The organism is Paenibacillus albicereus (assembly GCF_012676905.1).
Classification (GTDB): Bacteria; Bacillota; Bacilli; order Paenibacillales; family Paenibacillaceae; genus Paenibacillus_O; species Paenibacillus_O albicereus.
In genome coordinates, this window is the sequence record NZ_CP051428.1 from 2,869,188 (window position 1) to 2,926,858 (window position 57,671).

General features: G+C 64.7%; 50 protein-coding genes (1 of these 50 only partly in view). 7 read left to right on the forward strand and 43 right to left on the reverse strand.

All coding sequences use genetic code 11. The annotated features are described in order from the left end of the window. The 5 genes from HGI30_RS12750 to HGI30_RS12770 form a co-directional block, all read right to left on the reverse strand. A protein-coding gene (locus HGI30_RS12750; RefSeq protein ID WP_235680121.1) for a C39 family peptidase crosses the window boundary here: on the reverse strand, positions 1-100 show its 5' portion. The gene continues 815 nt to the left of window position 1, outside the view; the window shows 100 of its 915 coding nt (coding positions 1-100); the start codon lies at positions 98-100; the stop codon falls past the left edge of the window. 74 nt (positions 101-174) lie between these two features. Continuing rightward, positions 175-2,028 (reverse strand): asparagine synthase (glutamine-hydrolyzing), encoded by a 1,854-nt coding sequence (asnB, locus tag HGI30_RS12755; protein ID WP_168907905.1) that lies wholly within the window; start codon positions 2,026-2,028, stop codon positions 175-177. A 104-nt stretch (positions 2,029-2,132) separates the two neighbouring features. Beyond that, on the reverse strand, positions 2,133-3,314 hold the full coding sequence (locus tag HGI30_RS12760) for an SH3 domain-containing protein (protein WP_168907906.1): 1,182 nt from the start codon (positions 3,312-3,314) through the stop codon (positions 2,133-2,135). A 15-nt stretch (positions 3,315-3,329) separates the two neighbouring features. Then, entirely contained in the window at positions 3,330-4,085 is a 756-nt protein-coding gene (locus HGI30_RS12765; RefSeq protein ID WP_235680122.1) for a TraX family protein, read from the reverse strand. 147 nt (positions 4,086-4,232) lie between these two features. Further along, on the reverse strand, positions 4,233-4,565 hold the full coding sequence (locus tag HGI30_RS12770; protein ID WP_235680123.1) for a metal-sensing transcriptional repressor: 333 nt from the start codon (positions 4,563-4,565) through the stop codon (positions 4,233-4,235). Positions 4,566-4,801: 236 nt separating this feature from the next. Here HGI30_RS12770 and HGI30_RS12775 point away from each other — a divergent pair, with 236 nt between their 5' ends. Beyond that, positions 4,802-6,139, forward strand: a complete 1,338-nt coding sequence (locus HGI30_RS12775; protein WP_168907907.1) for an MATE family efflux transporter — start codon at positions 4,802-4,804, stop codon at positions 6,137-6,139. A 28-nt stretch (positions 6,140-6,167) separates the two neighbouring features. Here the strand turns inward: HGI30_RS12775 and HGI30_RS12780 are convergent, their stop codons facing one another. The 4 genes from HGI30_RS12780 to HGI30_RS12795 form a co-directional block, all read right to left on the reverse strand. Then, positions 6,168-6,650, reverse strand: coding sequence for a YhjD family protein (locus HGI30_RS12780; protein ID WP_168907908.1), 483 nt, complete (start codon positions 6,648-6,650; stop codon positions 6,168-6,170). Next, on the reverse strand, positions 6,647-7,900 hold the full coding sequence (locus tag HGI30_RS12785; RefSeq protein WP_168907909.1) for a DNA polymerase IV: 1,254 nt from the start codon (positions 7,898-7,900) through the stop codon (positions 6,647-6,649). Before HGI30_RS12785 ends, HGI30_RS12780 begins: the two co-directional genes overlap by 4 nt. Positions 7,901-8,207: 307 nt before the next feature. Then, positions 8,208-9,014, reverse strand: coding sequence for a GNAT family N-acetyltransferase (locus tag HGI30_RS12790; protein WP_168907910.1), 807 nt, complete (start codon positions 9,012-9,014; stop codon positions 8,208-8,210). 153 nt (positions 9,015-9,167) lie between these two features. Next, positions 9,168-10,241 carry a DMT family transporter gene (locus HGI30_RS12795; protein ID WP_168907911.1) on the reverse strand — a complete coding sequence of 358 codons (1,074 nt, stop codon included), beginning with the start codon at positions 10,239-10,241 and terminating at the stop codon, positions 9,168-9,170. Positions 10,242-10,356: 115 nt separating this feature from the next. On the opposite strand from HGI30_RS12795, the gene pdxR reads away from it, so the two are divergent. After that, positions 10,357-11,748 (forward strand): MocR-like pyridoxine biosynthesis transcription factor PdxR, encoded by a 1,392-nt coding sequence (gene pdxR / locus HGI30_RS12800; RefSeq protein WP_168907912.1) that lies wholly within the window; start codon positions 10,357-10,359, stop codon positions 11,746-11,748. A 240-nt stretch (positions 11,749-11,988) separates the two neighbouring features. Here pdxR and HGI30_RS12805 read toward each other — a convergent pair whose 3' ends face one another. The 7 genes from HGI30_RS12805 to HGI30_RS12835 form a co-directional block, all read right to left on the reverse strand. Further along, positions 11,989-12,822 carry a sugar ABC transporter permease gene (locus HGI30_RS12805; protein ID WP_168907913.1) on the reverse strand — a complete coding sequence of 278 codons (834 nt, stop codon included), beginning with the start codon at positions 12,820-12,822 and terminating at the stop codon, positions 11,989-11,991. Beyond that, positions 12,819-14,129 carry a carbohydrate ABC transporter permease gene (locus HGI30_RS12810; protein WP_168907914.1) on the reverse strand — a complete coding sequence of 437 codons (1,311 nt, stop codon included), beginning with the start codon at positions 14,127-14,129 and terminating at the stop codon, positions 12,819-12,821. Before HGI30_RS12810 ends, HGI30_RS12805 begins: the two co-directional genes overlap by 4 nt. Positions 14,130-14,235: 106 nt before the next feature. Further along, the gene (locus HGI30_RS12815; protein WP_168907915.1) at positions 14,236-15,546 is read right to left on the reverse strand and encodes a sugar ABC transporter substrate-binding protein; all 1,311 of its coding nucleotides are present in this window, start codon (positions 15,544-15,546) and stop codon (positions 14,236-14,238) included. Between the two features lie 327 nt (positions 15,547-15,873). Further along, positions 15,874-18,156, reverse strand: a complete 2,283-nt coding sequence (locus HGI30_RS12820; RefSeq protein WP_168907916.1) for an alpha-amylase family glycosyl hydrolase — start codon at positions 18,154-18,156, stop codon at positions 15,874-15,876. A 149-nt stretch (positions 18,157-18,305) separates the two neighbouring features. After that, on the reverse strand, positions 18,306-19,328 hold the full coding sequence (locus HGI30_RS12825; protein WP_168907917.1) for a LacI family DNA-binding transcriptional regulator: 1,023 nt from the start codon (positions 19,326-19,328) through the stop codon (positions 18,306-18,308). Between the two features lie 325 nt (positions 19,329-19,653). Then, positions 19,654-20,358: a G1 family glutamic endopeptidase gene (locus tag HGI30_RS12830; protein WP_168907918.1), complete on the reverse strand. Its 705-nt coding sequence runs from the start codon at positions 20,356-20,358 to the stop codon at positions 19,654-19,656. 154 nt (positions 20,359-20,512) lie between these two features. Beyond that, the gene (locus tag HGI30_RS12835; RefSeq protein ID WP_168907919.1) at positions 20,513-22,000 is read right to left on the reverse strand and encodes a DUF2515 family protein; all 1,488 of its coding nucleotides are present in this window, start codon (positions 21,998-22,000) and stop codon (positions 20,513-20,515) included. 125 nt (positions 22,001-22,125) lie between these two features. On the opposite strand from HGI30_RS12835, the gene HGI30_RS12840 reads away from it, so the two are divergent. Continuing rightward, complete coding sequence (locus HGI30_RS12840; protein ID WP_168907920.1) at positions 22,126-22,800, forward strand: SOS response-associated peptidase; 675 nt, start codon at positions 22,126-22,128, stop codon at positions 22,798-22,800. 130 nt (positions 22,801-22,930) lie between these two features. Here the strand turns inward: HGI30_RS12840 and HGI30_RS12845 are convergent, their stop codons facing one another. From HGI30_RS12845 to pcaD, 3 genes are all read right to left on the reverse strand, one after another. Then, on the reverse strand, positions 22,931-23,866 hold the full coding sequence (locus tag HGI30_RS12845; protein WP_168907921.1) for a TauD/TfdA dioxygenase family protein: 936 nt from the start codon (positions 23,864-23,866) through the stop codon (positions 22,931-22,933). Positions 23,867-24,276: 410 nt separating this feature from the next. Next, positions 24,277-25,359 carry a YeiH family protein gene (locus tag HGI30_RS12850; RefSeq protein ID WP_168909870.1) on the reverse strand — a complete coding sequence of 361 codons (1,083 nt, stop codon included), beginning with the start codon at positions 25,357-25,359 and terminating at the stop codon, positions 24,277-24,279. Positions 25,360-25,717: 358 nt separating this feature from the next. Next, positions 25,718-26,533 carry a 3-oxoadipate enol-lactonase gene (gene pcaD, locus HGI30_RS12855; protein WP_168907922.1) on the reverse strand — a complete coding sequence of 272 codons (816 nt, stop codon included), beginning with the start codon at positions 26,531-26,533 and terminating at the stop codon, positions 25,718-25,720. A gap of 148 nt (positions 26,534-26,681) precedes the next feature. Between pcaD and HGI30_RS12860 the strand changes: the two genes are divergently transcribed. Next, positions 26,682-27,125 carry an Lrp/AsnC family transcriptional regulator gene (locus tag HGI30_RS12860; protein ID WP_168907923.1) on the forward strand — a complete coding sequence of 148 codons (444 nt, stop codon included), beginning with the start codon at positions 26,682-26,684 and terminating at the stop codon, positions 27,123-27,125. Positions 27,126-27,205: 80 nt separating this feature from the next. Here HGI30_RS12860 and HGI30_RS12865 read toward each other — a convergent pair whose 3' ends face one another. The 5 genes from HGI30_RS12865 to HGI30_RS12885 all read right to left on the reverse strand — a co-directional run bounded on the left by HGI30_RS12865 (position 27,206) and on the right by HGI30_RS12885 (position 32,780). Continuing rightward, positions 27,206-27,493 (reverse strand): stage VI sporulation protein F, encoded by a 288-nt coding sequence (locus HGI30_RS12865; RefSeq protein ID WP_168907924.1) that lies wholly within the window; start codon positions 27,491-27,493, stop codon positions 27,206-27,208. Between the two features lie 107 nt (positions 27,494-27,600). Then, positions 27,601-29,664 (reverse strand): ATP-dependent DNA helicase RecG, encoded by a 2,064-nt coding sequence (gene recG / locus HGI30_RS12870; protein WP_168907925.1) that lies wholly within the window; start codon positions 29,662-29,664, stop codon positions 27,601-27,603. Beyond that, positions 29,661-30,518, reverse strand: coding sequence for a DegV family protein (locus tag HGI30_RS12875; protein ID WP_168907926.1), 858 nt, complete (start codon positions 30,516-30,518; stop codon positions 29,661-29,663). The genes recG and HGI30_RS12875 overlap by 4 nt, the downstream gene beginning before the upstream one ends. 82 nt (positions 30,519-30,600) lie before the next feature. Continuing rightward, positions 30,601-32,361, reverse strand: coding sequence for a DAK2 domain-containing protein (locus HGI30_RS12880; protein ID WP_168909871.1), 1,761 nt, complete (start codon positions 32,359-32,361; stop codon positions 30,601-30,603). 59 nt (positions 32,362-32,420) lie between these two features. After that, the gene (locus tag HGI30_RS12885) at positions 32,421-32,780 is read right to left on the reverse strand and encodes an Asp23/Gls24 family envelope stress response protein (protein WP_168907927.1); all 360 of its coding nucleotides are present in this window, start codon (positions 32,778-32,780) and stop codon (positions 32,421-32,423) included. Positions 32,781-33,070: 290 nt separating this feature from the next. On the opposite strand from HGI30_RS12885, the gene rpmB reads away from it, so the two are divergent. Next, positions 33,071-33,259, forward strand: coding sequence for a 50S ribosomal protein L28 (gene rpmB, locus HGI30_RS12890; RefSeq protein WP_048748286.1), 189 nt, complete (start codon positions 33,071-33,073; stop codon positions 33,257-33,259). Between the two features lie 174 nt (positions 33,260-33,433). Here the strand turns inward: rpmB and spoVM are convergent, their stop codons facing one another. The 17 genes from spoVM to HGI30_RS12975 all read right to left on the reverse strand — a co-directional run bounded on the left by spoVM (position 33,434) and on the right by HGI30_RS12975 (position 51,381). Beyond that, on the reverse strand, positions 33,434-33,514 hold the full coding sequence (spoVM, locus tag HGI30_RS12895) for a stage V sporulation protein SpoVM (protein ID WP_168909872.1): 81 nt from the start codon (positions 33,512-33,514) through the stop codon (positions 33,434-33,436). Between the two features lie 232 nt (positions 33,515-33,746). Then, on the reverse strand, positions 33,747-34,013 hold the full coding sequence (locus tag HGI30_RS12900) for a hypothetical protein (protein WP_168907928.1): 267 nt from the start codon (positions 34,011-34,013) through the stop codon (positions 33,747-33,749). Positions 34,014-34,018: 5 nt separating this feature from the next. Further along, complete coding sequence (rpe, locus tag HGI30_RS12905) at positions 34,019-34,663, reverse strand: ribulose-phosphate 3-epimerase (RefSeq protein WP_168907929.1); 645 nt, start codon at positions 34,661-34,663, stop codon at positions 34,019-34,021. 2 nt (positions 34,664-34,665) lie between these two features. Beyond that, entirely contained in the window at positions 34,666-35,589 is a 924-nt protein-coding gene (rsgA, locus tag HGI30_RS12910; protein WP_168907930.1) for a ribosome small subunit-dependent GTPase A, read from the reverse strand. After that, positions 35,582-37,759, reverse strand: a complete 2,178-nt coding sequence (gene pknB / locus HGI30_RS12915) for a Stk1 family PASTA domain-containing Ser/Thr kinase (protein ID WP_168907931.1) — start codon at positions 37,757-37,759, stop codon at positions 35,582-35,584. Before pknB ends, rsgA begins: the two co-directional genes overlap by 8 nt. 10 nt (positions 37,760-37,769) lie before the next feature. Next, positions 37,770-38,528 carry a Stp1/IreP family PP2C-type Ser/Thr phosphatase gene (locus HGI30_RS12920; protein ID WP_168907932.1) on the reverse strand — a complete coding sequence of 253 codons (759 nt, stop codon included), beginning with the start codon at positions 38,526-38,528 and terminating at the stop codon, positions 37,770-37,772. A gap of 12 nt (positions 38,529-38,540) precedes the next feature. Then, the gene (rlmN, locus tag HGI30_RS12925) at positions 38,541-39,611 is read right to left on the reverse strand and encodes a dual-specificity RNA methyltransferase RlmN (RefSeq protein WP_206109920.1); all 1,071 of its coding nucleotides are present in this window, start codon (positions 39,609-39,611) and stop codon (positions 38,541-38,543) included. A gap of 217 nt (positions 39,612-39,828) precedes the next feature. After that, positions 39,829-41,664, reverse strand: a complete 1,836-nt coding sequence (locus HGI30_RS12930; protein ID WP_168907934.1) for an LTA synthase family protein — start codon at positions 41,662-41,664, stop codon at positions 39,829-39,831. A 282-nt stretch (positions 41,665-41,946) separates the two neighbouring features. After that, a complete protein-coding gene (gene rsmB / locus HGI30_RS12935; RefSeq protein WP_235680124.1) occupies positions 41,947-43,263 on the reverse strand; it encodes a 16S rRNA (cytosine(967)-C(5))-methyltransferase RsmB in 1,317 nt (438 codons plus the stop codon). A gap of 82 nt (positions 43,264-43,345) precedes the next feature. Beyond that, a complete protein-coding gene (fmt, locus tag HGI30_RS12940; RefSeq protein WP_206109921.1) occupies positions 43,346-44,353 on the reverse strand; it encodes a methionyl-tRNA formyltransferase in 1,008 nt (335 codons plus the stop codon). A gap of 5 nt (positions 44,354-44,358) precedes the next feature. Next, complete coding sequence (gene def / locus HGI30_RS12945) at positions 44,359-44,847, reverse strand: peptide deformylase (protein WP_168907936.1); 489 nt, start codon at positions 44,845-44,847, stop codon at positions 44,359-44,361. Positions 44,848-44,880: 33 nt separating this feature from the next. After that, entirely contained in the window at positions 44,881-47,484 is a 2,604-nt protein-coding gene (priA, locus tag HGI30_RS12950) for a primosomal protein N' (RefSeq protein WP_168907937.1), read from the reverse strand. Continuing rightward, entirely contained in the window at positions 47,481-48,695 is a 1,215-nt protein-coding gene (gene coaBC, locus HGI30_RS12955) for a bifunctional phosphopantothenoylcysteine decarboxylase/phosphopantothenate--cysteine ligase CoaBC (RefSeq protein WP_168907938.1), read from the reverse strand. Before coaBC ends, priA begins: the two co-directional genes overlap by 4 nt. Before the next feature lie 149 nt (positions 48,696-48,844). Further along, positions 48,845-49,048 carry a DNA-directed RNA polymerase subunit omega gene (gene rpoZ / locus HGI30_RS12960; protein WP_168907939.1) on the reverse strand — a complete coding sequence of 68 codons (204 nt, stop codon included), beginning with the start codon at positions 49,046-49,048 and terminating at the stop codon, positions 48,845-48,847. A 17-nt stretch (positions 49,049-49,065) separates the two neighbouring features. Further along, on the reverse strand, positions 49,066-49,689 hold the full coding sequence (gmk, locus tag HGI30_RS12965) for a guanylate kinase (protein WP_168907940.1): 624 nt from the start codon (positions 49,687-49,689) through the stop codon (positions 49,066-49,068). A gap of 14 nt (positions 49,690-49,703) precedes the next feature. After that, positions 49,704-49,964 (reverse strand): extracellular matrix/biofilm regulator RemA, encoded by a 261-nt coding sequence (gene remA / locus HGI30_RS12970; RefSeq protein WP_006036475.1) that lies wholly within the window; start codon positions 49,962-49,964, stop codon positions 49,704-49,706. Positions 49,965-50,298: 334 nt separating this feature from the next. Beyond that, a complete protein-coding gene (locus HGI30_RS12975; RefSeq protein ID WP_168907941.1) occupies positions 50,299-51,381 on the reverse strand; it encodes an ABC transporter substrate-binding protein in 1,083 nt (360 codons plus the stop codon). Between the two features lie 177 nt (positions 51,382-51,558). Between HGI30_RS12975 and HGI30_RS12980 the strand changes: the two genes are divergently transcribed. Beyond that, entirely contained in the window at positions 51,559-52,653 is a 1,095-nt protein-coding gene (locus tag HGI30_RS12980; protein ID WP_235680441.1) for a FecCD family ABC transporter permease, read from the forward strand. A gap of 4 nt (positions 52,654-52,657) precedes the next feature. Beyond that, positions 52,658-53,467, forward strand: coding sequence for an ABC transporter ATP-binding protein (locus HGI30_RS12985; RefSeq protein WP_168907943.1), 810 nt, complete (start codon positions 52,658-52,660; stop codon positions 53,465-53,467). Positions 53,468-53,641: 174 nt separating this feature from the next. On the opposite strand, the gene dapF is transcribed toward HGI30_RS12985, so the two are convergent. Further along, complete coding sequence (gene dapF, locus HGI30_RS12990) at positions 53,642-54,472, reverse strand: diaminopimelate epimerase (RefSeq protein ID WP_168907944.1); 831 nt, start codon at positions 54,470-54,472, stop codon at positions 53,642-53,644. A gap of 191 nt (positions 54,473-54,663) precedes the next feature. After that, positions 54,664-57,462 carry a calcium-translocating P-type ATPase, SERCA-type gene (locus tag HGI30_RS12995; protein ID WP_168907945.1) on the reverse strand — a complete coding sequence of 933 codons (2,799 nt, stop codon included), beginning with the start codon at positions 57,460-57,462 and terminating at the stop codon, positions 54,664-54,666. Positions 57,463-57,671 lie beyond the last annotated feature (209 nt).

Consider the following 57,671-nt stretch of genomic DNA (forward strand, 5'->3'; position numbering starts at 1 on the left):
GACTGGACAAAGGCTTGCCGCCAATCGGGGCTGAATTCCTGTCGTCGAGCCAAATGATGGCGATCAAGCCGCAGGCCACGACCGACATCAGAAGGTTCAACCCCACGATAACTCTAAGCGAGTCCGGATTCCTCGATGGCTTCCGAGAGGCCATAGACTGTTATCTCCTCGCCTCTAAAAAAGATTGGACCGCGTAATGTACATCTGATGCCATAGGATGAAGACAAGCAGCGTCCATAATTTGCGGCTTGCGTCGTACTTGCCTTCCCGATGGTCCTCCAGCATGCGCAAAGCATGCTCGCGATTGATCCAAGGCACGCGGGACGTCTCAAGCAGCTCCTTGGCCCAGCCGTACCATTCGCGTCTCAGCCAGACCCGTATGGGCACGGGGAACCCGAGCTTTCTGCGGGACTGTACGTCAGGCGGGACAAAATCCTTCATCGCTTCGCGCAAGAGCAGCTTCGTCGACGACTTGGAAATCTTGTACTTCGTCGGGATTTTTGAAGCGAACTCAAAAACCTTCGTATCGACAAAAGGAACGCGCAGCTCAAGAGAATGGGCCATCGACATCTTATCTGCTTTCATTAAAATATTGCCGCGCAGCCAGGTGTGGATGTCGATGTATTGCATGGTCGTCACATCGTCGTAACCGGCCGCCTTCGCATAAATAGGCCCCGTTACTTCGCGAGCCGAACCATACTCGTGCGAGAGGTTTTTCGGCAGTACGATCGTCTTCTCCTGGTCCAAAAAAATCTTTGCATTGCCATAATAGCGTTCTTGCAGGGACTGGCTTCCGCGCGCCAGATATCCCTTTCCTTTCATTCCATCCGGCATCCGCTCCGATAGGCGGCCGGCCAGCTTTCGCATGCCTGGCGGCAACGAGGTCATCCATTGCAGCGACATCGGCTCGCGATAAATGTTGTACCCGCCGAAAAACTCGTCCGCCCCTTCTCCAGAGAAGACGACTTTAACCGATTGGCTCGCCAGTCGCGATACGAAATAAATGCCTGCGGCCGATGGGTCGGCGATCGGTTCGTCCATATGCCAGATCATGTTCGGAAGCTCGTCCAGATAGGCTTGCGCATCGATTGAAATTTCATGATGCTCGGTCCCGAGATAGGCGGCGGTTTTGGCCGATAGCTCCAATTCGCTGTACCCCGGCTCATCAAAGCCGACGGAGAACGTTCGGGTAGGCTCCATCTTCTGCAGCATCCCCACCAAGCTGCTGGAGTCTACGCCTCCAGACAGAAACGCGCCTCTGGGCACATCGCTGTTCCTATGCTTGCTGACCGAGTCGAGCAGAACGCTCCTCGCCTCCTCGACCAGATCCGAGAAGGGACGCGACTCGTCGATGTTGAACGTCGGATTGTAATAAGGGTCGATCTTCAACGTCCCGTTTTTGATCGTCAGCATATGGCCCGCGCCTAGCTTATGGATGCCCTTGAACATCGTTGCGGGCTCGGGCACGTACTGGAACGTCAAGTAGTGATAAAAGGATTGCCCGTCGACTTCCCGATCGATCATGGAAGAGGCCAGGAGCGATTTGATCTCCGATGAGATCATGTACCCGGTAGCCGTTTCGGCATAATAAACGGGCTTGATTCCGAAAGGATCGCGCGCCGCAAGCAAAACATCTCGATTTTTATCCCAGATGACAAAGCCGAACATCCCGCGGAGATAAGTGACGCATTGCTCCCCGGTTTCTTCATAAAGCCTTAAAATAACTTCGGAATCGGATTCCGTATGGAAGGCATGGCCCTTTTCCTGCAGCCATGCGCGCAGTTCCTTGTAATTGTAGATTTCCCCGTTGAAAACGAGCCAGACTCCGTTCTCCGCGCTGCCTAGGGGCTGAGCGCCATGCTCCACATCCACAATGCTCAATCGACGAAAGCCAAGTCCTACATGCCCATCGACAACCTGTCCCGCGTCATCCGGTCCACGGTGCGCGACGACATCGGTCATGCCGAGGATTTGCTCCGAGTGAACCGGTATTCCATATCGGTTATAAACAGCTACGATTCCGCACATGCCGGCAGCTCCTCTCCTTTTTCTCTACTATCAGTGTACGTTTTGCCCGTGAGCGATTTGTGAGGATTAGATTACAAAAGACGACGGCATTCTTAACGGTTTCTTCACGAAAGAGCTCCGGGGCCGCCAGCAGGCGGCGTGCTCAAAATGAACTGCAACGTAAAGGCCCCGTTGCTTGATCGGTCCGCGACCTGATCCCGGGCTTGAAGATCGTTAAAATGCCACCATTCCGAAGCAAGCGGGGTCAATCCCGCTTCCGTGCAGTATCGCTGCAGCAGCATGGCCCCTTCGCTCATGGAAGACGAATAGGTCGCCTTTTTCCATGCCGTTTCCGATTTGGAATCGACGCCTGCGGTAAAGACCGCTGAAGCACGGCTTAATTCATGGATGGGAGAGGGCATCTCGTACTCCTCATAGCCCTGGATTTCCGTTCCGGCAAAGGAGCCGTAGGCCCGTTCCAGCCTCGTCTCCCACTTCACCAGACTGAGATCGATCCCATAGCCCATCTGGTGATTGGATACCCCGTTGACAATGAACCAGCGAATGCTCCACGGAGGCGTGTTGATGCCGGCTTTTACCAAAGGATCGCGAGCGGCTAGCGCGGTTAAACTGTCTACGACCGCGACCTGCACCTGATAAGGCCTGAACCCTTCGTATATTTTCAGGGAATTCCCCTCTGCAAGGGCCTTTTGTTGAGCTTGATGGATTTTTTTGGACATGGAATACAGGACCGGGACAATGTATTCGGTTCGGGATAGCCGTGCGTTGTACGTTTTCCCCGGATACAGAGCTTGGTCGGTAATATCCGGCAGGGATTTTCCCGATGATTTGAATTTAGCCGCATATGTATTGGTATTGTCATAAACGATCGAAGGAATAACATCGGGCAAATTAATAAAACTGTACCGGTGCAGCAACCAGCCGGTCTTGCCGTCTTCGCTGCTGACTCTCCACCATTCCCCGTTCTCTTCCAGAATCAAGAACGCCGTGCCTGGCTCCAAGCTGCCTGCCGGGGAAGAAGCCGCATCCGCTGCGGAGGTCAAGGCAAGCTTCACCGGCGCAAACCCTGTCGCTCCCTCTACGGGCAGCTCGAGCTCTCCGTTATCGTATTGCAAAAGAGGCGCATCAGGCGTCGGTTCGTAGGGAATGGCAGGCGTCGCCTCGGAGGGAACGGCAGGCGGCGGATCATTCGTCTCGCCGGCAACGCAGGCTGTGGTCAAAGCCAGCAGCAAGCCGCACCATGCTGCTGCCGAGCCAAGCTTCATCCTTGTTGTACGCGTGGACATAGAGCCCCTCCCTTCTCACCCATTCCAAATCCATTGGTACAGCACATATAAAACCAACAAGTGGAGGGGATAGAACACATAGAACCCCCATTTCATCAGCGGGGATCGTTTACCCGGCTTTCCGTTGTACAGATAGAAAATCGGAATGGCCATCCATATGCCAAAGCGGAACGAAGCATCCAGCCCCATGCTCATTAGGCCCGGAACAATATAAAAAACCGTTCCGATGGCGGCGAAGCTCAGCATTTGAAGCGTCTGGTTGCCTCGGAAGAGACCAAAAGCCACGATCCATAACACCGCGATGAAATTCCAATCGGCTGTCCACGCAAGCAAGCAGCAAAGGGCGAGCAGCGGCAGCTTGACAAGCAGGTGCATGGAGTCGTTTTTGCAAACGGATAACGCGATCAGGCCCATCAAGAGACTCCACATCACGCTTGTTGCCTGCCACCATTCAAGCCCGAAGAACCAGACGAACGGGAAGTGGGAGAGGAGCGCGAACCATAAAAGCCGCTTTGCGTATTTCCTCCGATTTGAAGTGTAGAAATATCCCTCAGCCAGAAGATAGCACATGATCGGCGCGGCCAAGCGTCCGATCGAATGGACGACGATGTCGGCTGTCGTGCCCTTCGGAATGAGATAAAACGAAGCGTGGTCCACGAACATCGCCAAAATGGCGATCAGCTTCAAGGCCGTGGAGTTTAATCTGAATCGTTCTGCTACCAGCATTTTCGAGCCCCATTTCACCTGTAATTCCTTGCCGTTCTCAAGCAATTTTTGCCCTATCCCTCTAGCGTACGGAAAATGTTTGATGTTTTCGTGATGAAAAGATCACAGTTCAAGGAGACGGCAGCGGAAGCGGCCGAATGGGAAAAGACCGGACAACGATGGTCCGGTCTTCCGTCAGCGGTCTCTGCGCCGTTATCGAATATAATGATCGATGGCCTTGTTCAGGTCCTCCAGCGTTTTCTTTTCATTCCCGTTATGGACCGCGTGAACCACGCAGCTCTCCAAATGATCCTTGAGCAGAAGCTTCGCTGCGCTATCCAGCGCCTTTCGAATGGCCGCGATCTGGAGGAGGACGTCGGAGCAATCCCGTCCCTCCAGCGTCATTTCCTTTACGGAGCGAACATGCCCTTCGATCCGGGCCAGTCGGTTGCCGATTTGCTTTCTATGCTTGTGCTCATGGTCATGCGATGGATTGCGGATGCTGCGCTGCTCATGATCTTCCACATTCATGTCGGCCGTCGTCATTTCCTATCCCCCCATGGACGAGATTGCAAATGCTCCTCTAAGTATCCCAAGACAAGCCGCAAGAAGCAAGGCAGTCGGAACGCTTGAACTGTTCCCGTCCAAACCCAGCGCATGAGCGGCGTATATTGCAAGATCCCCCCTGGGGGGATATAATTCATTTTATATTCTACCCTGCAGGCAAGTCAAAGAAGAGATTCGGACTCTTTTTTTGCCGGCCCGCCATCGGAGGCGTTCCCATGACGACAGCTTTATCGACCCAAGACGCTCGGCCCAAACAAAAAATAAAAATTATTCTCGCCTTAGCGATCCCCGCCATGGTCGAGAATTTCCTGCAGACGATTGTCGGGTTCGTCGATACGTTGTTCGTGGCGAAGCTCGGCATCAACGAGGTCGCTGCCGTCGGAGTCACCAATGCCATCGTTGCCGTATACATCGCCATTTTCATGGCCTTGAGCGTCGGCACTTCTTCCCTGATCGCACGGAGCATCGGGGCGGGAGATTGGAGCCGAGCCAAGTCCATTGCCCGCCAATCGACCTGGATGGCCGCCGTTGTCGGTCTTGTGTTCGGCTTGGCTACGCTGATCTTCGCCGAGCCGTTGCTTCGCTTGATGGGCGCTGACGATGCTGTCGTAAGAGAAGGGGTGATTTACTTCCGCATTGTCGCCGGCCCCGCCATCTTCCTGTCTTTGATGACTGTTTTCGGCAGCATTCTGCGCGCTTCGGGTGATACCAAGACACCGATGAAAGTAGGACTATGGATCAATCTCGTCCATATCGTGCTGGACTATGTCCTGATCTTCGGCATTGCGGGCATCGCCGGATGGGGAATTGCCGGCGCAGCATGGGCCACGACCCTCGTGCGCATCCTTGGAACGGTCATGCTGTTCCTTTACATTCGAAAATCCAAGCTCTCGTTCTCTTTCCGAAAAGAGGCGACGGATGGGTCCATCCTGCCTCTCTTGAAGCTTTCGGGCCCCGCGGCGGCGGAACGGCTCATCATGCGTTTCGGGCAGGTCCTTTATTTCGGCCTGATAATAAAAATCGGTACGGATGTGTATGCGGCGCATGTCATTGCCGGAAATATTGAAATCTTCTCGTATATGCCGGGATACGGACTCGCCATCGCCGCCACGACCCTAGTCGGACAGCAGTTCGGAGCGAACCGCATCAAGGATGCGTACCAGTACGGCTGGCTTACGACGGGAATCGCCGTCGTCTTCATGTCGTTTGTCGGGCTGCTGATGTTTATTTTCTCTCCCTTTGCCGCACAGTGGTTCACGCAGGACCAATCCATAGTGGACATGATTACCGTCGCGCTGCGCATCGATGCTTTCGCACAGCCTTTTCTGGCCGTAAGCCTCGTTCTGGCGGGGGCTCTGCAAGGAATCGGGGATACAAAGAGCCCCATGTACAGCACGGCAATCGGCATGTGGTTCATTCGGGTGCTGGGCGTCTATGTCTTATGCTTCCAATGGGGAATGGGGATCGCCGGGGTCTGGTTGTCGATTGCCCTGGATCTGTTCATAAGAGCGGTGTATCTGACGGTCCGATTCAAAAAAGTCATGGGCTCTTGATTCGGCTCCTGCCGGCCGCGCGGCCGGCTCACTTCTTCTCCCCCTTCTCTCCCTTCATCCGCTCCGTCAGCTCCGCGGCATAGCGGGTCATGCGCCAGCTGATCTCGGAGCGCATCACCTCGCGGGTCATGCCGAAATGCTCCTCGTAGCCCCGGCAGTAGTAGCGGTGGTGGACGATGGAGGACGACTGCTCCTCGGCGACGATGCGGATGTTGCGGGCCTTGAGCTCGCGCCGCAGGGCGTACTGGTCCTGCATGATCCGGTTCAGCACGAGCTGTCCGGCGGCGACGTACAGCCGCCGCAGCACGTTGCCGGAATGCTCGAGCTCGGCGAGGCTCTTCTCGACCATGACGGCCATGTGCGGAAGCAGGATGAAGTCGCGGATCATGACGCGCTCCTCGGCCGTCGTCACCTTGGCCTGCGCCTGCGCATGATCCCGGTCGTACTGCTCCACATGCTCGGTCAGCAGCATCTTGGATTTCCAGCGCTCGTTTCCGTCCAGCTTGCTCATCGGTAATGCCCCCCAATTTGTTCGGCGCGCTCGCGCGCCACTCCCGCCTCCAGCAGCGACGACGCCCGCATGATGGCGTCCGAGCCGAACCGCTCCTTGATGCGGTCGATCGTCTTTTCCTTGCGGTAAGCGCGGTCCCGATCCTCGAACAGCGTCAGTTGCATGACGCTGTCGTCCGCCAGCCCCGAGACGGTCACGCTCAGCCGGCCGACCGGCAGCCCGCTCCAGTGGCGCGTGAACAGCTCCCGCACCGCGGCGGCGACCTCATGCGTCAGCGAGGTCGGCTGCCTCAGCGTCAGCTGGCGGCTGAAGCCGCCCGTGCGCTCGCCGTCGGTCTCCATCGCGGACACCGATACGACCGATCCCATGCAGCCGTGCCGCCGCATGCGCTGGCACACCTCGACGACCAGCTCGAGCAGCACGACCTCGATGTCCGCCAGGCAGCGGTACATGCGCCAGCGCAGCGCCTTGCCGTGGCCGACGGACTTGAGCGGATGGCGGATGCCGGAGACGACCGGGCTCGGATCGATGCCGCGCGCCGTCTGCCAGTAGTAGCCGGCCTGGATGTCGCTTTGCCGCCCCATCTCGAGCCGCATCCGCCGCTTGAACTCCGGGAACTCCAGCCGCGCGATGTCGCCGATCGTCTGGAGCCCCATCCGGTTGAAATGGCGGGTCATCCGCGAGGCGACCATGAACATCTGGTGCACCGGAAGCGTCCACAGCGTCGAATCCAGCGTCTCGCGGCTCAGCTCGAACACGCCCTCCGGGCTTTTCTTGGCATAGTTGTCGGTGGCCATCTTGGCCAGGATCTTGGTCGGCCCGATTCCGACCCGGGACCAGATGCCCGTCGACAGCTGGATGTGGTTCTGGATGTCGAGCGCCGTCCGCCTCGCTCCGCCGTAGTACGCCGCCGATCCCGTCACGTCGAGGAACTGCTCGTCGATGCTGTAGGGCTCGACCTGATCCGTGTACGTCTCGAAAATCTGCGTGATGAACAGCGACACCTCGATGTAGCGCTGCATCCTCGGCCGGATGACGACGAGCTCCGGACAGAGCGCCAGCGCCTCTCCGACCCGCGAGGCCGTCGTCACGCCGCGCGCCTTGGCGAGCGGGCACGCCGCCAGCACGATGCCGTTCATCCGCGACGGGTCGCCGACGGCCACGGGCTTGTCGTGATATTCGGGATGCGCCGCCTTTTCCGCCGAAGCATAGAACGACTGGCAGTCCGCCAGCAGGATCACTCTCTCCACCGGGCACACCTCCTGCTCTCTAGGGAACGGACCCTGCGGAGAGCGGGCCGCATTCCCTGCTGATGGCTGAAACGAATGTATGTTCGCGTCTTGCTCTAGACGTATTATATACCGAATGTATGTTCCCTATGCAAGGGGGAAAATAAGGAAGCTCACGCCGAACAGCCCGGAGGCCTCCGAAGAGGCTTCCGGGCTGAGCAGCGGCGATCCGACAGGAGGAGAACGCGCCTCAGAGAGTGCGGCCCCCGCAGGGTCCGAGCCGGCCGAGGCTTGCGCCGTCTGGGCGATTTGTCGGCTGCTTGCCGGGTCAATCCAGCTTGATGTCCGCGATGACGCCCGCCGGCTCGAAGCCGAGGCGGCGATAGACGCGGTTGGAGTCGGGATAGGCGAGGTCCGCGTACAGCATCGGCACGAGGCCTTGGGCGGCGATGCGGCCGGCTACGGCGGCGACGAGCGCGCCGCCGTAGCCCCGGCGCCTGCGCTCCGGGGGCGTGTACACGGCGTTGATGCGCCCGTGCCGAGGCGATGCGCCGCCGTAGCCCGCCATCGCGGACGGCTCGACGCCGTCCTCCCATGCGTAGAGCTTGTCCGCCCGGATGAGCGTGTCGGCCGTGGCCAGCTGGCCGGCGGCGTCGGCCGGCTCGCCGTATACGTCGCGGACCATGCCGGCGAGGAATTCCGCCGCGAGCTCGCGCTCGTCCGCGCGGAACAGGCGCATCCGCCCGGAGACGCCGGACGGCGGGCGCAGCGCGGGAGCCTCATAGGCTTCCATGACCATGCTGACCCGCGGCCGCCTGCCCGTGCGCGCGCCATGCCGCGCCGCGAAGCGCTCCGCCTCGTCCGGCGAGCCGGACACGCCGGGCAGAAGCGCGTCCGCCAGCGCTTCGTCCAGCTCGTCCAGCCGGCGCTCCCGCTCCTGCGGCCCGAGCTCCGGCGACAGCCAGAGCCAGCCGTTTCGGCCCGGCGACTGGGCGAAGACGAGCCGCCCGTCGGCCGAGCGCAGCCGCCTCGACTCCGGCACGGCACTGATGGCATGGATCAAATTGAATGCCGTCTCCTGACGGGCGAACGGCTCCTGCTCCAGCGTGCCGTCTCCCGGACGATAAGGCCGCATGCTCCACGCTCCTTTTTCGGCCGCTTCGGCGCGGCAAACCTCTCCTGCGATAGCGGACGGGCCCGGCTCCGCCTTGCCCGTCCGCCCTTCCGTTTTTTCCAGTCTATCCCTTTCCCCTTCCTTTGTACACCCCGTCCTCGGCCCGCCGAACGGTCATGCCCGCAGCTTCTCTCCCCCCGCGAGAGGCGCCGCCTCTCGGGGCCTCCGGCCGGCCCGGCCGGAGGCGCGGCCGATCAGCGCCATGCCGAGCATGACGAGCAGGCCGCCGCTCCACTGCGTCCAGCCGGCATGCTCGCCGAGCACGAGCACCGACAGCAGCAGCGCGCTGAACGGCATCATGCCGGAGCAGGCCGCCGCCGTCGATGCCGGACAGCGCTTGATGCCGGCGTACCACAATCCGAACGCCGCCGCCGTCACGACCGGACCATACCAGACGAGCGCCGCCCACTCGGTCGCGCCAAGCGCGGCGAGCGCTCCGAGCGGACGCTCGAAGGCAGCGAGCGGCAGGCTGAGCAGCAGCGCCATGCCGGCGACCAGCGTCGTCTGGAGCGCCGGACGCAGCGGCGCCTCCGCGCCATCGGCCGGCTGCGCCGCCGCCCCGGACGGCTCGCCTGCGGCCCCGCTGCCGCCCGCCTCCATACCGGACCGCTCCGCCGAGCCGCCCGCCTTGCGACCGCCGGCCTTGCCGGCCGCCGTCCAGCGCGACAGCACGCTGAACAGCGCTTCGTTGGCGGCCGCCGCCAGCACCAGCAGGTTGCCCGCCAGATGCGCCTGCGACAGCGGAGCTCCTCCCGCCGCTCCCTGGATGAGCATGACGCCGAGCACGGTCGCCAGCACGCCGGCCAGACGCGCCGGCCCGCTGCGCTCGCGCAGCAGCAGCCAGGCGATCCCGACCGTCAGCGCGGGCGTCCCGCCGATCATGACGCCCGCCTCGGCCGAGCTCGTCCTCTCCAGCCCCAGCTGCAGGCAGACGCGGAACAGCACGACGCCGAACAGCGCCTGCCCGGCGAGCTGCAGCCACTGCGCTCGCGACAGGCGGCGCAGCGAGGCGACCGAGCCGCGCCCGAGGAAAGGCAGCAGGCAAAGCAGCGACAGCAGCAGGCTCGCCGCCGTCAGCGTGAACGGCTGCAGATGCCCGCCGAGCAGCGCCGCCGCGATGACGGAGCTGCCGGCCATGCTGAACGAGGCGAGCAGCAGCAGCATGCCGGCTCTTGATGATGAATCCATGCGCTTCTCCTCCTTTTTATGCCATCTTAGTCCTGGAGCTGGTATGATGGAAGAGCCAGTCGGGCCCGGCATCGACCGGACCAGTGAAGAGAGCGGAAATGGAGGCATGCAAGCGATGTGGGGAATCCATCTGGACCGGGACGGCGACGTGCCGATGAAGCGCCAGCTGTTCGCCGCGCTGCGGGAGCGGATCTGGTCGGGCGCGCTCGCCGCCGGCGAGGAGCTGCCGTCGACGCGGCGTCTCGCGGAGGCGCTGGGCGTCTCGCGCAACACGGTGAACGAGGCGTTCGAGATGCTGCTGGCGGAGGGCTACGCGGTCAGCCGCCAGGGAGCGCCGACGCGGATCGCCGACGGCGTGCGGCTGGACCCTCCCGCCGCGGCCGCGCCCCGTCCGCCCGATCCTCCGCCCGCGCGGCTGCGGGCGGACTTCTGCACGGGACAGCCGGAGCTGCGGGCGTTCCCGCGCTACTTGTGGCAGCAGCTGGCCGCCAAGGCGATGCGCGACATGCCGGAGCAGTGGCTCGGCTATACCGGCCCGCAAGGGCTGCCCCGGCTGCGCGAGGAGATCGCCGCCTGGCTGCTGCGCAGCAAGGGGCTGCCGGTCGATCCGGCCGACCTGTTCATCACGGCGGGGGCGACGCACGCGCTGCATCTGGCCGCCGACCTGCTGTACGAGCCGGGGCTCGACCTCATCACCGAGGATCCGTGCCATGCGGAGATGATCCGCGTGTTCATGGACAAGGGCTATGCCGCCAAGCGCATCCCTGTGGACGAGCACGGCATGGTCACGTCGAGGCTGGCGGGGCGCCCAGGCAGTCCGATATACGTGACGCCGTCCCACCAGTTCCCGCTCGGCGGCATCCTGCCCGCCGGACGGCGGGCGGAGCTGCTGCGCTTCGCACGCGAGAACGGCAGCTACATCCTGGAGGACGACTACGACAGCGAGTTCCGCTACTGCGGCGATCCGGCGACGCCGCTGGCCGCGATGGACGCGGAAAGGGTCGTCTACATCGGCACGTTCAGCAAAGCCCTCTTCCCCGCCCTGCGCATCGGCTACGCGATCGTGCCGCGCGCGCTCCAAAGCCGCTGGACGTACGCCCGCCATCATGCCGACGTCCAGAACCCCGCGTTCGATCAGGCGGTGCTCGCCGAGTTCCTCGCCGCCCGCAAGCTCGACCGCCACGTCGCCCGCATGCGGCGCCTGTACCGCGAGCGCCGGCAGGCGCTGCTGGACGCGCTGGCGGAGCAGTTCGGGGATCGCTGGCGCTGCTGGGGCGACGCGGCGGGGCTGCATCTGGCCGTCGAGTTTCCAGGACGCCGCTTCGGCGAGACGTTCCGCGAGCTCGCGCTGCTGCGCGGCATCCGCATCGCTCCGCTCGAGCAGCATTGCCTGCAGAAGGGCCGCCACGAGAGCAAGCTGCTGTTCGGCTACGGCCATCTCGAGCCGGAGGAGATCCGCGCGGGGATGCGGGCGCTGAAGGCGCTGCTGGACGAGGCCGAAGGCTGAGCTGAGCCGTCCCGCCCTGCGCGGCCGGAACGGAGCTCGCCGGAGGCGCGGGAACGGGCGCGATCCTCTCCGCTCCCGCCCCCACCCTGCGCTCCAAGGCGAAAAGCCAAAAAGCCGCCGGCCCTCCCGAAGGAGCGGCCGGCGGCCAAGAACAAGAAGAAGGGGTCGCCCCCGGGTCCGTCGATACGGTTCCCGGAGGCGGCCCCTTGCCGCGTTCACCACCCAATCCGGCCAGCCGGATCAGCCCTTGGACGCGCCGGACATCATGCCCTGCACGAGGAAGCGCTGCAGGAAGAAGAACAGCAGCGTGATCGGCACGGCGATCAGCACCGCGCCGGCGGCGAACAGCGTGAAGTTGCTGTTCTGGTAGGAGTTGACGAGATCCCACATGCCCACGGCGAGCGTCCAGTTCTCCTTCGTGCGCAGCACGAGGCGGGCGAAGATGAAGTCCACCCACGCGCCGGTGAACGTCGTCAGCGCGACGTACGTCAGCATCGGCTTGGACAGCGGCAGCATGATTTTCATGAATACCTGCAGGTGCGTCGCGCCGTCGATGCGGGCCGCCTCGTCGAGGCTGCGCGGAATCGTGTCGTAGAAGCCCTTGACGACGAAGCCGCCGAGCACCGAGCCCGCCGAGTAGACGAGGATGAGCGCCGCATGCGTGTCGAGCAGGTTGAGCTGCAGCAGGAAGATGAAGATCGCGATCATGCTCATGAAGCCCGGGAACATGCCGAGCACGAGCATCGTCGTGAGCATGTTCTTGCGGCCGCGGAAGCGGAAGCGGGACAGGGCGTACATGCTCAGCGTGATGAGGATCGTGGAGAAGATCATCGTCAGCGTCGCGATTTTGAGCGTGTTCAGGTACCAGCGGCCGTATTGGAAGCTCGGGTTGTTGAACAGCTCCTTGTAATGCGCGAGCGTGAACGCATCCGGGATCAGGGTTTCGCTGTACAGCGACGTGCCGGGCCGCAGCGAGGAGAGGAAGATCCAGAGCGCCGGATAGATCGCCGTGATCGCGATCGCGACCAGCAGGACGTACTTGAGCACGAGAAAGATCGTCGAGCGCGTTCTCATTGAATCATGTCCTCCTCTTTGAACGACCGCGTGCGCCTGTAGTTCCAGATGGAGAAGGACGCCACGATCAGGAATATGATGATGCCGATGGCCGAGGCCATGTTGAACTGGCTGTTGTTGAGCGTCAGCTTATACAGCCAGGTGACGAGCAGGTCGGTGCTGCCGGCGTACTGGTAGTTGCCGTTGACCGGATCGCCGTTGGTGAGCAGGAAGATGACGTTGAAGTTGTTGATGTTGCCCGCGAACGCCGTAATCAGGATCGGCGCGGTCGAGAACAGGATGAACGGCATCGTGATGATGCGGAACTTTTGGAAGCCGGTCGCGCCGTCCACGTCGGCCGCCTCGTACATATCCTTCGGAATCGCCGTCAGGATGCCGAGAATGAGCACCATCGTGACCGGGATGCCGATCCACATGTTGACGATGATGACCGTCACCTTGGCCCAGAACGGATCGGTCAGCCACGGCAGCTTGCCGAGGCCGAAGTAGCCGAGGTACTGGTTGATCGGTCCGAATTGGCCGTTGAACAGGTTGCGCATGGCGAGCAGCGAGATGAGCTGCGGAATCGCATAGGGCAGGATGAAGATCGTGCGCCACATCTTCTTGAAGCGCACGCCCTTGGACTCGATCAGCAGCGCCACGAGGATGCCGCCGAAGTATGTCGTGACCGTCGCGATGACGGCCCAGATGATCGTCCAGGTGAAGACGCCGACGAACGTGCCGCTCCACGTCTTGAGCGTGAGCAGGTTGGCGAACGTGCCGAAGCCGACCCAGTCGACGAGCGACTTCGGCGGAATGTGGTTCGGCGAGGCGTAGTTCGTGAACGCCAGCATGATCATGAACACGATCGGCATGATCGTCAGGAACAGCACTCCCGCCGCCGGGATCGACAGCATGAGATGCGGGAACTTCTTATCCGTTACATAAGCGAACGTCTCCTTGAACGAAGCCGGCTTCTTTCCCGCGTCGCGGGCAGCTCCGGTCCGGTAGGCGTCGCGGATATTCATGATGTAGATAGCGAGGAAAATGGCGAACAGAAACAGCGTAATCAGTCCGCTGATGAGCAGGTAGATCGAGTGGTCCCCTTCGACGCGGACCGTGACTTTCCCGACTTTCTCGAAACCTTGGGTCTTTTCTCCGAGCGTATAGACGCCCCAGATGGCCTTGCCCAGATTCGGCAAAAACGTGAATATAGCCAGCGCTTCAACGGCTGCGATAAGCAAGCCTTTGAGGTATTGGCGGTTGTACAGCTGTCCTAGGCCCATGAAGAGCGTGGACAGCACGGCTGCGAGGCTACGATGGCGCATCCTGCCGGCTCCCTCCCTTGTCTATCTGTAACTCCATCCCAATGAACAGGGCCCGCCGGCAGCTTTCGCTGTCCGGCGGGCTTGCTTGCTCATGCGGTCCGCTCGCTTACTTCGGAGCGGCTCCGTTGTTGGCGTCCTTGATCTGCTGAACGGCGTTGTCGAGAGCCGTTTTCGCATCCTTGCCTTCGTTCCACACGTCGGACAGAGCGGCGCCGACCGGGCTCCAGACGTTGCCCATTTCCGGAATGGACGGCATCGGCGTCGACTGGTTGAACTGCTCCAGGAAGCCTTTGACGATCTCGTTGCTCTGTACGGAAGGATCGTTTGCCGCATCCTTGTTGGCCGGCAGCGCGCCCGTCATCTCGAAGTTCTTGAGCTGGGCTTCCTTCGTGGACGTGAAGTTCGCGAACAGGCGAGCCGCGTTCGGGTACTTCGAGAAGGAGTTGACGTACCAGGCCTTGATGCCGGAGAAGGAAGAGGCCGGCTTGCCGTTGATCGACGGCAGCGGAGCGACGCCGAAGTCGATGCCCGCGTTGCGGTACTCGGCCGTCGTCCATGGACCGTTGATGTCCATCGCCAGCGTGCCGTTCATGAACAGGCCTTTCTTGATGTCATACGTGATGTCGCCGGAGTTCAGCGGCAGCAGCTTGCTCTTCAGCGAGCCGTAGTAGGTCATGCCTTCGACCGCGCCTTCGTTGTTCAGGCCGATGTCGTCCTTGTTCTGGCCGTTGTCGCCGTAGATGTAGCCGCCGGTGGACAGGAACGGATAGTTGAAGTACAGGTTGCCGACTTCCCACATGAGGGCGTATTTGTTCGCCTTCGGATCGTTGTAGGTCTTGGCGAACGCTTCGATCTCCTCGAACGTCTTCGGAGGCGTCGGCATGAGCTTCTTGTTGTAGAACAGCGCGTACGTCTCGACCGAGCGCGGGTAGCCGTACAGCATGCCGTCGTACGTCACGGCGTTCAGCGCGATTTCGGAGCTGGCCGCTTTGGTCTCTTCCTCGAAGTAGTCGTTCGGCAGCACGAGGCCGGCGGATACCGCCTTGCCGAGGTTGTCATGCGGGAACAGCACGACGTCGGCGCCGAGGCCGGCCGGACCGTCGTTGATCAGCTTGTTGACCTGGTCGCCTGCGCCCAGCTCCTCGAACTTCACTTCGACGCCGTATTTCTCGGTGAACTCCTTGGCGATCGCCTCGACGAACGGACGCTCCTCCTTGCTCTCCCACACGAGCAGGGACGCGCCTTCCTCCGGCTGCAGCTCTTCGGCTGCCGCGCCTCCGGCATCGGCGTTCGCCGCCGGGCTCGGAGCGGTGCTGGCTGCAGGCTCTGCCGAGTTGCCTCCATTGCCGCCGTTGTTGCCGCAAGCCGATACGAGCGCCATCGCTGCGACCATCGTCCATACATAAGTCTTTTTCATGTTGTACTGACCCCTTTCGTATGTTCCAGCCTAAAAATCCGGGAAAGAAAGACCGAAATTCGATGAAAATGCGCAAACGTTTGCAAATTTTGCAAAAAAGCGCCATCTTTGTCGAACGGGTCTCTCTCTCCCTGAACTTGCGCTTTTGACCGCCGTTATGAAAGCGGTTCATTCATTGCCTCATCCATCATACATCAGCAAAACTGGTTTGTTAAATCGTTTGCACTGCTTGTTTTACCGTTATAAACGCTATTTTACTCTATCTTACGCTTTATAGCTCTGTTTTACGCATGATATCTCTTTTTTTGAATCGTTTGTCCCTCTAGCCTATTGCCAGGTATAAACGACCGTATCGGCCGAGCCGGACGCCGGCGCGGTGAACGTTCGGTTCGAGCCGCCTTCCCAGACGACATTGCCGCTCGCGTCCTTCTTGACGAACTTGAACTGGAACGTCGCTCCCTTCGGCACGCTGACCGGGAGGAACCAGACCGGATAGTTCGGATTCATCATCGCCTCGGTGGACTTGGCCGCATTCCAGCTGCCGAGCTCCGCGATGCTGCCGACGAGATGGATGTTCTGTCCCGGCGTAGTCGTCGCGTTGACCTTGAAGATGACCTGCACCTGGTCGTCGGTGAGCACGTCGTACACGAAGGAGTTGCTGACATTGCTGCCCTTGGTCACCGTAATCGCCTGCGAGCCGGCAGCGACGGCCGGTACGACCGCTTCGATGAACGTATCGCTGCTGCTGACGACGGTCGCTGTCGTCGTGCCGAACTTCACGACCGGAGAGCTGCCGAGGCCGGTGCCGTAGATGTAGACCGTATTGCCCGGACGGCCGGACGTGGAGACGACGTCGCCGATGCGCGGCACCGTCGTGCCGAGGGATGGATTGTACGACCAGACGCTCACCTGTCCGCCGGCGAGCGTGAAGCTGCCGATCTTGTTCTGGCCGGACACGTTCGTGACGGTTGCCGAGCCTCCGGACAGCAGGCCGCCCAGCGTATCGGCGTAGGTGCCCGCCGGCAGCGTCGTGTTGATCGCCGGCACGGTGAAGCTCGTGTTCGGCTGGCGGTTCACGGCGACGATGACCTGCTTGTCGTAGAATTGGCGCTGGTAGACGAGCACGTCATTCGTGCTGTACAGCACCGAGGTCGTGCCGTAGGCGACCGCCTCGTTGGACTGGCGGAGCGCCGACAGGCTCTTGATGACCTTGTACGCGGTCGAGTTCTGGTTGAACGTCGCCGCCTTCTCCATGAAGACGCGGCCCGCGATGTCGCTGCTGTCCGCCGACGACAGGTACTGCTCGGTGCCGTAGTAGATGTTCGGCGTGCCGCGGCTCGTCATGAGCGTCGCCAGCGCGGCGTGGTAAGGCTTGTCGTTCGGCTGGATGTAGCGGAAGCGCGTGACGTCGTGGTTGTCGAGGAACGTCACGGCCTGGTTCTCGTACGAGTAGTCGGCGCTCGTCGTCAGCAGCATGTTGCCGAAGCTGCTCATCGTCTCGGAGAAGCTGCCGAACGCGTTGGTCGACGCGCGGAAATACTCGAAGTCGAGGTTGTTGACGCCGGTACGGTCCGGGAACGTGCGGTACTCGTCGTACTTCGGATCGGGACGCGAGATGAAGAATTCCCCGAAATGGGTCATCGGGCCGCCGGCGGCGGAATCGATCGCGTCCTTCAGTCCTTTGGTGAAGGCCGGGTTCATGTGCAGCGTGGCGTCATGCCGGAAGCCGTCGACGCCCTTGGATTTCCAGAACGTCGCGGCCTTTTCCAGGTGGGCGATGACCGCGCTGTTCTCCTGCGAGAAGTCGGCCAGCGAGCCGAGATCCTTTTGGCGGAAGCCGTAGCGGGAGCTGTCGCTGCCGCGGTCGCCTAGCCCGTGGAACCAGCCGTTCACGTCGTTGTTCGGATCGGCGAGCAGGTTGTCGGTCTTGCCGTCGCCGTTCGCGTCCAGCAGGTCGCCGTTCGCGTTGAACTGATAGGCGCCGGAGGCGTTCTTGTCCGGCTCGTACAGCTTGCCGTCCTCGGCGCTGTAGCCGCTCGTCGGGTTCTGCCAGCGGCTCGTGTGGTTCGTGACGAAGTCGATGACGAGCTTCATGCCCTGGGCATGGAGCGCGTCGCGCAGTCCCTCGAAGTCCTTCATCAGGCCGAAATGCTTGTTCGTCGCGAAGTAATTGCGCACGTGATAGCCGTGGAAGCTGGTCCAGCGGTTGAGGCCGCCGCCCGACTGGTAGTCGTTGATGGCCGTATCCCGGTTGGCATATGGCGCGGAGATCCATACCGCCGTGACGCCCATGTTCTTCAGGTATGGAATTTTGTCGATGATGCCCTTCCAGTCGCCGCCTTGGTACAGCTTGAGGTCGTTGCCGTCGCCGCGTCCGTCGCCGTTCGCGTCGTCGAACAGCGTCGGATCGAAGCCGGCCGGCTTGTTGTTCGTCGTATCGCCGTCCGCGAACCGGTCCGTAATGATCTGGTACACCGTGTCCTTCGGCGTGACCGGGCTGAGCGCCCCGGATGCTGTAAGCGCTTCCGCTTTAGGCGGATGAACCGCTCCCGCCGGCAGGGCCACCCCGGCCGCCAGTACGGCAATCGTCAATTTTTTCCACACTTTCACTTCGTCAACACTCCCCGCTAGAATGGATAGTCGTACGAGAACTCCTTGCGAGCTCCGGTAAGCCGAACGTTAACCCCCTCACCTCCTTTCGTTGTTCGGATCCATTCGAATGTCGCGGGCAGCAAACGGCGGCTTGGGAGCGGCAGCGGCTAGCGGGACGGCGGCGCCGTGCTCTGGCGCGGCACGAGCTCGACGCCGAGCGTCACGCGCCGCTCCGCGAGCGGATCCCGCTCCAGCTGGGCCGTCAGCAGGCGGACCGCGGTCCGTCCTTTTTCGACGATGTCCTGCCGCACCGTGGTGAGCGCGGGGATGCAATAGCGCGCCCGCTCGTCATCGTCGAAGCCGACGACGGAGATGTCGCGCGGCACGCTGATGCCGAGATCATGCAGCCCCTTGACGAGGCCGATCGCCGTCATGTCGGACAGGGCGAACACGGCGGTGATGCCGCCGGTCTTGGCCCCGATGCGCGAGGCGGCGCGGTAGCCGCCGAGCGAGGAGGTCGGCTCCTCGTAGACGAGCTCCGGGCGGTAGGGAACCCCCGCTTCCTCCAGCGCCCTCCGGTATCCTTGCCAGCGGCAGTAGTTGACGCCGCCCTCCAGCAGCACGCCGGTCAGCAGAGCGATCCGCTCGTGGCCGAGCGACAGCAGATGCTTGGTGCCGATATAGCCGCCGAGCTCGTCGTCCAGCACGACCTGGTAGTAGCTGGGATCGTCGACGAGGCTGTCCATGAACACGCACGGCACCCCGAGGCGCAGCATGCTCTCCACGACTTCCGTCCGGGCGAACGCCCCGACGAAGATCAGGCCGTCCAGATGCTGCTCCCGCACGAACGAGAACGTCTCGTCCGGGCCGATGCCGATGAGGATGACATGCAGCTTGACCCCGCGCGCGCTCTCCTCGATGCCGCGGACGAGATGCCAGTAGAACGGATTGTCCTGCAGGCGGCCCTTCTCCAGCAGCGGGACGACGACGGCGATCAGGGAGGACTGCTTGTCCTTGAGCGTGCGCGCGGAAGCGCTCGGCGCGAAGTCGAGCTGGCCGATCGCCCGCTCCACCTTGCGGCGGGTCTCGGTCGAGACGCGTCCGGTGCCGTTGATGACGTTGGACACCGTCGCGATGGACACTTGGGCCAGCTTGGCGACATCTTTGATCGTAACGCGACTGGCGCTCATGCTTGGTTGCTCCTTTAGATGAAACGTTTCATCTGCTGACGCAGACATCCCTCCTCAGATGAGGACAAATTGGTTTCATGTATCGTTAGGTTAGGTGATTAAACGTTTCACACCCTGATGATAATCGGCGGCTCGAATTTTGTCAACGGGAAAATGAAAGCGCATTCTGTATGCGGAAAGCGACCGTTGGCCCGGCATCAGCCGCTTCAAGCGCCCCTGGCCCTGCTGGCCCCCTCGTCCCGGCCCGGCCGCAGCCGTTCCGGATGGATTCACTCTCCTAAGCCGAAAAGGACGCCTGCCGGCTTTCGCGGCAAGCGTCCTTTTCTCAAGACTTGTTCTGGCGAATCCGCACGCTGCGCACGACGAAGCCGTCGCCCGCCGCGTTCGGACGCGAGGGCAGCGCGCGGATGCAGCGGCCTTGCACGAGAATGCCCCGCTGGGACAGCCGGAGGCCGGGATTGCGGCCGTCGACGCGGCAGCGGCAGAAAGGCAGCGGCGTGATGCGGGCGAACGACGTGATGTCGCCCCCCACCTGCGGCGCCTCCACGATCCATTCGGCCGAGCGCTGCGGGCCGCGATACGTCTGGACGGTGCGGAACGTCCAGCCGCGCGTGACGTTCCGCAGCACGATCGACCAGCGGCTGCCGCCCTTGCGGGCGATGCGAGCGGCCATGACGTCGCCGGGGCGGACCGGATGCGGAATGCGCGTCTCCGCGGCGGGCAGGATTTCCCACCAGGCGTAATACTCCGCGCGTCCGTCGACATCGTCATGGGCGGTGCCTGTCTGGATCAGGTTGCTGTTGCTATAGCCGTCGATGCCGATCCATGCCGACGAATAAGTGGAGCGGGCCGTCGGGCGCGCGACCGGCACCGTCCAGCGGGCGGAGATGCTGGAAAAGGCGCCGCGCGCGCCTTCGATGGCGTAGCCGCTCCAGTTGCCGGAGCTCCAGTTGGCGCGCGCGGCTTTCTTTTGCACGCGCAGCCTGCGGCATGGCGGGTGCAGGCTGGCGATGCGGGTACGGACGGGCATCGGTTCACATCCTTAACGGAAGGATGCTCTATTCGATGCGCCTCGCGCTTCGCCCGCCTGTACGGACGCCCTTGGCAGGCTCGGCTTTTTCGAGCGGCCCTGCTGCATGAACTGCCGCTCCCAATCGGACAGCTGCTCGTCAGGTCCCAGCCCGTCAGCCCGGCTTCGGCCCGAAGCCGGAGCCGGAGGCGGCGAGCACGGCCAGCTCCACCTTGCCGAGCGCGATGCGGTAGTCCGCCGTCAGCTCGAATCGGTCCGGCAGCGGGAGCGCCCGGAAATACGGCAGCACGTCCTCCGGCCCTTGGAACCAGTCGCCGGGCTCGGGATCGTCCACCGGGCGGTCCGACCACGCGGCCGACAGCGGCGGGCTGTACAGCGGCTCTGCTCCCGGCAGCAGCCGGCCCCCGCGCAGCCGCTCGCGGTAGGCGCCGGGAGCTCCATGCCGGACCGGCGCGTACAGATCCGGCGCGTAGTCCGACCTCGATCCCGTATGCCGCGTCGCCTTGACGAAGGCGAGCGCGCCTTTGGCGACGCCCGGAACCGCGAACAGCATCGCATACAGCCGCTTGCCGAACTCGATGCGCTCGTGCAGGTCGGAGAAGTCCTCGAGGATGAGCCCGGCGACGAGCGGGTCGCCTCCCTCGTCCTTGCCGTACGGGAACAGCACCTGGTTGAGCTGCAGCACCGACTGCATGCCGAAGAAGAACGTGTTCAGCACCTTGCGCCGATAATACGGATTCTGCACGACCCGCTCCTCGATGAAATGCTGCTCGTTGACGATCAGCCCGACCGTCAGCGGCACCGCGTCGCCGGTGCGCAGGAACTGCTGCCAGACGGGCCGCATGAATGCGGACACGCCGAGCTTCGGCAGCAGATGCAGCAGGTTGCGCCGCGTGCGGCGGCATTCCTCGTAGAGCAGCAGCTGCGGATAGGCATCGTGGAAAATAAGCGCGTTCGCCCGCTCCAGCATGCCGAACGTGCAGCGCCGCTTCTGCAGGTCGAGCAGCCGGGGCAGCCATTCGCCCTGCAGGTCGGCCATGTTCCAGCCGCCGTTGCGCGAGACGAGATGCGCAAGCAGCGCCCAGTGCACCTCCGGACGGCGCAAATAGAACGCGCGGTACGCCTCCGTCCGCGTCACGTTGTTGCGGTTCAGCCGCGCCGTCTCCGCGCGCAGCCGCTGCACGAGCGCGGCATCGCCGGCCGGTCCGGCCGGAAGCGCCGGCGGAGCGCCGAGCGCGGCGGCCGCCTCCGCGCTCCACGCGGGACTGGCCTTCGGCAGTCCCGCCCATGCGGCGGCCTTACCGCCCGCCGGCGCGCTTGCCGCCGGGAGTGTCGCGGCTCCATCGGCCGCAGCCTTGGCCTTGGCGGCGGTGCGCTCCAGCTTGCGCCACGCGGCGCGCAGCTCCGCGACGGCGGGTGCCGCCAGCGCGAGCGGCGGCGAGCCGGCCGCCAGCGCCGCGGCCGCCTTGCGGCTGCGCCGCTTGCCGGCGGCATACGCATAGGCGGCCGCCGGCAGCGCCACCGGCAGCAGGAGCAGCTCCAGCAGCCGATGGCGCTGCGGCTCCGCAGCTTTTCCCGGCGCAGAGGGATGGCTCTGCGTACCGTTTCCTTGCCCGTTTTCCGAACCCGATCCAGCCTCCATCACGCTCTGCCTCCCGCTCTCTCGACGATCTGTTATGAAGTATAGTCGGGAAAGGGGCCGCTTAACCCCGGGACGGGCTTGCGGTATACTGGAAGCAACGGCAGCAACGGAAGGAGCGGGGAACGATGTGCGGACGCTACACGCTGACCGTCACGCTCGAGGAGCTGATGCTGCGCTTCCTGATCGGCCAAGGAGGAGCGGCGGACTACGAGCCGAGGTACAATATCGCGCCGGCCCAGATGGTGCTGGCGATCATCCACGACGGAGAGAAGAACCGGCTCGGCGAGCTCAAATGGGGACTCGTCCCTCCGTGGGCCGACGATCCGAAGATCGGCAGCCGCATGCTCAACGCCCGCTCTGAGACCGCCGCGGCCAAGCCCGCCTTCCGCGAGCCGCTGCGGCGCAAGCGCTGCCTCATCCCGGCGGACGGCTTTTACGAATGGCAGCAGCGGGACGGGGGCAAGCAGCCGCTGCGCATCACGCTCAAGAACGGCGAGCCGTTCGCGATGGCGGGCCTGTACGAGACCTGGATTTCGCCGGAGGGGGAGAAGCTGTCCACCTGCACCGTGCTGACGACGGAGCCGAACGAGCTGATGCGCCCGATTCATGACCGGATGCCGGTCATCCTGCGCCCCGAGGACGAGGCGCTCTGGCTCGACCGCGGCATGCGCGATCCGCAGCGGCTGCAGCCGCTGCTCCGCCCGTATCCGCCGGAGGAGATGCGGGCGTATCCCGTGCGGCGCGAGGTCGGCAGCGTGCGCAGCCAAGGCCCGGCCTGCATCGAGCCGCTGCTGAGCTAGCCTCGCCCGCCCTTCCCGCTCCGCAGAAAAAGCTCCTTGCCCGCCTGTCCGCGGGCAAGGAGCTTTTTGCCGTTCCGATCCGGATTCGGACGCAGCTGCGCGCCGCCGACTTGCCGCCCGGCAGCCCGCCCTACGCGCTGGCGGGATCGAGCTGCGGCTGCGGGCCGGTCCCCGCGCGGGTACGGCTCCGCTGGCCCTCCACGCTGACCGGCACGTCGCCGGCCAGCGTCACGCGGCGCACGATGCGGCGCTGCTCGCCGTAGTCGTTGACCGCCACATGCTGCGTCGCCCGGTTGTCCCAGATGACGACGTCGCCTTCCTCCCAGCGCCAGCGCACCGTATGGTTCAGCCGCACGACATGCTCCTGGAACAGGTCGAGCAGCTGCCTCGATGCGGAAGCGGATACGTTCAGGACGCGCTTGGCGAAGCTGCCGAGCACGAGCGCCTTCTCGCCCGTATCGGGCAGCACGCGGACGAGCGGATGCTCCGTCTCGTAGACGGTGGAGGCGAACACCTGGCGGTAGTCGCGCTCCTGCTCCAGCGGCACGCCCTTGCGCTGCGCCGCGACCGCATAGTCGAAGTCGTTGCTGTGCACCGCCCACAGCCGTTCGGCCAGCTCCTTCAGCTCCTGCGGCAGGCTTTCGTACGCTGCGGCCGTATTCGCCCATACGGTGTCGCCGCCGGCTTCCGGCACGACGACCGCGCGCAGGATCGAGGCCGACGGATACGCATCGAGGAACGTGATGTCCGTATGCCACTGATCCGCCCGGCCGCCATGCTGCGAATCGACGTCGAGGATATAGCCCGTCCCTTGCTTGGAAGGAACCGTCGGATGGGCGAACGGCTGTCCGAGCCGGGCGGCGAACGCTTCCTGCGCGGCGTCGTCCAGATGGCCCTGGCCGCGGAAGAACAGCACCTTATGCTTGGCGAGCGCTTCGCGCAGCCGGGCGATCTCCTCCTCCCCGAGCCGGTCCGACAGCACGATGCCGCTCACCTCCGCTCCCGTCGCCGGCGTGACCGGCCGAATATCCCATGCTCCACCCTGCGCTGCCTGCTGCTCGCTCATCCTCTTCATCCTCCTGATGCCCTTCGTCACGGGGAAAAGCCCAAAAGGCCCATGACAGCTCCTGTACGCTGTCATGGACCTCCGGTTCGACCGGCGGGTCTATTCCCTGTTTTCCGGGCTATTTATTTGGTATTTCTTTGTTCATCCTACCGCTCTTTTCGGCAGCTGTCAATGATTGATTTAATATTCCTACATGAATACTGTGATTAAGATTGCATCCGCTTTTTCATCGCGATTCCCGCCAGCGGCTCCAGCTCCGGCCCCAGCTTGCGCACGAGCCGGTACAGCTCCGTTGCCGACCCACCATCGCCTATAGCGCAGGTCCGCTGGAGAAAGATACCGGAAACGCACCGCCGCCCGCATGCCGCCCGCCAGCCGGGAGCCCGCCCCGTCCGCTTCGCCCCGCCTCGTCATCCTCCCAGTCCGAACAGGCGGACGAGGCCGTAGCCGAGCGCGGAAAGCAGCAGCGAGCCGCCGAAGCCGGCGGCAAATACGCGGCCGCCCAGCCGCCGGAACGTGGCGAAGTCGACGCCGAGCCCCAGTCCCGCCATCCCCATCGCGATCAGCAGGTAAGCTGCCGTCACCAAAGCTTGGGCCGCTTCCTCCGGCACGAAGCCGAGCGTATGGATGCCGCTCGTCGCCAGAAAGCCGAAGATGAACCAAGGCACTTGCACGCGCTGCCCGCCGCCCTCGCGGCCGGCAGCCGCAGCCTGCTGCTCGCCGGAGCGGCGCAGCTTGCGGCGCTGCGTCCACAGCCCGATGAGCAGCGCCGCCGGCACGAGCATCGCCACCCGCGTCAGCTTCACGAGCACGGCCATGTCCAGCGCCTCCTCGCCGTACGGCTCCGCCGCGGCCAGCGCGTGGGCGACTTCATGCAGCGTGGAGCCGGCCCACGCGCCGTAAGCGGCCGAGCCGAGCGGCAGCAGCGGCTGCAGCAGCGTGTATGCGATCGTGAAGATCGTGCCGAGGATCGCGACCGTCGCGGCTGCGACCGCCGTCTCCTCGCCCTTCGCCTTCAGCTGCGGCGCGATCGCCGCGACGGCAGCCGCGCCGCATATCGCCGTGCCGCAGGCGGTCAGCAGGCCGAGCCGGCGGTCCGCCCCGAGCTTGCCGGCCAGCCAGCAGACCAAAGGAATCGTCACCGCGATGTGGATGGCGTCGATCGCCAGCACGCCGGGCCCGGCTGCGGCGATGTCTCCGAGGTTCAGGCGCATGCCGAGCAGGACGATGCCGAGCCGCAGCAGCTGCTTGGAGGAAAAAGCGATGCCGGCGGCCGCATCGTCCGGCACGCCGCCCAGCCATTCGCGGTACGCCATGCCGAGCAGGATGGCCAGCACGAGCGGCCCGAGCACGCCAAGTCCCGGCAGCTCGCCGAGCATCCTGCCAGCAGCGGCCAGCAGCGCGGTCAGGAACAGCCCGGGCAGCAGGCGCGGCCTGCGCCAGGCGGCTCCTCGCCTCCGCGGCCGTCCATCCGCCCTCGCTCCCGCCCGCATCCGCAGCCGTCCATCCGCCCTCGCCTTCGTCCGCATCCGCAGCTGTCCGTCCTCTCCCGCTCCCGCCCGCATCCGCAGCCGTCCATCCGCCCTCGCTCCCGCCCGCATCCGCAGCTGTCCGTCCTCTCCCGCTTTCGCCCGGATCCGCAGCCGTCCGTCCGTTCTCGCTTCCGTCCCGGCATGCCCTCGCTTCGCAACGCTTCCCGCGGTTGCGCCTCCTCCGAGCCCCACACCGCCCTTCCACACCTTCCCCGCCATGCCGCTCGCCTCCAGCCTGCTCTCGCTTGTTGCTATCCACGATACCGCAGCGGGGCCGAGATTCCCAATCCGAATGTCCGATGCGATCGATCAGCATGTCTTATAAGCGGCGCAAAAATTCGGTCACCGCTTCGAGGAAGGCGGATTCCAGCTCCACATTCGGCAGATGGGCCGTGGGCAGGACGATCAGTTCGGCGCCCGGAATCGTCTGGGCCAGCAGCTCTCCATGCTCGGGCAGCGTCACCGGATCCTGCTCGCCCGCGATGACCAGCGTCGGCCGATCGATGAGCGAGGCCGTCCGGCGCATGTCCATGTCGCGGATAGCGGCCCAGCTACCCGCAATGCCCTGCGGCCGAGTGGCGAGCACCATCGCTCGGAACGACTCGACAATCGGATGGTCCAACTTGCGCATGGACGCCGGAAACCAGTTCTTCATAAACATCTCCGCGATCTCGGGCATGCTGTCCGGCTGCAGCACAGCGGCGATCAAGCCTTCCCATTGCTCGGTCGGTCCGAGATGGGAGGCGGTATTGCTCAAGACGAGCCGATCGATTCGCTCCGGTGCGTAGATCGCCATCCATTGCGCCACGATGCCGCCGAGCGACAGCCCCAGAAAATGGACCCGCTCGATTCGCAGCGCGTCGAGCAGCTCGACGACATCCCTTCCCAATCGGTCGAGCGAATACGGCCCTTCTGGCGTATCCGAGCCGCCATGCCCCCGATAATCGTAGCGCAGCAGCCGGAAATGCTCCGTCAGCCGGGCAGCCTGCCCTTCCCACATGTCCATCGAGGTCGCGATCGAATTGGCCAGCAGCAGCACCGGCTTGTCATCTGCTCCCTCGAACCGGTACGCGATCCTCACGCCGTCTCCCGTCGTGAATTCGAGCGCGCCTGGCTTCGTTTCGGTTGTCGTCATGGTCCTATCGTCTCCCTCGTCGGTTTATAGTGACAGTTTACGGAACCGGCTCTACAATCGAAATATGAAATCAACGGAGTTCGGGGGCCAAAACCTTATTTCGATCGGAAGTTCAGGTCCTCGCCCGATGAAAGCGAGGTGGTTCAGCATGGATTCGATCGACTTCAAGATTTTATCGATTCTGCACGACAACGCCAGGATCACGGTCTCGGAGATGAGCCGGACGATCGCGATGTCCCAGCCTGCTGTGACCGAAAGGATAAAAAAGCTGGAGGAGCGCGAGGTGATAACGGGCTACGGAGCCAAGATATCGCCGTCCAAGCTGGGCAAGCACGCGACCGCGTTCGTCTTGTTCAAGTCCGCTTCGTGCAAGGAGTTCGAGGCTTTCGCGGAGGCATCTCCCGAAATCGTCGACCTTTACCGGATCAGCGGCGAATCCAACTACCTCTTCAAGGTCGTGACCGAATCGAGCGCGTCGCTGGAAGCATTCCTCGACTCGTGCCATGCTCTCGGATTCTCCTCTACCCTGGCCGTCCTCTCCACCCGCTTCGAAGACCGAAGCCTGATGGCCGGGAAGGAAGCGTCCACCTAAGCGGTCATGACCAAAAAAAGCGGCTCCGCCCGAAGGCGGAGCCGCTTTTTTGGGGATGCTGCCGGGCCGTTTCCGCCCGTTCAGCGGAACATGCCCCATAGTTTGATGAGATGAAACGTATTGTTCGGATCGATCTTCTGCCCCAGCACGAACTGCACGAGCTGCTCTTCCTGCGCGTCCGTCAGCTTCTCCTGCAGGATGCTGGCGGCGCTTCGGACGAGCTTGCGCACCTTGACGCGATCGGCGAGATCGTACTTGGTCAGCCCGTTCACGAGCAGCTTGATCCGCTCCTTGACGGCCGGGTTCTTCAGCTTCAGCTTGACGCGTTCGACGAATTCGGGCCGGATTCCGTATTTGACGTAGCTCATGCAGCAGGGCACCTCCATCGATTTGGTCGGGCATCCGCCCCTAACCACCGATGTTACTATATGCCCGGGTCAGTCCGGAGTTGCCTCCCCGGCACAGTCCGTTCGCGTCAGTCGAGCTGGCTGCCCTGGAAAATCGGATCCTTGGCGAGGATCGCCCGCAGCGGCGCGTACGCCTCCGCTGTCCAGAAGCCGTCTTCGGCGGCCAGCTCTGCGGCGTCCTCCCGGGCCGCCTCCAGCACGGCGAAGTCCGCCGCCATGTCGGCCAGCTTGAAGTCCGGCATCCCGCTCTGCTTGGTGCCGAAAAAATCGCCCGGCCCGCGCAGCTCCAGATCGCGGCGGGCGACCTCGAAGCCGTCGTCGGTCTCCTGCATGACCGCCATCCGCTCCTTGCCGGTCTCCGTCTTGGGATCGGCGACGAGCACGCAGTACGACGCGTGCGCGCCGCGACCGACCCGGCCGCGCAGCTGATGCAGCTGCGAGAGCCCGAAGCGCTCCGCGTCCATGACAATCATGAGCGTCGCGTTGGGCACGTCGACGCCGACCTCGACGACCGTCGTGGCGACGAGCACCTGCACGTCCGCCGCCGCGAACGCCGCCATGACCTCGTCCTTCTCCGACGCCGTCATGCGGCCGTGCAGCAGCCCGACCTTCAGGTCGGGGAACGCCTGCTGCAGCTGCACGAACTGGTCGATCGCATTTTGCACGTCGAGCTTCTCCGACTCCTCGATGAGCGGGCAGATGACGTACGCCTGGCGTCCGGCATCGATCTCGCGCCGGATGAAGCCGTACACCCGGTCCATCATGCCATGCTTGACCCAATAGGTCTGGATCGGGATGCGCCCCTTCGGACGCTCCTTGATCGTCGAGACGTCCATGTCGCCGAACGCCGTGATCGCCAGCGTCCGCGGGATCGGCGTCGCCGTCATCGTCAGCACGTCCGGACTCGGTCCCTTGCGCCTGAGCACGCTGCGCTGGTTGACGCCGAAGCGGTGCTGCTCGTCGGTGACGACGAGGCCGAGCGAGCGGAACGCCACATCGTCCTGGATGAGCGCATGCGTGCCGATGAGCACGTCGACGAGCCCCATCTGCAAGCCGGCGAGCAGGTCGCGCCGCTTCTTGTCGCTCACGCTGCCCGTCAGCAGCGCCGTCTGCAAGCCCGTCCCTTCGTACAGCCGGGTCAAGGAGCGCATATGCTGTTCGGCCAGAATCTCGGTCGGCACCATGAGCGCCCCCTGATGGCCCGCCTTGACGGCGGCGAGCAGCGCGATCGCGGCGACGACGGTCTTGCCCGCGCCGACGTCGCCCTGCAGCAGCCGGTTCATCGCGAACGGCTGGCGCATGTCCGCGAGAATCTCGTTGACGACCTTTTTCTGCGCGTCCGTCAGCTCGAACGGCAGCGACGCCGCGAACTGCCGGATGACCTCGGGATCGACGCGATGCACGATGCCGTCCGCCTTGCGCCGATTCAGCATCCGATACGCCTGCAGCTTGAGCTGGAACAGGAACAGCTCCTCGTAGACGAGCCGCCGGCGAGCGCCCTGGCCGTCCTTGGGATCTTCCGGATGATGGATATGATAGACCGCCTCGCTTCTCGGCATGAGGCGGTATTTGCGCAGCAGCCGCTCCGGCAGGTTCTCCTCCAGCAGCGGCCCGTACTGCTCCAGCGCCTGGCGGATCGTCTTGCGCATCCACGCCTGCGTGATCGTGCCGCCGACCGAGTACACCGGCTGCAGCGTGCCGGTCTTGGCCGTCCCTTTGTCCGGGAATTCGGAATCGGTGACGGTGATCTGCATGCGCCTTGCATCCCATTTTCCGGTCAGCGTAATTTCACGCCCGAGCTGCAGCTGATCCTTGATGAACATGCGGTTGAACCAGACGGCGGTAATCAGCTGCCCGTCCGCCTCGGCCTTCGCCGTGAGGCGCGTCTTGCCCTTGCCGAAGCGAGCCACCATCGGCAGGCCGCGCAGGATGCCCTGGATCGTGATCTTCTCTCCGTCCTTGGCCTCGGCAAGCGAGCGCAGCCGGTAGTCCTCGTAGCGGAACGGAAAGTAGTTCATCAGATCCAGCGCGGTATAGATGCCAAAGGCGTGAAGCTCCTGCTCCTTCGGAGCGCTCACGCCTTTGATCTGCCTCGCCGGAACGGATTCCGGCGCGACGGATGAATGATTCATTTGCGATGCATGAAGACGGCGACGGTGCCGGGACCGACATGGGCGCCGACAACCGGACCGAGCGTCGTGATGGAAGTAGCCTGAACGTTGAAGCTGGATGTGACCGCTTCCTGCAGGTCCAGAGCGGAGCCTCTCTGATGCGTCCAAGCAAAGTGCACGGCGACCGGCTCCTCCGGCGGGAATTTCTCGCGGAGCATGTCGACGATGCGCTGGATCGCCTTTTTGGAGCCGCGTACCTTGTCCACCGGTACGATGACGCCTGTGGAATCGATCGTCAGGATCGGCTTGATATTAAGGATGGAGCCGATGAGGGCAGAAGCTTTGCCGATCCGTCCGCCTTTTTGAAGGTATTCGAGCGTATCGACGAGGAAGTACAGCTCGGTCTCGCTGCGCATGCGCTCGATCTCCGCCAGGATGTCGTCCTTGGAGCTGCCCTGGCGGGCCATCTCGGCCGCGCGAATGACGAGCATGCCGATGCCGCATGAGGCGCTGCGGGAGTCGAACACGGCGATGTCCGCGTCGCGTTCGATCATCGTGCTCGCGAGCAGGGCCGACTGGTACGTGCCGCTGAACTGCGAGGACAGATGGATGGAGAGGATCGGCCCATCCGGCGACTCGTCCAGCAGCCGTTCGTACACGGCCATGAAGTCGGCCGGGGACGGCTGGGACGTGGTCGGCAAGCCGCTGAACGCGACCAGCTTGTCGTAGAATTCCTCCGACTTCAGCGTGATCGAGTCCAGAAAGGCCTCCGTGCCGAACAGGACCTGCAGCGGCACCATCTCGATGCCGAGCTCCCTTCGAATCTCCTCCGGGATATCCGACGTGCTGTCGGTTACGATGCGAACCTGAGTCATAGGGGCTACCTCCACGGCCTTGCGTCGTTCCGCGCGCGGAACCGCAAGGAATGATATGCCGCTCCAGCGGCGCGGGCTTGGATTATTCGAGGGCGAACAGATACGGATAGAGCGGCTGGCCGCCCTCATGCACCTCGAGCTCGACATCCGGATACGTCTCGGCGACCCAGTCCGCCAGCTCGTCCGTCGCGGACGCGTCGGAGCCCTCGCCCGTGAGGATCGTCAGCAGGTCTCCGCCGTTCTCCAGCAGCTGCCGGATGAGGCCGCGGCACGCCTCCTGGAGGTCCGACTCGGAGATGACGATCCGTTTTTCGACGATGCCGATGAAGTCGCCCTCCTGCACCTCGATGCCGTCGATCTCCGTATTGCGTACCGCTTGGGTGACGCTGCCGGAGCGGACCGCGTCGGCCGCGCCGGCCATGAGCGCGGCATTGCGCTCCGGCGTCTCGCTGTCCTTGAAGGCGAGCACCGCGGCGAGCCCTTGGGGCACCGTGCGGGTCGGAATGACGGAGACGGAGCGCTCGGACAGCTCTGCCGCCTGCTCCGCCGCCAGGATGATGTTGCTGTTGTTGGGGAGCAGGAAGATATGTTCCGCCGGCAGCGAAGCGATCGCCTTGAGGAAGTCCTCGGTGCTCGGATTCATCGTCTGGCCGCCCGAGAGGACGATGTCGACGTTGTTGTCGCTGAAAATGCCGGAGATGCCGTCGCCGATCGCGACCGCGACGATGCCGTACGGCGCCCATTCGTAGGCCGCCTCGGCGATGCCCTGCGGCGAGGAGCCGGTCAGCACCTCGGCTACGGCCAGCGCCTCGTCCGGCGCCAGATCGGTCCCGAGCGCATTGAAGTCGATCTCCTCGCCCACGATCTCCCGATGCTGCTCGCGCATGTTGAGGATGTGCAGCTCGGTCAGCTCGCCGTACTGGTACGCGAGGTTCAGCACGTCGCCGGGACGGCGGGAGTGCACATGCACCTTGACGATCTCGTCGTCGGCGATGACGATGATGGAATCGCCGTCCGCGGCGAGCGCCCGCCGGAACGCGTCCTCATCGAACGCCGGAGCGCCCGGAGGAGCGAGCCGGCGCTTGATGAAGAACTCCATGTCGTAAAAATACTCGATTTCGTTCGTTGAAAGCTGGGCTTGCGCCTTGCCTCCCGCGGAAGGGGATGCCGTTCGGGCGGGCTCGGCCGCGCGCGGAGCGTCCGTCAAATGGCGGAACGGCTCCGACGGAGCGGACTCGCGGGCCGCATCGCCCGGTACCGCCGCGCCGCCCGTCAGGTACTCGAGAAAGCCTTCGTAAATGAGCACGAGGCCCTGGCCTCCGGAGTCGACGACGCCGACCTGCTTGAGCACGGGCAGCAGCTCCGGCGTGCGCTGCAGCGATTCGTTCGCCGCCGCGTAGACCTCCTGCAGGAGAGACTCCATGTCGGAGGCGCGGCGGGCAGCCTGCTGCGCATGACGCGCCGTCTCCCGCGCGACGGTGAGGATCGTGCCCTCCACCGGCTTGACGACGGCCTTGTAGGCCATGTCGACGCCTTGCTGGAGCGCGGCCGCGAATTGCATCGGGTCGGCCTCGTCGAGTCCGGACAGAGCCTTGGCCGTGCCGCGGAACAGCTGGGACAGAATGACGCCGGAGTTGCCGCGAGCGCCCATCAGCAGTCCCTTGGACAGCGCCTCCGCCGTACGGCCGACCGAATCCGAGCGCTTTCCTTGCAGCTCCCGCACCCCGGAGGCCATCGTTAAGTTCATGTTCGTTCCCGTATCGCCGTCCGGAACGGGAAATACATTCAGAGCGTTGACGCGTTCCGCGCCGCGCTGCAGCTTCTCCGCACCGAGCAAAGCCATACCGGCGAAGTCCGAACCATTAATAAAGCGCTTTCCCAAGCAAAATTTCCCCTTCCTGACTAACTGATGACCCGCACGCCCTGGACAAAAATATGGACATGGTCGACCTTGAGGCCGATCACTTCATTCAGTACGTATTTGACCTTGGTCTGGATGTTGTGGGCAACCTCGGAAATCCGGGTGCCGTAGCCGACGATGATGTGCAGGTCGATATGCGTCTCCTCGCTCTCGCGCCGCACCTCGACGCCTCGGGAGAGGTTGTCCCGCTTGAGCAGCTCGGCGATTCCGTCCTTGAGCTGCTTGCGGGATGCCATGCCGACAAGGCCGTAGCATTCCAGCGCCGCCGAGCCCGCGATGACGGCGATTACATCGTCTGTTACGTTGATTTTACCTAATTCGTTGGCAAGCTGCATAGGCATGGCCGGTCACACGCTCCTTCTCTGCGGGCCGTTCGGCTGATGCCGACTGCGCCCAAAGCCCCTGGTTGGCCGGGACTGACCTTCATTGTACTATAAACGGAAGCGATTATGAAGTCTGAAACGCCGTTCTCTTCCGTTTTCGCGTATTTGCGCCGTTTTCCCGCCCGCGCGTCCTGCCAAACGATGGTTGATGAGACGGGCGTTCTATGATAAGATAACCAAGTATGTTTGCCTACGGAATCCTTCGGTTTCGTACTTGCAACCTGCAAGCTGCAAAGGAGGTGTACTGCATGTCTCGCAAATGCTTCGTTACGGGTAAGGCACCCGGCACAGGAAACCACGTTTCCCACGCGAATAACCGCAACCGCCGCACTTGGGGCGTCAACGTTCAGAAGGTCCGCATTCTGGTCGACGGCAAGCCAAAACGCGTTTGGGTCAGCACCCGCGCTCTGAAATCCGGCAAAGTCACTCGTGTATAATCGCACCAAAAACAGCGTTCCGCCGTTCACTAGACGGCAGGAACGCTGTTTTTTTCGTCTTCGCGGCTTTGCTCCCCCGCCGCACGCGAAAAAGAGCGTGCGCCATGCCGGCGCGGCGCTCTTTCGTCGCTCGGGTTCGAAAGTCGGGCGGCCGGCAGCCGCAGTCCCGGACGCTCAGCTCTTTTGGAAGGTGTTCAGGAGCGCCTTGACGAATCCGCCCAGAAATTTCGGCAGCTTGATCGTATAGAACTTCATGCTTCATCCCTCCTCGAAATCGCTGATCGTAGACGGGCAGCACTGCCGGGCCTGCATGTTCATCCCCGTTTCAGGCCGCACGGGCCCATTCCCTCGAAAACAAAAAAGGCTACAAGAACCTAGGTTCATGTAACCATCCTATGCGGACTCGCGGTGTCCTATTCCGAGGGCCGAGCCTAATGGCTGATCGGGTCCATCGCCGCCACCGTTGCCCCTCCCGCAGCTCTGCCGGCTACGGAGCGGTCGGCATGTCGCGGATGAACATCACCATCGTGATGAACAGCACGAACAGGAAGAAGAACGCGAGCGCCGAGACGACGAAGCCGATGCGGCGTCCGAGCGACTCGTGCCGGCGGAAGAAGCGCACGCCCAGCCAAAGCGCGAGGAGCGAGAAGACGAAGCGCAGGACGCTCGGTATGAGCACGAACATGGCCAGCAGCGCTCCGCCGAGCACTCCATACCCGGCGACGGCCGCAATGGTTTTCAGCCTCTCTCCCATCGCGCCTACCTCAGCGCGGCGATCGCCGCCGCAGGCGAATCGTGGCCGAAGACGTAGCTGCCGGCGACGAGCACGTCCGCGCCGGCCTCCCGCACGAGCGCCGACGTCGACGGATTGATGCCTCCGTCGACCTGGACGGAGACGCCGCTCAGCCCGCGTTCATGCAGCCGCGAGCGCAGGTCGCGGAGCTTTTGCAGCGAATACGGAATGAACGACTGCCCGCCGAAGCCGGGGTTGACCGTCATCACGAGCACGAGGTCGACATCCTCCAGCACCGGCTCGAGCAGGCTGATCGGCGTCGCCGGATTGAGCGCGACACCGGCCGGCAGGCCGAGATCCTTGATCTGATGCAGCGTGCGGTGCAGATGCGTGCACGCTTCGAGGTGGACGGTGATGCGGTCCGCTCCGGCCGCCGCATAGTCCGCGATGCTGCGCTCCGGCTGCTCGATCATCAGATGCACGTCGAAGGGCAGCTTCGTCGCTCCGCGCACGGCGGAGATGATCGGAGGGCCGAACGTCAGGTTCGGGACGAACCGCCCGTCCATGACGTCGACATGGATCCAGTCGGCGCCGGCCTGCTCGATCGCGGCGATCTCGTCGCCGAGCTTGGCAAAATCAGCGGATAGAATCGAGGGTGCGATGATGGTCATGGTCAGTACCTCCGCTTTTTCTCTTTCATTTCGCCCAGGAACTGGACGTAGCTGTCATGGCGGCTCTGCGCCGCTTCGCCCGCCGCCAGCGCGGCCAGCACGGCGCAGCCCGGCTCATGCGTATGCGTGCAGCCCCGGAACTTGCAGCCGGCGGAAAGCGCCCGGAACTCGCGGTAGCCGTAGCCGAGGTCCTCGATGCCGAGCTCCTGAAAATCGAGCTGGCTGAATCCGGGCGTGTCGGCGACATGCCCCGTCCCGACGCGCACCAGCTCGACATGCCGGGTCGTATGCCGCCCTCGGCCGAGCCGGGCGCTGATCTCGCTCGTCTCCAGCTCCAGCCCCGGCAGCAGCGCGTTCAGCAGCGAGGACTTGCCGACGCCGGACTGTCCGGCGAACAGCGCCAGCCGGCCATCAAGCGTCTCGCGCAGCTCTTCGAGGCCGGAGCCCCGGCGCGAGCTCGTCCCGATGACGCGGTAGCCGATGCGTCCGTAGATCCGCTGCACCGTCTCCGCCGCCTCGATCGCCTCTTTGCGGCCCTCCTCCGACAAGTCCTGCTTGCTGAGGCAGAGCACCGCCTCCAGTCCCGCATGCTCGATATGGACGAGGAACTTATCCAGCAGCGTGAGGCTGAGCGAAGGCTCCGTGACCGAAAAGACCAGCACGGCCAGATCGGCGTTCGCGACCGGCGGCCGCACGAGCTCCGTCGACCGCGAATGGATGGCCTCGACCGTGCCCTCGCCCGTGCCGCTGACGCTGAAATCGACGCGGTCGCCGACGAGCGGCGACTCGCCGCGCTTCTTGAAGATGCCGCGCGCGCGGCATTGGATCGGCTGCTCCGAGCCGCCGTCCTCGGCCACGTAATAATAGCCGCTCAGAGCCTTGACGATGAGTCCTTGGCCCTCGCGGGCCGAGCCGTCCTTAGTCATCGTCGCCCTCCCTGCCGTCTTCCGATCCGAAGGCGGTCTCCTGTCCCTCGTCCGGTCCGCCGGGGCCGGCGGCTGCGTTCGGATCGCCCGTCGGACTGCTCTCCGGCGGCGCGGTTGGCGAAGGACTCGGCTCGGTCCCCGGCACGGTCGTCGGACCGCTGTCGGCGCCGCTCTTGGCTTCGTCATAAGTGCGGGAGAACGTGTCGGCGAGCTGGCCGTCGCGGTAGACGCTGACGAACGCCTCCGTATTCGGCGCGAGCACGACCTTCACCGGGAAGCTGCGCGTATCCTTGATCGCGCGCTTGTGGGCTTCGATGTCCTTGCCGGTGGCGTCGGTGTAGACGATGCGGATCTCGCTCGCCCGGCCGGCACGCGCCGGAGAGATCAGCAGGTCGAACGTGTACTCCAGCGCGTCTCTCGGCAGGCCCGAGCTGACCGTGATGGACACCTGCTCGCCCTTGCGGGCCGGGCTTCCGGCATCGTAAGGGAATTGCGAGAGCACTTCGCCTTCCGGCTTGTAGCTGCCTTCCTTGACGATATTGTCCTCCCGCAGCTGCAAGCCCGCTTCCTCGATGAGCTTGCGGGCCTCCTCGACCGTCTTGCCGACGAGATCCGGCATCTTCACCGTCTCCGGACCTTTGCTGACGGTCAGCGTCACCGTGTCGACCAGCGGGTCAAGCTGGCTGTCCGCGCCCGGCTCCTGGCTCAGCACGACGCCCGGCTCCGCCGCATCGTCGGCGATCTCGTTCAGGCGGATCGATCCTTCCGGGAAGCCGAGCGCCCGGAGCGCGGCGACGACGTCGGCCGCCTTTTGCCCCCGGTAGTCCGCGATCGGCTTGAGCTCGGGGCCGTCGCTGATCGACAGCCTGACCCGCGAGCCGGTCTTGACGCGCATGTTGGACTTGGATTGAGCGAACACCTGGTCCTTCGGCACGTCCGGCTTGAACGCCCGGATGGACGGCTCCTCCAGCAGCAGCCCTTTCGCCTCCAGGGCGGCTTTGGCATCCGTCTCGGTCATGCCGACGACGTACGGCACGTCGACCTCCGCGACGTCGAGCGACCCGGACACGAGCCGGAAGACGCCATAGACGGCGGCCAGCACGGCCAGCGTGGAGAGCACGATGACGAGCGGCTTCACCCAGCCTCGCCGGCGCTCCGGCTCCTCGTCCGCCTCTTCCTCGTCGACGGCCTCCTGCCGCGCGGTCGCATGGCCGTCCTCCAGCGGGGAGGACGGCGGCACGACGCCGGGCTGGCCCGTCTCCTTGAGCTCGCGGCCGGGCCGGATGGCCGGCATGACGCGCGTCTCGTCGAAGTCGCCGCCGCCGAACTGCAGCTTCGGCTCATTGCGGCGGGACGGCGACAGCGCCGTCTCCAGATCCTCCAGCATCTCGCCCGCGGAGCGGTAGCGCTCGGACGGGTTTTTGCGCAGCGCCTTGATGATGACGTTCTCGACGCTCTGCGGCACGAGCGGATTGACGGTGCGCGGGTCCTCCAGCGGCTCTTGAAGATGCTTGAGCGCGACGCTGATCGGGCTCTCTCCGAGGAAGGGCAGCTTGCCCGTCACCATCTGGTAAAGCACGATGCCGAGCGAGTAGATGTCGGACTTCTCGCCGGCGCTGACGCCCTTGGCGTGCTCCGGGGAGAAGTAGTGCACCGAACCGATGACAGAGCCCGCCTGGGTGATCGTCGACGAGGTGACGGCGCGCGCGATGCCGAAATCCGTCACCTTCACCCGCCCGTTCTTGCCGATCAGAATGTTGTGCGGCTTGATGTCCCGGTGGATGATGTGGTTCTGATGGGCATGGTCGAGCGCGTCGGCGATCTGCGCCGCGATGCGCACCGCCTCGTCCGCCTGGAGCGGCGCGCGCTCCTGGATGACCTCGTTGAGGTTCTGGCCGTCGACGCATTCCATGACGATATAGTGGATGTCTTCTTCCTGGCCGACATCGTAGATGCTGACGACATTCGGATGGGACAACGCCGCTGCCGATTGGGCTTCCCGACGGAAGCGCCGGATGAATTCCTCGTCGTGCACGTATTGCTGCCGCAGCACCTTGACCGCGACGTTGCGGCTGAGCAGCAGGTCATGGGCCTTGTACACGAGCGCCATGCCCCCGCCTCCGATGCGGGTCAGAATCTCGTAGCGGCCCCCTAGTTCTCTTCCGATCATGATGAAGTCCTCACTCCTCCCCGTCCGCTGCGGCGCCGGATTGCATCAGGACTACCGTGATATTGTCGTCTCCGCCCGCGGCAAGCGCCTGCGAGATCAGCCGATCCGCCTTGGCCTCGAGGCTCAGTCCGGCGTCTCCCGCGACCTGCAGCAGCTCCGTGTCGCCCAGCATGCCGCTCAGGCCGTCGCTGCACAGCAGCAGGATGTCTCCCGGCCGCCAGTCCAGCGCCTGCACGTCCAGCTCGACCTCCTCGTCGGTGCCGAGCGCCCGCGTGAGCACGTTGCGGCGCGGATGATGGGCGGCTTCCTCGAAGCTGATCTGGCCGGAGCGCACGAGCTCGTTGACGAGCGTATGGTCCTCGGTCAGCTGGGCGATGCCCTGCTCCGAGATGCGGTAGGCGCGGCTGTCGCCGATGTGGCCGAGAATCAGGCGGGTCTCCTCGACGAACAGGGCCGCGACGACCGTCGTGCCCATGTTGTGGTACTGCTCGTTGCGGGACGCCATGTCGTACACGACCTCGTTGGCGCGCCGGATCGCCTCCTGCAGCATGCGGCTCGCCTCGTCGGCGGACGCTTCGGCCGGAAGCGGCTCCATCGCCTCGCGGAAAGCGTCCACGGCGAGCTGGCTGGCGACGTCGCCGGCCTGATGGCCGCCCATGCCGTCGGCTACGATCGCGAGCGTCAGCCCCCCGGCCGTCACGCCCGCCCACGAACGATCCTCGTTGGCCATGCGGATGCGGCCGATATCACTGCGGTTCACTGTCAACATCCCGTCACCTCGTTACGTTAGTTCCATATGTTTCGCGCGAAGCTGCCCGCAGGCAGCGGCGATATCATGGCCCTGCTCGCGACGGATCGTCGCGTTGATGCCGTTTTTCTCGAGAATGCGCTGGAACTCGAAAATGTCCTCCCGAGGCGTGCGCACGTACTTGCGCTCCGGCACATGGTTGACCGGAATGAGGTTGACGTGGCAAAGCATGCCCTGCAGCACCTCGGCCAGCTCCTGCGCATGCTCGGGACGATCGTTCGTGCCGCCGATGAGCGCGTACTCGAACGTGATCCGGCGCCCCGTCTTGGCGATGTAGCTGCGGCAGGCGTCGATGACCTCCTGGAACGGATAGCGGCGATTGACCGGCATCAGCTTGGAGCGCAGCTCGTCGTTCGGGGCATGGATCGAGATCGCGAGGTTGATCTGGGTGTTCTCCTCCGTGAACTTGTACATGCTCGGCACGATGCCGCTCGTGGAGACGGTGATGTGGCGCTGGCCGATGTTGAGCCCCTTGGGATGGATCATCATGCGCAGGAACGCCATCGTCGCCTCGTAGTTCTCGAACGGCTCGCCGGAGCCCATGATGACGATGCTCGATACGCGCTGATCCTCCGGATCGAGCATCTGCTGCGCCTTGACGACCTGCGCGACGATCTCGCCCGAGGTGAGGTTGCGCTTGAGGCCGCCGAGCGTGGAGGCGCAGAACGTGCAGCCGATCCGGCAGCCGACCTGCGTCGTGACGCAGACGCTGTTGCCGTAGTTGTGGCGCATGATGACCGTCTCGATCGCATGGTTGTCATGCAGGCCGAACAGGAACTTGACGGTGCCGTCCTTGGATTCGAAGCGCGTGATCTCGCTGAGCGTGATGAATTGGAACGAGGCGGCCAGCTTGTCCCGCAGCGGCTTGGGCAGGTTCGTCATCTCGTCGAACGAGGAGACGCGCTTGACATAGAGCCAGTCGAACAGCTGGCCGGCGCGGAACGCGGGTTCTTCTTGCTCCTTCATCCAGTCCTGCAGCTGCTCCAGGGAATAGTCATATATAAACGGCGTGTCCACGATATAAGGCTGATCGAATGCTTTCATTTTTACGAATTCAACTCGTTTCATCGTTCTTGGAGCGCAGCCGGGCGTGCCGGCTCAGGGCGCTCGTCGCTCTAGTTTACCACAAACGTCCATTCCAAGACTACAGCCGGCCTCGCAGCCGCCTGCCGCCGGCGCAGGGGCAAGAAAAAAAGGCCGGCTCCAGGCGGCGCGGCAAAACAGGAAAGGACGGAGCGGCCGCTCCGTCCTTGTTCCAGCCTCAGGCTCCTGTCCCGAACAGCAGCTCCTTGGCGTAGCCCTGACCTTCCATCAGATCGAACTGGATCATCCGGTAGTCGTCCAGCAGGCGCTGCTGCTCCTCCGTCAGCGCCTGCTTGTCCAGCTCGGCGCCGCCGGCGCCGAGCGTGACTTTTTTGCCGAGGCCGGGCAGCTGCCGGCGGACCGCTTCGAGCAGCTTGTAGAACGCCGGCTGCTCCATGCCCGCATAGCGCAGCGCAAGCGGCCCGGCGAACGAAGGGCTGATCGTGCCGAGAGGCTCGCGGCCGAGCTCGTAATTCGCCAGCAGCAGCAGCGGCGTTTCATGGCGCAGCCGCTCGTCGGTCCAGCCGGCATCCTCGTAGATCTTGGCCGGCAGTCCTGGCAGATGGTCGCCCCAGAGCACGACGAGCGTCGGCCGCTCGAGCTTCTGGATCGACTCGTTCAAGTATCGGAGCGCGCCGTCGGTATGCTTGATGCCTTCCACATAGGTCTCCAGCTGGTCCTGAAGCGCCGGATCGACGCCCTTGGCCTCGATCGTGTTGCCGCCGTGGATGGCCTTGTTCGTGTACGGGTAGTGGTTCTGCATCGTAACCAGATGCAGGAACAGCGGCCTGCCTTCCGCCTGCTCCAGCTCCTGCACCGCCTCCTTCATCGCCGCCATGTCGGACAGATAGCTGCGCGAGCCGAGCCACTCCCGGTTTTTCATGTCGTCCTGCCCGATGAAGCGCTCGAAGCCGAGCATCGGATACACCTGGTTGCGGCTGTAGAACGTCTTGTCGTACGGATGCAGGGCGAGCGCGTCGTAGCCTCTTCCTTTGAGGATGCTGACGATCGAAGGCATGTCCGTCTGCTTGGTGAGGTTCTGCTGGAAAGGCACCGAGCCGTCATGGAGCAGCGACATCGACAGCCCCGTCAGCGCCTCGAACTCGACGTTGGCCGTGCTGCCGCCGAATTCGGGGGAGAGCACGTAGCCCGCAGGCCGGGTCTGCTGCGCGCCATGCACGAACGGAACCGGGTCCTCGGCGAGCGAGTACTTCGTCATCCGCGTCGGGTCGAAGAACGCCTCGTTCATGACGAACACGATGTTCGGCGGCTCGGAAGGCGAAGCCGAGGGCGGAGCGTCCGGCAGCGAGCCGTAGCGTTTCGCGATGTCTTCCACGGCTTCTCTCCCGTAGCCCTCCGGCTCGTCGAGCAGCGCCTGGTTCAGGTTCGAGGCGAAGGCCAGCACGAAGCCGTTGTAGCGGTAGTTCGCCTTTTGGTCCCAGAAGATGTTCTGGTAGCTGAGCTTGTCGAGCAGCGCCGGATACTTGCCGCCCGCGGTCTGGACGAACAGCGCCACCGCCGTAATCGACGCCGCGGCGAGCGCGACGCGCAGCGCGAGCGGAAACCGCAGCTTCGGGAGCTTGAAGATCATCCAGCCGAGCCCGGCCAGCACGAGCGCGGTGAGGACGAGCACGACGGGCGAGAACAGGCCGCCGGCCATCGAGGCCATCTCGGACATGTTCTTGAGCTGCAGCAGGTCCCATGGGAACAGCGGCTCTCCGGTCGCTTTCATCTTTTCGAATATGGCCAGACCGGTCAGCGCGGCGACGATGCCGACGAGCAGCGAGCCTCCGTACACGTTGCGGAACAAGGCCGCCGCGCCGCAGAGCAGGGAGAAGAAAAAGGCGCTGCCCCAGAAGAACATCGGCAGCTGCCCCGCCGTCCAGTCCCATGCCGCTCCGGCATCGAAGCCGAGCGCGGAGGCTTGAATGTAGAAATGAAGGATCATGCCGAAAGCGTAAAGGCCCAGCAGCGTCGTCAAATGACGGGCGCCGGGACGGAACCTGCTCATCATGCGCATCTACTCCTGTAAGCGTTGTTGGCGAGCTGTCATTTACAATAGTTTAATCTAATCGGCGGAAGGACGCCAATGAAAAAGAGCTCATCGAAGCTCGGGCGGGCGGCGTGAGACCGCTAGCGGCCGGCCTCGGTCCGGCAGCGGCACGGACACGAGCGGGCGCGAACGGGCAAGATCCTCGACGCGCAGAAACGCGCGCCGAGACCGGTCCCGCGGTCGCAAAACCAAAAAAATCCCGCCTCCGAATTGCTCGGAAGCGGGATTCGAAGCCAGGAACCTTCAGGTGGCCCGGCGCAGTCGCGCGATATAAAAGCCGTCGCTGCCGAAATGATGCGGCAGCAGCTGCAGCGAGCCGTCGAAGGCGTCTGGTGCGGCATCGCCCACTCCAGCCGCGCGCAGCGGCGCGAGCACGGATTCCGGCCAGCCGGCCGGATCGAGCGCGAATGCCGGATGGCGCTCCAAAAAGGAGGCGATCTGCGCCGAGTTCTCCTCGACGGCGATCGTGCAGGTGCTGTACAGCAGCGTGCCGCCCGGCTTGACCAGCCCGGCCGCCGCGTCGAGCAGGCGCTCCTGCAAGGCGGCGATGGCGTCGATGTCCGCCGGAGACTTGGTCCATTTGATCTCCGGCTTGCGGCGGATGACGCCGAGGCCGGAGCAAGGCGCATCCAGCAGCACGAGGTCGAACGAGGCCGGAGCGAAATGCTCCGGCAGCTCCGCCGCGTCGCCGGCGACGGCCTGGATCAGGTCGAGGCCGAGGCGGGCGGCCTGGCTTTCGACCAGCGCCTTTTTATGCGGATGCAGGTCATTGGCGACGACTTCGCCGCGTCCGTCCATCAGCTCGCCCAGATGCGCCGACTTGCCGCCCGGAGCGGCGCAGCAGTCGAGCACGCGGAAGCCGGCCTGCGGCGCGGCCGCAGCGGCGACGATCATGGAGCTCTCGTCCTGGATGGACCAGAGTCCTTCCGTGTAGCCGTCGGTGCCGGCCAGGTTGCCGCCGCGGTCGACGACGACGCCGGCCCACGGCGCGGCGACGGACCGTCGGGCGTCGAGCCCGGACTGACGCAGGCGCTCGAGCGCCTGCTCCGGCGTCAGCCGCAGCCGGTTGACGCGCAGGCTCCCATGCGGCGTTTCGTTGCCGGCGCGCAGCATCGCCTCGGCCGTCTCCTCCCCGTACTCCGCGATCCAGCGGCCCGCGAGCCACTCCGGATAGGAGTGTCGCAGCGACAGCCGCGTCGCGGCATCCGCCTCGGAGGCGAATTCCTCCGCCCGCAGCTCCGGCAGGCGCCGCACGGCGCTGCGCAGCACGGCGTTCAGCATGCCCGCGATGCCGGCATGTCCGCGGCGCCGGCCGATCTCGACCGCCTCGTTGACCGCCGCATGAGGCGGCACGCGGTCGAGGTAGACGAGCTGGTACAAGCTCATCCGCAGCAGCGAGAGCACCCACGGCTCCAGCTTGGCGAAGCCCTTGGCGACGAGCTGGCGCAGCCAGTGGTCCAGCGTCAGCTGCCGCTGCAGCGTGCCGTAGACGAGCTCGGTCGCGAGCCCGGCATCGGCGCGCGACAGCTCGGCCTCCTGCAGCGCGTGATGCAGCTGCAAGTTGCTGTACGCGCCGCAGCGCCTGCGGCGCCGGCTTGGCCCGGCGCCGCGCCTCGGCGGCGGCCGCCTTGCGGGCCGCCGCTCATCGGCCGCCGCCTTCGCCGGCGGCCGCGTCTGCCGCGCCCGGCTCCGCTGCGGGCGCGCCGAGCACGGTGCCCGCAGCGAGCCGGGCACCCTTGAGCCATTCGGCCGCAGGCATCGCCCGCTTGCCGGCCGGCTGAATCTCCGTCAGCCGCAGCACGCCGCTGCCGGTCATGACGCGGATGCCGTCCGCTCCGGCATCCAGCACCTCTCCCGGCGCCGCGCCTGCCGGCCCGGGCTTGTCCTCGGGCGCGCAGGCGCGCACCTTGAACGGCTCGCCGCCGAGCAGGGTGAAGCCGCCGGCCATCGGCGACAGGCCGCGCACCTGGCGCCACAGCTCGCGCGCGCCGCGCGTCCAGTCAAGCCGCTCGTCCTCGCGCGTCAGGTTCGGCGCGTAGGTCGCTTGCGAGTCCTCCTGAGGCACGCGCGGAGCGCGCCCCGCCAGCAGATCCGGCAGCGTCTCGGCGAGCAGGCGCGCGCCCGCCTCGCTCAGCTTGGCGAACATCGTGCCGGAGTCGTCGGCGTCCAGGATCGGCACCTCGACGCGGCTGATCATGTCGCCCGTGTCGAGCCCTTCGGCCATGTACATGATCGTCACGCCCGTCTTGTCCTCGCCGTTCATGATCGAGCGCTGGATCGGCGCGCCGCCCCGGTACTCCGGCAGCAGCGAGCCGTGCACGTTGATGCAGCCCAGTCGCGGCATCTCCAGCACCGACAGCGGCAGGATCTGGCCATAGGCCGCCGTCACGATCAGCTCCGGCCCGAGCCGCCTCAGCTCCTCGACCGCCTCCGGACGGCGCAGCCGCTCCGGCTGCAGCACCGGCAGCCCGTACTCCAGCGCAGCGGCCTTGACCGGCGTCGGCGCGAGCTCCTTCTTGCGTCCCTTCGGACGGTCGGGCTGGGAGACGACGCCCACGACCTCGACGCCGAGAGCCGCCGCCTCCTCGCCCATCAGCCAGCGCAGGGAAGGCACGGCGAAATCCGGCGTGCCCATGAATACGATGCGCATCGGCCTCACTCCCCGTTCTCGCGGCGGTCGCGCGCAGAGCCGTCGTAGAGCTCTTCCGCAAGGTCGATGAACAGGATGCCGTTCAGATGGTCCACCTCGTGCTGGAACGCGCGCGCGAGGAAGCCTTCCGCCTCCAGCTCGAACGTCTCGCCGTCTCGGTTCTGGCCGCGCACGCGGATTTTGTTCGCCCGGCGGACATCGCCGTTCACATTCTGGATGCTCAAGCAGCCCTCGGGACCGAACTGCTCGCCCTCGCGCTCCAGAATTTCCGGATTCACCATTTCGATCAGCCCGTTGTCGTCTCCGACATCCACGACGATGACGCGCTTGGAAATGCCGATCTGCGGCGCCGCGAGGCCGACGCCTTCCGCGTCGTACATCGTCTCGGCCATATTGGTCAGCAGCTTGTGCAGGTTGGAATTGAATTTCGTGACTTCCTTGGCGACCTCGCGCAGGACGGGGTCTGGATTTTGAACGATAAGACGGATTGCCATGAGTCATGCACCTTCCTTGAATGAAATCGTAGGCTATAGGATCATATGCGGATCGACATCGACGCTGAACAGCACGCCGCTGCGCGGCGCCTCGGCCTCGGTCTGCCGGATCGCCTCCGAGACGAGCTCGGCGGCCGGTACGGCTCCGCGGTATTTAATCATGCACTGGAACCGGTAGCGGTCCTTGATGCGGGAGATCGGCGACGCGACCGGCCCGAGCAGCTCCAGCGCCCGCGCGCCGCTGCCGTGCAGCGGCTGCAGCACGCCGCGCTGGCCGGCCAGCTCGATCAGCCGGCGGGCGAAGCGGTCGCTCGTCGCCGACAGGCTCGCCAGCTGCTCATGCGACATCGTCACGAGGATGAGCCGGCAGAACGGCGGATAGCCCATCATCCGGCGATGCTTCATCTCCTCGGCGACGAACCCCTCGTAGTCATGCTTCTGCGAAGCGATGATCGCGTCATGCTCCGGATTGTACGTCTGGATGATGACCTCGCCCGGCAGATGGTGGCGCCCCGCGCGCCCGGCCACCTGCGTCAGCAGCTGGAACGTCCGCTCCCCCGCCCGGAAGTCGGGCAAGTTGAGCGACGTATCGGCCGCGATGACGCCGACGAGCGTCACATAAGGGAAGTCGAGCCCTTTGGCGACCATCTGCGTGCCGAGCAGCACGTCGGCCTTGCGCTCGCCGAACAGCTTGAGCCACTTCTCATGCGCGTTCTTCTCCGTCGTCGTGTCCACGTCCATGCGGATGACGCGGATGCCGGGAAACAGCTTGGCCAGCTCTTCTTCGACCTTCTGCGTGCCGGCGCCGAAATAGCGGATCTGCTCGCTCTCGCAGGACGGGCAGGCGCGCGGAGCCAGCTCCGCATGGCCGCAGTAATGGCAGCGCATCGCCCGCGTCTTCTGGTGGTAGGTGAGCGAGATGTCGCAGTGCGGGCACAGCGCCGTGTAGCCGCAGGAGCGGCAGATGACGAATGTCGAATAGCCGCGCCGGTTGAGCAGCAGCACCGACTGCTCGCCGCGCTCGAGCCGCGCCTGCAGCGCCTCGTGCAGCGCCCGGCTGAACATGGAGCGGTTGCCGCTCCTCAGCTCCTCCCTCATGTCCGTCACGGTCACCGGCGGCAGGACGCTCGCCACGGCCCGCTCGGACAAGCGCAGCAGCGCGCCTCCCGCGCCGTCCCGCGCCGCGGCCGCATAGGTTTCCAGAGACGGCGTCGCCGATCCGAGCACGACGACGGCGCCGTGCTGGCGGGCTCGCTGCACGGCGACGTCCCGGGCATGGTACTTGGGCGTCTCCTCCTGCTTGTAGCTCGACTCATGCTCCTCGTCGATCACGATGAGGCCGAGCCGGGCGAAAGGCGCGAACACCGCGGAGCGCGCTCCGATCGCGACCTTGGCGCCGCCGCGACGGATGCGGCGCCACTCGTCGTACCGCTCGCCGCTCGAGAGGCGGCTGTGCAGGACGGCCACCTCGTCGCCGAAGCGGCCCTTGAAGCGCTCCACCATCTGCGGCGTCAGGGAAATCTCGGGCACGAGCACGATCGCCTCGCGGCCGAGCTCGAGCGCGCGCTGGATGGACTGCATGTAGACCTCGGTCTTGCCGCTCCCCGTCACCCCGTGCAGCAGGAACGTGGCCGGAGCCGCCCGCTCCACCGCGTCCCGGATGCGTACGAACACCTCGCGCTGCGCATCCGTCAGCGGCAGCGGAGCGGAGCGGCGGAACTCTCGGCCCGCATAGGGATCGCGCTGCTGCTCCGCCTCCTCGATGAGGATATAGCCCTTCTCCGCGAGCGCCTTGGCCGACGAGGCGTTCGCCCCGGTGTCGGCCAGCATCGCCTGCAGCGTGACCGGGCCTTCGAGCTCCAGCACATACTGCAGCAGCTCCTTCTGCCGCTTGGCCGTGCCGGGCAGCGCCTCCAGCGCCGCCTGCGCCGCTTCGCGGTCGAGCGGCGGATAGACGGTAAGCTGCATGCGCACGCCGATGCGGTCGCGGATCGAGGTCTCTTCGATCAGCACGCCTTGCGCGAGCGCGCGCTTGATCGCGCCGCCCGCCTCCGGCCACCGCTCCCGCACCGCTTCGAGCTTCAGGCTGCCTTGGCGGCGAAGCTCCCGGACAAGCTCCTGCGGAAGCGTCTCGTCAGGCAGCTCCTGCCCATCCTCCTCCGGCATGGCCCAAAACGCGGCCGATGCCATGTACGGGTTCTCGACATCAACCTGCCCGGCATCCGTCCGGGACGCCCCCGACTCGGCGGCCGCCTCGTCCGGCAGCTCCGCCTCGCCCAGCCGCAGATGCCGCTCCGCCTTGCCTTTGATCGCGGACGGCACCATCGCCTGCAGCGCCGCCGTCCACGTGCAGCAATATTTCACGCTGATCCAGCGCGCCAGCTCCACGAGATCGGGCAGCAGCGGCGGCAGCGGATCGAGCAGCTCGGCGATCGGCTTGAGCTTGGCCGGACCTTCGGCCGGCGGCTCGTCCGCCAGGCTCACGACGAATCCCTGGAGCGTGCGGCCGGCGAACGGCACGCCGACGCGGCTGCCGAGCTCGATCCACGCCCGCATGTCCGCCGGCACCGCGTAGCTGAACGGCCGGTCCGTGCTGCGGCTCGGGACGTCGACGATGACGCCGGCGACGCGGCTCAACGCGCTTCCTCCCGCGCTCCTCCGAGCCGCGCGGCGACCAGCTCGAGCACGCGCTCCGCCGTCTCCCGCTTGCCGAGCACCGGCAGCGAGAGCGCAGGCCCCGCCGCGTCGAACACCTGCACCGCATTCGTATCCCCGCCGAAGCCGGCGCCTTCCATCGTCACGTCGTTGGCGACGATCAGATCGCAGTTCTTGCGGCGCAGCTTGTCCATCGCATGCTCCGCCAGCCGTTCGGTCTCCGCCGCGAAGCCGACGAGGAACTGGCCGCTCTTGCGGCGGCCGAGCTCCGCCAGGATGTCCGTCGTCTTTTCCAGCTCCAAGGTGAGCGTGGCGGCCGACTTCTTGAGCTTGGAAGCATGCCGCTCCACCGGCCGGTAGTCGGCGACGGCGGCGGCCTTGACGACGATGTCCGCCTCCGCATAGCGGGACAGCACCGCCTCCAACATCTGCTCCGCCGACTCCACGCGCACGAGCTCCACGCCGCCCGGCGCCGGCACGTCCGTGCGGGCGGCGACGACCGTCACCTCGGCGCCCATGTCGCGGGCCGCCTCCGCGATCGCGAAGCCCATCTTGCCGGAGGAGTCGTTGGTCAAATAGCGCACGGGATCGAAGCGCTCCACCGTGCCGCCGGCCGTGACGAGCAGCCGCTTGCCGGCCAGCAGCGTCCGCGAGGCGAAAAACCGCTCCGCCGCGAGCACGATGTCTTCCGGCTCGGCGAGCCGGCCCTTGGCGACGTAGCCGCAGGCGAGCTGCCCTGTCCCCGGATCGATGAAGCGCACGCCGCGCCGGCCGAGCGTCTCCATGTTGGCGACCGTGGCCGGATGCTCGTACATGTGCACGTTCATCGCCGGCGCGGCGATGATCGGAGCCGTCGCCGCGAGCAGCGTCGTCGACAGCATGTCGTCGGCGAGTCCCGCGGCCAACTTGGCCAGCGAATTCGCCGTCGCCGGCGCGATCAGGATGAGGTCGGCGCGGTCCGCGAGATCGATATGCGTGACGGCCCCGGGGTTCTGCTCGTCAAAGGTATCGAGATGCACCGGATGGCGCGAAAGCGTCTGCAGCGTGAGCGGAGCGATGAAGCGGACCGCCGATTCCGTCATGATGACATGGACTTCGGCGCCCTTCTGCACGAGCTTGCTGCACAAGATGGCCGCCTTGTAGGCGGCGATTCCGCCCGTGACGCCGAGTAGGATCGTTTTGCCGCGTAGCATGGCCGCAGCTCCTTTCTGCTCGTTGCTTTTTTTGCCTGACGATAAAAAAATAACAACCGCAAGGGTTGTTAATTCATGCGCTATGCGGCTGCAGGCTCCGCCGGGCCGGAAGCCAGGCGGACCGATCCGAAAAGCCGAAAAGTCCTGGGCTAGTCCTCGTTGCGCTGCTCGACCTGCAGAAGGTCATGGTAGATTTCTTCGAGCGCGACGCCGACCTGCTTATGGGACCTGGCCCCTTTGAGCTCGCTCTTCTCTCCCTCGCGCAGGGAACGCGCGCGGCGGCTCGCCGCTACGACGAGGGAATACTTGCTGTCGACCTTGGTCATCATTTCATCAATAGATGGATACAACATCGTTCGAATCACTCCGTTCAGGCTTTTTCGGATGCGGCGGTTTTCACGGCCTCCGGCAGATTGGCGAGGAAGCGCTCCTTGCGGCAGTGCTCGGCCGTGACGATGCTCTGGATGCGATGGCAAGCGGCCTCGATCTCGTCGTTGACGACCGCATAGTCATAATAGCGGATAAGGCCGATCTCCTCGGCGGCGACCGACATGCGCGAGTCGATCACGTCCTGGCTCTCGGTGCCGCGCCCGACGATGCGCTGCTTGAGCACGTCGAGCGATGGCGGCATCAAGAAGATGAAGACGCCTTGCGGAAACGTCTCCTTGACCTTGAGCGCGCCCTGCACCTCGATCTCGAGAATGATGTCCTTGCCGCTGTTGATCGTCTGCTCCACGAAATCGCGCGGCGTGCCGTAGTAATTGTCCACGTACTCCGCGTATTCCAGCATGGCTCCGCGCGCGATCAGCTCCTGGAACTGGTCGCGCGACTTGAAGAAATAGTTGATGCCGTCCGTCTCGCCCTGGCGCGGCTGGCGCGTCGTGGCCGAGACGGAGTAGACGAGCTCCGGCATCTTGTGGCGGAGCACCGAGCAGACCGTGCCCTTGCCGACTCCCGAAGGGCCGGACAATACAATCAATAATCCCTTATTCATAGTACTCCCCGCTATTATTCGTCGTGATCGTCGTCCTTGGCGGACAGACGGTGCGCGACGGTCTCCGGCTGGACCGCCGACAGGATGACATGATCGCTGTCCGTGATGATGACTGCGCGCGTGCGCCTGCCGTACGTCGCGTCGATCAGCATGTGGCGGTCGCGCGCCTCCTGGATGATCCGCTTGATCGGCGCCGATTCCGGGCTGACGATCGAGATGATCCGGTTCGCCGATACGATGTTCCCGAAGCCGATGTTGATGAGCTTGATAGCCATGTCAGGTTCTCCCTCCGGACGATATGGAACAGGATCGGACGCCTGTCTCCGGGTCCTTCCTCTGGCAATGGGCAGAACCATTGCAATTAGTGTTGACACAAACTCCGCGGCCCAAACTCCGGCCGCCGCTCGCGGCAGCCCGCTCCCGCTTGCCCTGTCCGCTCCGGCAGCGGCCGGGCGGGCATTCGTGTCCTTATTCTAATCGATAATCGGCCCGCGAACAAGGCACAATGCGAAAACAGGAGCGAAAGGGCGATTCGCTCCTGTTTTCGGCCATCGGCCGGAACAGCGAAAAGCTCCCTCCCGCATAGGGAGAGAGCTTTTTCGGATCACGCTAGCCTTGCGGATGAAGCTCCTGGCCCAGCTTGTCGAGCGAGGCGAAAATCTGGTCGCCGTAGCCCCAGTACGCATTGAAATCAATGAAATGGACCCGCTTGTTCTTGATGGCGGAGATATCCTTGAGCGCCTCGTTGGCATAGAACGATTCGAGCGTCTTCTCCTGGGCCGGCGATCCCGTATAGATCGTCACGAGCAATACGTCCGGATTCAACGCGACGAGCTGCTCGACGCTGGCTTCGTCCGAAGGCATGTCGGCAAAGCCGTTCTTCAGCTTGAGCAGGCTCAGCGCGTCGGCCTGGAACGTATCGGCGATGCCGCTGTACGGAGCGATCGCGCCTTCTCCCGGATCGGAGACGAAGGCGAACGTCAGCTCGTCCTGCGCGGCATAGGCCTGCTTGAGCGACTCCGCATGGGCCTTCAGCTTATCCACATGCGCGGCCGCGCGCTCCTGGACATCGAAAATCTGCCCGATCTTGTCGACGTCGTCATAGAGGCTGTCCAGCGTCGCGCCCTTGATGCTTGTCGTGTTCACGAACGTGCGGATGCCGAGCTCGTTGAGTCCGTCCACCGTGCCCACGCCCCAGTCCGCATCCGCGAACAGGCCGCCGCGGCCCATCACGAGGTCCGGGTCGGTCGCCACGACCGGCTCCTTGCTTACATAATCCTTGGACAGCACCGGCACCTTGGCGAACGCCTCCGCCACCTCCGGATCGAGCTCCCCGTACAGGGCCGCTACGCCGACCAGCTTGTCCGCCAGCCCCAGCTTGATCATAAGCTCGGCGATCGGCTGCGTATTCACGACGACGCGTTCCGGCGCCTTGTCGAACGTCTGGTCCTTGGCTTCCCACTCTCCGCCTTCCGCTTTCAGCGTGAAGTTCTGGATCGTCAGCGGGTAGGCTGTCTTGGCGGCCGTCGGCGCGGGAGACGCGGAGGCGGCGGGCGGAGCCATGGATGGCGACGGCGAGGCGGATGAGGTGGGAGCGTCGCCTCCGTTCGCCGAGCAGGCGGAGAGCAGCAGCGTCGCCAGCAGGATGGAACCGGCTTTGAAGCGGGCGGAAATGGATGAGGCAGCGTTCATGGATAGACCCCTTTTGCAAGAATTTTATTGAGAATGATTATCATTTTTACTCCGCGAGAGTACCGTTGTCAACTGTTTTTTCTTTTGTTGACAACGATAATCGTTCTCATTTACTCTCGAAAGAGAAGCGCTTTTCGCGCCCCACTGCTTCAAGAGAAAGGATCGATCCGCTTGTCCCTGCCTTCTGCCGTTCCCAAACGCCGTTTTGCCGCCTTGCCGTCCGGCAAGGCCGGCTTCGCCCTGCTGCAGCTGCTGCTCGCCGGCTTCACGCTGCTGTCCGTCGGCATCGCCGTCTCGCTCGGACAGGTCGACGTCCCGCTCGGCCAGTCATTCCAAATTCTCGCCCACCGCTTGACCGGCCTCACCTTCGGCGATTCCGCCGACATCCTGAGCGGGCCGAACGCCAACATCATCTGGACGATCCGCTTCCCCCGCGTGCTGCTCGCCCTCCTCGTCGGGGCAGGACTCAGCCTGTGCGGCACGATCATGCAGGCGTCCGTCCAGAATCCGCTCGCCGATCCGTACATTCTCGGCATATCGTCAGGCGCTTCGCTCGGCGCCACGTTCTCCATCATGATCGGATTCGGTGCCGGAGGCGTGCTCGGCCAGCTCGGCCTCGCGTTCTGGGCGTTCGCCGGCGCCGTCGGCGCTTCCGTCCTCGTGCTCGCCCTGTCCGGCATCGGCAGCCGCATGACCTCCGCCAAGCTCGTCCTGTCGGGCATGGTCATCCACGCGCTCTGCACGGCATTCGCCAATTCCATCATCTACTTCGCCAACAACACGGAGGGCATCCGCACCGTCACGTTCTGGACGATGGGCAGCCTCGCAGCGGCCAAGTGGGACCGCCTCCCGCTCGTCGCGGCGGCGGTCGTGCTGGCGGCGCTGTTCTTCCTGCTGCAGTCGCGCATCCTCAATACGATGCTGCTCGGCGAGGAGGCCGCGGTCACGCTCGGCGTCAACCTCAACCGGCATCGCCGCTTCTATTTGATCGCGACCGCTCTGCTCACCGGCGTCCTCGTCTCCAGCTGCGGCATGATCGGCTTCGTCGGCCTGATTATTCCCCACATGGTCCGGGCCGGCGTCGGCTCGGACCACCGCCGGCTGCTGCCGCTGTCGATCTGGGCGGGCGGACTGTTCCTCATCTGGACCGACATCATCGCCCGCACCGCGATTCCGAAGGTCGAGCTGCCGATCGGCATCATCACGGCGCTGATCGGCGCCCCGCTTTTCATGTACATGCTCCTTAAAAAAGGCTACGAGTTCGGAGGGTAATGACATGCGGCTCGATGTGAACGACGTATCCGTAACGCTGGCCCGCGCCGACATCGTCAAGAGCGTGAGCCTCCGCGTCGAGGACGGCCGCTTCGTCGGCCTGATCGGACCGAACGGCTGCGGCAAGTCGACGCTGCTCAAGAGCATCTACAAAGTCGTGCGGCCGTCCGCAGGCGGCGTCATCCTCGACGGGACCGACGTCCTCCGCGCCTCGCCCAAGACTGTCGCCCGCATGATGGGCGTCGTCGGCCAGTTCAACGAGCTCAGCTTCGACTTTACCGTGCGCGAGATGGTCTTGATGGGCCGGACGCCTCACAAGAAGCTGCTGGACGCGGACAGCGCGGAGGACGAGCGCCTCGTGGAGGAGGCGCTGCTCACGGTCGGCATGCTGCCGATGGCCGGGCGCAGCTTCCTTTCCCTGTCCGGCGGCGAGAAGCAGCGGGTCGTGCTCGCCCGCGCCTTGGCCCAGCAGCCCCGCTTCCTCGTCCTGGACGAGCCGACCAACCATCTGGACATCAAGTACCAGCTGCAGATCCTCTCCCTCGTCAAGTCGCTCGGCATCGGCGTCCTGGCGGCGCTGCACGATCTGGAGCTGGCCGCGGCCTATTGCGACCACCTCTATCTCGTCAAGCAGGGCCGGATCTATGCCGAAGGGCCGCCGCGGAGCGTCCTTACCCGGGAGATCATCTCCGAGGTATTCGAGGTGGACTGCCAAATCTACGAAAACCCGGTCACCGGCGGTCTGGGCATCGCCTATCTGGAGTCCGGGCGCGTCGCGGCGTCGGAAGCCGCTGCAGCGCGGACCAGGAGCTGAGGCCCCGAAAATCCGGAAGCCGCCGCTTCGAAAAAATCCGGCGACCATTCCGGCCGAATAAGAAGAACCCCCTCCGTCTTCGCTGGCCAGCGAAGCATGGAGGGGGTTTTCGTGCCAGCGGGAAGCAGGGGCTGCAGCGCGCTTGCGGCCTGCCCGCTCGCCGGACCGGCGCTCTTACAGCTCGCCGCGGAACACTTCCGCCGCCGGACCGGTCATGTACACATGGTTGTCGCTCTCGTTCCACTCGATGCGCAGGTCGCCGCCCTTGAGGGAGATGACCGCCTCGCGGTCGGTCAGGCCGTTCAGCACGGAGGAGACGAGCGTGGCGCAGGCGCCGGTGCCGCAAGCGAGCGTCGGGCCCGCCCCGCGCTCCCAGACGCGCATGTCCGCCTGCCCGCGGCTGTTCACCGTGACGAACTCGACGTTCGTCTTGCGCGGGAACGTCGGATGCGTCTCTAGCTTGGGCCCCCACTCGGCGAGGTCGAACGAGGCCGCGTCGTCGACGTAGATGACCGCGTGCGGATTGCCCATCGAGACGGCGGTGAAGAGGAACTCGCGCCCGCCCGCCTCGATCGGATGGGAGACGACGCGCTCGGCGTCGATCGTTGTCGGCACCTGCAGGCCGCTCAGGATCGGCTCGCCCATGTCGACGCGCACGAGCTCCGCCTTGCCGTCCCGGGTCGTCAGCTCGACCTGCTGCACGCCGGCGCCGAGCGTCTCGATGGTGAGCGTCTCTTTGTCGGCATGGCCGTGGTCGTAGACGTACTTGGCGACGCAGCGGATCGCGTTGCCGCACTGCTCCGCCTCGGAGCCGTCCGAGTTGATGATGCGCATGCGGAAGTCCGCGCGCTCCGAGGGCAGGATGTAGACGAGGCCGTCGGCCCCGATGCCGAAGAAGCGGTTGCAGAGCTCCACCGCCAGCTTGTCCACGCCGGCCGGCAAGTCCCGCTCGCCGTAGACGACGATGAAGTCGTTTCCGAGTCCGTTCATTTTGGTGAATTGCATCTCTATGCACGCTCCTTGGATCGATGTTGGAAATGGCGGCTGTTCCGCTAATTGACGATTCATCTAGCATAGCTCATCCCGGTCCGCCGCGCTATTCCCAAATGCGTCGAAGATTTGCACTTTCAAGCAAAAAGCCGCTCCCCGAACGTCCGCAGGAGGCGGATATCCGGGAAGCGGCCTAACGCCTCTTCCTAACGGAGAGACGGCTGGCTGCCGCCGCTCGTATAGCTGATGCGCGACTTGGGCTTGCGCTTCTTGGACGAGCCGAGCACGCTGCCGATGCCCATGAGGAACGTCGGGATGCCGGCGGCGACGAGCGAGAGGCACCATTCGCGCGGCCCGATCGGCACCGTCTTGAAGATCGGCTGCAGGGCAGGCACGTACAGGACGGCCAGCATGAGGCCGAGCGACGAGAGCACCGCGAGCACGAGGTACTTGTTCTGCAGGAGGTTGCGGTGGAAGATCGAGCGCGAGCTGCGGCAGTCGAACACATGGATCAGCTGCGCCATGACGAGCGTGACGAACGCGACGGTCTGCGCCAGGGCGAGTCCGGCCGCGCCCTCTGGAGCGCTCCTCAGCGTGATCCAGAACGCGCCGAGCGTGCAGACGCCGATCAGGATGCCGCGGCTGACGATCTTCCACCCGAGCCGCCGCGCGAAGATGCTCTCTCTCGCCGGACGCGGCTTCTGCGTCATCAAGTCGTTCTCCGCCTGGTCGACGCCGAGCGCCATCGCCGGCAGGCCGTCGGTGACGAGGTTCACCCACAGAATCTGGATCGGCAGCAGCGGCAGCGGCAGGCCCGCCATCATCGCGAGGAACATCGTCAGGATCTCCCCGACGTTGGAGGCGAGCAGATAGCGGATGAACTTGCGGATGTTCTCATAGATGCTGCGTCCTTCCTCGATCGCCGACACGATGCTGGCGAAATTGTCGTCGCCGAGCACGAGCGAGGAGGCTTCCTTGGACACGTCGGTGCCCGAGATGCCCATCGCGATGCCGATGTCGGCCGCCTTGATCGCCGGGGCGTCGTTCACGCCGTCGCCGGTCATCGCCACGACATGCCCCTTGCGCTGCAGCGACTTGACGATGCGCAGCTTGTGCTCCGGCGAGACGCGGGCGTAGACGTAGATATTGTCCACGACGTGGTCGAGCTCCTCGTCCGACATCGCGGCGAGCTCGCGCCCGCTGACCGACAGGCCTCCGCGCGGCATGATGCCGAGCTGCGCGGCGATCGCCTCGGCCGTCAGCTGGTGGTCGCCGGTAATCATGACCGTCTTGATGCCGGCTCGGCGGCAGGTCGCGATCGCGGCCTGCACTTCCCGGCGCGGAGGATCGATCATGCCGGCGAGGCCGGCGAAGACGAGCTGGCACTCCGCCTCCTCCGCCGTCTCGCAGCTCTCGCGCGGCTTGAGCTCGCGGTAGGCGAGGCCGAGCACGCGCAGCGCGCCGTGCGCCATCGCTTCCTGCGCCTGCTGCACCTTCGTGCGGAGCGTGCCGGTGAACGGCACGACCTTGCCTTCCCACAGGATGTACGTGCAGCGCTCCAGCAGCAGGTCGGGCGCGCCCTTGACGCAGGCGATGCGGCCGCCCTGATGGCTGACGACGACGGACATGCGCTTGCGCTCCGAGTCGAACGGGAATTCCCGCTCGCGCTTGTACAGTCCTTCCAAGGAGGACGCGGTCAGGCCCATCTTGGCCGCCAGCACGACGAGCGCGCCTTCCGTCGGATCGCCCTTGAGCTGCCATGCCTCCTCCGGCTCCGGCGCGCTCGAGCGTACCGCCGATTCGGACGGCTGGGCCTGCCGCTGCAGCACGGCGTTGTTGCACAGCGCGGCGATCTGCAGCACCCGGCGCAGCGACGCGTCGTCCTTGGCCTCGACCGGCTTGCCGTCGTCGAAGCAGCCGCCTTGCGGAGCATAGCCCTCGCCGGTCACCTCGAGATCGCGGCTGCCGGTCCAGACCCGGGTCACGGTCATCTTGTTCTGCGTCAGCGTGCCGGTCTTGTCGGAGCAGATGACCGACGCGCAGCCGAGCGTCTCGACCGACGGCAGCTTGCGGACGATCGCCTTGCGCCGGATCATCCGCTGCACGCCGAGCGCGAGCGCGACGGTGACGATCGCGGGCAAGCCTTCGGGTATGGCCGCGACCGCGAGGCTGACGCCTGCGAGGAACATGCCATACGCCGGCTGGCCGTGCAGGATGCCCGCCACGACGACCATGACGGTCAGGCCGAGCGCGACGACGATGAGAATTTTGCCGAGCTGCTCGAGCCGGCGCTGCAGCGGCGTCTCCATTTCCTCCGTCTGCTGGATGAGATCGGCGATCTTGCCCATCTCCGTGTTCATGCCGGTGCGAACGACGATGCCGCGGGCGGTGCCGCCGGTGAGCATCGTGCCCAGAAAGCCCATGTTGCGCCGGTCGCCGAGCGGCAGATCGTCCTCGTCGATCGGCTGCGCGTGCTTGGAGACGGGCACGGATTCGCCGGTCAGCGCGGATTCCTCCGCCTGGCAGCTGTTCGCGCTCAGGAAACGCAGGTCGGCCGGCACCCGGTCGCCGCTCTGCAGCAGCACGATGTCCCCCGGCACGAGCTCGCTCGCCGGCACCGACACGATGCTGCCGCCTCTCAGCGCGTGCGCCGTCGGGGCCGACAGCTCCTTGAGCGCCCGCAGCGAGCGCTCCGCGCGGAACTCCTGGACGAAGCCCAGCACGGCATTGATGACGATGATCGCCAGAATCGTGATCGCGTCGAGGTACTCGCCGAGCAGGCCGGAGATCAGCGTCGCGCCGATCAGCACGAGCACCATGAAGTCCTTGAACTGATTCAGGAACAGCTTCGCCGGCGACAGCTTCTCGCCCTCCGACAGCTCGTTTCGTCCGTGCTCCGCGAGCCGCTTGGCCGCCTCTTCCGGAGCCAGTCCGCTGTCCGGCGAGCAGCCGAGCCGGGCCAGCAGCTCTTCTTCCGACAGCCGATGCCAATTCGCATTTTCCATTCGACTCTTCTCCCTCCCGCTGCCCGCACTCATGCTGCCCCCAGCATCCGCAAGGCTCTAGGACACTATATGAGGACAATCTCCGAATTATCCCTTGTCCTGCGAGCCGGCCAGGCCGCCGGATGCCATGCGCCGCGCGGTGTGGTACACTGAAGGACGCATCGATCCATCCATCCGGGCGCGCCCGGAGCTTGCACTTCGCCCGGAGC

Coding starts and splice junctions, on each gene's coding strand:
- HGI30_RS12840 (WP_168907920.1), top strand. CDS start 22,126: ATGTGCGGACGCTACACGCTGACCGTCACGCTCGAGGAGCTGATGCTG.
- HGI30_RS12985 (WP_168907943.1), top strand. CDS start 52,658: ATGCGGCTCGATGTGAACGACGTATCCGTAACGCTGGCCCGCGCCGAC.
- HGI30_RS12790 (WP_168907910.1), bottom strand. CDS start 9,014: ATGCGGCCTTATCGTCCGGGAGACGGCACGCTGGAGCAGGAGCCGTTC.
- HGI30_RS12975 (WP_168907941.1), bottom strand. CDS start 51,381: ATGAACGCTGCCTCATCCATTTCCGCCCGCTTCAAAGCCGGTTCCATC.
- HGI30_RS12860 (WP_168907923.1), top strand. CDS start 26,682: ATGGATTCGATCGACTTCAAGATTTTATCGATTCTGCACGACAACGCC.
- def (WP_168907936.1), bottom strand. CDS start 44,847: ATGGCAATCCGTCTTATCGTTCAAAATCCAGACCCCGTCCTGCGCGAG.
- HGI30_RS12930 (WP_168907934.1), bottom strand. CDS start 41,664: ATGATGAGCAGGTTCCGTCCCGGCGCCCGTCATTTGACGACGCTGCTG.
- rpmB (WP_048748286.1), top strand. CDS start 33,071: ATGTCTCGCAAATGCTTCGTTACGGGTAAGGCACCCGGCACAGGAAAC.
- HGI30_RS12825 (WP_168907917.1), bottom strand. CDS start 19,328: ATGAGCGCCAGTCGCGTTACGATCAAAGATGTCGCCAAGCTGGCCCAA.
- asnB (WP_168907905.1), bottom strand. CDS start 2,028: ATGTGCGGAATCGTAGCTGTTTATAACCGATATGGAATACCGGTTCAC.
- dapF (WP_168907944.1), bottom strand. CDS start 54,472: ATGCAATTCACCAAAATGAACGGACTCGGAAACGACTTCATCGTCGTC.
- HGI30_RS12810 (WP_168907914.1), bottom strand. CDS start 14,129: ATGCGCCATCGTAGCCTCGCAGCCGTGCTGTCCACGCTCTTCATGGGC.
- rlmN (WP_206109920.1), bottom strand. CDS start 39,611: ATGAAAGCATTCGATCAGCCTTATATCGTGGACACGCCGTTTATATAT.
- HGI30_RS12835 (WP_168907919.1), bottom strand. CDS start 22,000: ATGGAGGCTGGATCGGGTTCGGAAAACGGGCAAGGAAACGGTACGCAG.
- HGI30_RS12995 (WP_168907945.1), bottom strand. CDS start 57,462: ATGGAAAATGCGAATTGGCATCGGCTGTCGGAAGAAGAGCTGCTGGCC.
- HGI30_RS12780 (WP_168907908.1), bottom strand. CDS start 6,650: ATGAGCAAGCTGGACGGAAACGAGCGCTGGAAATCCAAGATGCTGCTG.
- spoVM (WP_168909872.1), bottom strand. CDS start 33,514: ATGAAGTTCTATACGATCAAGCTGCCGAAATTTCTGGGCGGATTCGTC.
- HGI30_RS12900 (WP_168907928.1), bottom strand. CDS start 34,013: ATGGGAGAGAGGCTGAAAACCATTGCGGCCGTCGCCGGGTATGGAGTG.
- HGI30_RS12815 (WP_168907915.1), bottom strand. CDS start 15,546: ATGAAAAAGACTTATGTATGGACGATGGTCGCAGCGATGGCGCTCGTA.
- HGI30_RS12920 (WP_168907932.1), bottom strand. CDS start 38,528: ATGTTGACAGTGAACCGCAGTGATATCGGCCGCATCCGCATGGCCAAC.
- HGI30_RS12880 (WP_168909871.1), bottom strand. CDS start 32,361: ATGGCTTTGCTCGGTGCGGAGAAGCTGCAGCGCGGCGCGGAACGCGTC.
- HGI30_RS12845 (WP_168907921.1), bottom strand. CDS start 23,866: ATGAGCGAGCAGCAGGCAGCGCAGGGTGGAGCATGGGATATTCGGCCG.
- HGI30_RS12865 (WP_168907924.1), bottom strand. CDS start 27,493: ATGAGCTACGTCAAATACGGAATCCGGCCCGAATTCGTCGAACGCGTC.
- pcaD (WP_168907922.1), bottom strand. CDS start 26,533: ATGACGACAACCGAAACGAAGCCAGGCGCGCTCGAATTCACGACGGGA.
- HGI30_RS12805 (WP_168907913.1), bottom strand. CDS start 12,822: ATGAGAACGCGCTCGACGATCTTTCTCGTGCTCAAGTACGTCCTGCTG.
- HGI30_RS12775 (WP_168907907.1), top strand. CDS start 4,802: ATGACGACAGCTTTATCGACCCAAGACGCTCGGCCCAAACAAAAAATA.
- HGI30_RS12795 (WP_168907911.1), bottom strand. CDS start 10,241: ATGGATTCATCATCAAGAGCCGGCATGCTGCTGCTGCTCGCCTCGTTC.
- HGI30_RS12770 (WP_235680123.1), bottom strand. CDS start 4,565: ATGACGACGGCCGACATGAATGTGGAAGATCATGAGCAGCGCAGCATC.
- HGI30_RS12850 (WP_168909870.1), bottom strand. CDS start 25,359: ATGCGGGCGGGAGCGAGGGCGGATGGACGGCCGCGGAGGCGAGGAGCC.
- recG (WP_168907925.1), bottom strand. CDS start 29,664: ATGAATCATTCATCCGTCGCGCCGGAATCCGTTCCGGCGAGGCAGATC.
- rpe (WP_168907929.1), bottom strand. CDS start 34,663: ATGACCATCATCGCACCCTCGATTCTATCCGCTGATTTTGCCAAGCTC.
- remA (WP_006036475.1), bottom strand. CDS start 49,964: ATGGCTATCAAGCTCATCAACATCGGCTTCGGGAACATCGTATCGGCG.
- HGI30_RS12760 (WP_168907906.1), bottom strand. CDS start 3,314: ATGTCCACGCGTACAACAAGGATGAAGCTTGGCTCGGCAGCAGCATGG.
- HGI30_RS12830 (WP_168907918.1), bottom strand. CDS start 20,358: ATGCCCGTCCGTACCCGCATCGCCAGCCTGCACCCGCCATGCCGCAGG.
- pdxR (WP_168907912.1), top strand. CDS start 10,357: ATGTGGGGAATCCATCTGGACCGGGACGGCGACGTGCCGATGAAGCGC.
- rpoZ (WP_168907939.1), bottom strand. CDS start 49,048: ATGTTGTATCCATCTATTGATGAAATGATGACCAAGGTCGACAGCAAG.
- fmt (WP_206109921.1), bottom strand. CDS start 44,353: ATGCGCATCGTATTCATGGGCACGCCGGATTTCGCCGTGCCTTCCCTG.
- gmk (WP_168907940.1), bottom strand. CDS start 49,689: ATGAATAAGGGATTATTGATTGTATTGTCCGGCCCTTCGGGAGTCGGC.
- HGI30_RS12875 (WP_168907926.1), bottom strand. CDS start 30,518: ATGACTCAGGTTCGCATCGTAACCGACAGCACGTCGGATATCCCGGAG.
- rsgA (WP_168907930.1), bottom strand. CDS start 35,589: ATGACTAAGGACGGCTCGGCCCGCGAGGGCCAAGGACTCATCGTCAAG.
- HGI30_RS12885 (WP_168907927.1), bottom strand. CDS start 32,780: ATGCCTATGCAGCTTGCCAACGAATTAGGTAAAATCAACGTAACAGAC.
- pknB (WP_168907931.1), bottom strand. CDS start 37,759: ATGATCGGAAGAGAACTAGGGGGCCGCTACGAGATTCTGACCCGCATC.
- coaBC (WP_168907938.1), bottom strand. CDS start 48,695: ATGCTACGCGGCAAAACGATCCTACTCGGCGTCACGGGCGGAATCGCC.